Here is a 57671-nt window from a genome sequence, read left to right as displayed (position 1 = left end):
GCCGTGTGGGAGCACGCAAACCGGTCCTGCTGGTCAAGAGCGGCCGCAGCGACGCCGGCGGCCGGGCCGTCCGCTCGCACACCGCCGCCGCGGCCACCCCCGACGTGGCCGTGGACGCGCTCACCCGCGCCGCCGGAGTCATCCGGCTCGACAGCGTGCACGAGCTCATCGACGCCGCCAAACTCCTGGCCGCCCAGCCGCTGCCCGAGGGCCCCCGGGTCGCCGTCGTCGGCAACTCGGGCGGGCCCCAGGCGATGGCCGCCGACGCCTGCGAGAGCCACGGCCTGACCGTTCCCGAGCTGCCGGCCGGCCTGCTCGACGCCCGCGCCGCCGCCGCTCTGGGCAACCCGGTCGATCTCACCGCGGACGCCACCGCCGCCGAGATCGGCGCCGCCGTACGGGCGCTGGCCGGCTCGTCCGAGGTGGACGCGGTGCTCGTCGTGTACACGCCGCCGTTCGGCTCCGGGCTGGAGGAGACCCGCCGGGCCATCGCGGAGGCGGCGAAGGGAGCGGCCAAGCCCGTGCTGGCCTGCGTCGCCGGCCATGACGGGCTGATCGACGGGCGCGTGCCCAGTTACGCCTTCCCCGAGCAGGCCGTCCAGGCTCTCGCGCACGCCGTACGGTACGCCGGGTGGCGGCGCTCGGCCGAACCCGCGGCCGTCACTGTAGCGGCGGACGCCGAGGCGGCGCGGCAGATCGTACAGGCCGCACTCAAGGAGCACCCGGACGGCGGCTGGCTCCCCCCGGAAGCCACCGTCTCGCTGCTGCGCTGCTACGGCGTGAACGTGACCGAGTCCGTCGAGGCGCACGACGCCGAGGCCGCCGCCGAGGCGGCGTCCCGCGTCGGGCTGCCGGCCGTGCTCAAGGCCGTCGGTCCCGTGCACAAGAGCGACGTCGGCGGCGTCCGGCTCGGCCTCCAGACCACCGACGAGGTACGCCAGGCTTATCACGACATGTCCGCCCGCATCGGCCAGGAGATGACCGGCGCCCTCGTCCAGCGCCTGGCGCCCGGCGGCGTCGAGATCATCGTCGGCGGCGTCAACTACCCGGCCTTCGGGCCAGTGGTCATGGTCGGCATGGGCGGCGTCCTGGCCGACCTGCTGGCCGACCGCGCCTTCCGGGTCCCCCCGATCACCGACCCGGCCGCGATGCTCGCCGAACTACGCTGCGCGCCCCTGCTGCACGGCTACCGCGGCTCACCCGCCGTGGCCGCCGAAGCCCTCCAGGACCAGCTCGTCCGCATCGGGCAGTTGCTCGACGACCTGCCACAGGTGGCCGAACTCGACCTCAACCCCGTCATCGTCTCCCCGGACGGCGCCCTCACCGTGGACGCCCGCATCAGAGTCCTCCCCTGCCAGCCCCCACCCTCACCACTGCTGCGCCGCCTGCGCTGACCCACGACCACCCCGCTTCAGGACTTCCGGCCCTGTCATCCGGGCTTCGCCCGGGTTGTGATGGAAGTAAGCCCTCCGAATGCGCACAGAAAAGAGCCGAACAGCCATGCGCATGACCGTCGCCGACGTGATGACCAGGAAGGTCGTCTCCGTCACCGCCGCCACCCCGTTCAAGGAGATCGCCGAGGCGCTCATCACCGGCGGCATCAGCGCCGTGCCGGTGCTAAATCACGAGCAGCACGTGATCGGCATGGTGTCCGAGGCCGACCTGCTGCGCAAGGAGGAGTTCCGCGAGCAGTTCTACCGGGAGGGCTACCGCCCGCCGCTGCGCGCCCGGCTCCGCCGCCCCAAAGGCCGGCAGAAGGCCGAAGGCGACACCGCCGCCGACCTCATGACCAGCCCGGCCGTCTGCGTCTCCTACGAGGCTTCGGCGGTCGAGGCGGCCCGCCTGATGGACACCAACGACGTCAAACGGCTGGCCGTCATCGACGGCGACGGCTGCCTGCTCGGCATCGTCAGCCGCCGCGATCTGGTCAAGCCTTTCCTGCGTCCCGATGAGGAGATCGCCGCCGAGATCCGCGACGACGTCCTCGACCGCACCCTGTGGGTCGACACCTCCAGCGTCACCACGCAGGTGCGTCAGGGAGTCGTGACGCTGTCCGGACGGATGGAGCGCCGCACCGAGGCCGCCATCGCCGTACGTCTGGCCGGCCGGGTCAACGGCGTGGTCGGCGTGATCGACGAACTGACCTGGAACACCGACGACAGCACCCGGGAAGCCCGATAACCATGCTCGTCCGCGAGGTCATGACCAGCCCGGCCATCACCGTCCGCCACACCGACCCGGTGCGGCGGGCGGTGCGTGTCCTTTCCGGCCACCGCATCACCGCGGCTCCCGTCGTGGACGACTCCGGCCGCCTCGCCGGCGTCGTCAGCGAACTGGACCTGCTGCGCGGCGAGTTCGAGCCCGACCCCCGCGCCACCGTACGCCCCGTACCGGCGGCTCAGGCGCCGCCTCCCCGTCAGGTCATGGAGGTGATGACCCGCGACGTCGCCACGGTCACCGAGACCACCGATGTCACCGCCGCCATCGACCTCATGGTGGGCAAGCGGATCAAGAGCCTGCCCGTCCTGCGCGGCCACGAGATCGTCGGCATGATCAGCCGCCGCGACCTGCTGGCCATGCTCGCCCGCCCCGACGAGGACCTGCGCCAAGCGGTCGTGGACGTGCTGCGCGAGCAGTACCCCACCGGCCCCGGCTGGGACGTCGCCGTCCACGACGGCGTTGCCGAGCTGAGCGGCCCGGCCCACGAGCACGCCGACCGCATCGCCGGCCTGCTCACCCGCACCGTGCCCGGCATCGTCCGGGTCAGGCACATCAGAAGAACACCATGACGACCACCGTCGCGATCGTCACGACGACCAGACGTCGCCGCCGTCCACCGGAACGCCTTCTTCCACACCGTGGCCGAACTGCTCACCGGCAGGGGCGTCAGCGGGGACTGTCCAGATGATGCCGGCGCCCTGAGCGGGCCACTCACGCCGGCGCGGGCTGGCGGCGTCCGTACGGGTCGTTGCGCACCCGGTGCCGGTAGTGCAGCGGGGATTCGCCGATCTCGCGCTTGAAGGCGTTGCTGAAGGCCGCCTCGGAGGCGTACCCCAGGTCGGCGGCGAGGGCGGCGATGCGCGTGTCGTTCTGCCTCAGGGCGCGCTGCGCCAGGAGCATGCGGTAGCGGCTGAGGTAGGTGAGCGGTGGCATGCCCGCCGCGGCGCGGAAGTGGCGGGCGAAGGTTGATCGGGACATCGCGGCGGAGCGCGCCAGCTCCTCCAGGCCCCACGGCGCGGCGGGCTCGTTGTGCATGAGGGCCACGGCCGGGCGCAGCCGCTCGTCGGTCAGCACCCGCAGCCAGCCCGGTGGGGCTTCCACCTGGTCGAGGTAGGCGCGCAGGACCGCGAGGAAGAGGAGCTGACCGTACTGCCGGATGGCGAAGGCGGAGCCGGTGCGGCGGCCCGCGACCTCGGCGAAGATCTGGTCGAGGATGGTGCGCAGCGGGGCCGACGCTGTGGCCCTGACGACTCCCACCGGCGGCAGCGTCTGCAGCAACAGCTCCTGACCTGCCGAGTTGATGCCCACGGCGATGCCGAGCACGACATCGTCGGTGGCGGGATCCGCCTCGTCGAGTCCGGTGAAATTCTCCTCGGGGCTGATCCGGTGGCGTGGACCGTCTCCCTGCGGGCCGCCCTCGTATTGGAGCCAGGTGCGGTTGTTGAGGATGGCGACATCACCGGCGGAGAGCTCGACCGGCTCGTCGAGGCCGTCGGTCAGCATCCGGCCGTGGCCGGACACCATGGCGATGAGTTTCATCGCGTCGTAGCACGGCGAGCGCGCCACCCACCGGCCACGGGCCGCGAATCCGCCGGACACCGCGCTGTAGACCTCCACGAGGTCAAGCACTTCGGACAACTGATCTGCCACATTTGGCACTCTCGCACAAGAAACCAGCACTCACAAGTATTCAAAGTGCCATCCGTGCTTGGCAGGCTGAATGCCACCGGGACGGTCGTCGTCGCGGCGACGACCGAAGGAAGGGCAAGACGATGGCACCTCAGACCGCGGGCCTGGCCCGTACGATCATCATCACCGGTGGCACCAGCGGCATCGGATTCGCCGCGGCCACCGCGATCCTCCGGGACGAGCACGGGCCCTGGCACCTGGTGCTGCCCGTCCGTGACGCCGCCCGTGGGCGGGAGACGGTGGAGTCGCTGGCCTCCGCCGTAGCGGGCGGCAACACGGTCGAGGCGATGACGATGGACCTGTCCTCACTGGAGTCCGTCCGGACCTTCGCCGCGGAGCTGACCAGCCGCGTGACCTCGGAAACGATTCCGCCGGTGCACGCGCTGGTGTGCAACGCGGGCGTGCAGATGGGCACGAACCTCACCCACACCGCCGATGGCTTCGAGTCCACCTTCGCCGTCAACCACCTGAGCCACTTCGTCCTGGTCAACGCGCTGCTGCCCGTGCTGAGCGCCCCGGCGCGCGTGCTGGTGACCTCCAGCGACACCCACGACCCGGCGCTCAAGCTGGGCCCCGCCCCGGCATGGAGCAGCGCGGACGCCCTGGCGCGGGGCGAGCTCGCGGCATCGGCGAAGCCGGACAACGCGCTCGTCGCCGGGCAGCGGCGTTACAGCACCTCCAAGCTCGCGAACCTCTACTTCACCTACGCCCTGGCCCGTCGTCTGCCCGAGGGTGTCACGGCCAACGCCTTCAACCCCGGCATGGTGCTCGGAACCGCCCTGGGCCGCTCACTGCCCGCCCCGGTGCGGTTCATCTCCACGTACGTCCTTCCACGCCTGACCTGGCTGCTGCGCCGGGTGATGTCCCCCAACATCAACTCGGCCGCCGAGTCGGGGGGCGCGCTGGCCTGGCTGGCGACGGCGCCGGACCTCGCCGGCACCACGGGCGCGTACTTCGACGGCCGCACTCAGGTCCGCTCGTCGGAGGAGTCCTACGACACCGTGCGGGCCGAGCAGTTGTGGTCCGGCAGCCAGAGGCTGACCGGCACGCGTGTCTGACCGAGATGTCCCTTCGATCCCCCGTGACGCTTCATGATCACCACCAAGGAGACGCGACTATGAACGACATCGCTGCGCCCGCCCTTTCCACGGCCGAGCGCGACCGCCGCTGGGATCTCACCCGGGCGGTCATGGCCCGTGAGGGCCTGGACGCCCTGCTCGTTTTCGGCGAGCATGAGGACGCGGGGCCCGCCCAGGTCGCCTACGACACGTGGTTCACCAACGAGCGCCCAGGAACGACCGTCGTCTTCCCTCGCGACGGCGAGCCGATCGTGCACCTGCCGGGAGGGATGTTCATCCTGGACCACCTGGAGTCCAGCCGGCGTGGTGACGAATCCTGGATCCCGCCGCGGAACCTGCGCGCCTCACGCACCTCCGCCGAGATCACGGACACGCTCACAGAGCTGGGCCTGAGCAGGGGGAACATCGGCGTCGTAGGACTCGGGGCTCATCTGCCGTGGCACCCTGAAGGCGTCCTGCCCCACACGCTGTGGAGCCGGGTCCTGGAGAAGCTCCCTGACGCCGGATTCCGGGAGATGGACGTCGCCGTCGCCCTGATGACGATGCGGCTCAGCGACGAGGAGATCCCCCTCGTGCGGCGCTCCGCGGAGATCGGCGACGCCATGGTGCAAGCCATGGTCGACACCGCGGGCCCAGGGGTGTCCGAGGCGGAGGTCTACGCCGCGGGCATGGCCGAAGGCTTTCGGCGTGGGACGCTCCCCCCGGCCATGCACCTGTGGTCAGGCCCCGACCCCGTCGCCTCGGGGATACCCCCATGGTGCTACCGCGCTCAGACACCGCGCGCGCTGGCCGACGGGGACGTCATCTATGCCGAGGTGTTCTCCCAGTTCGGCGGGCGTCACACGCAACACCAGGTCACGATCGCGATCGGCGACGTGCACGAGGACTTCTGGCGCGCCGGCGACGTCGCGCGGCAGTCCTACCACGCCGGCCTGGCGGCGCTCCGGCCAGGGCGGACCTTCGGCGACGTCGTGGAGGCGATGCACGCACCGCTCGACGCGCACGACGGGCAGATCTACCTCATCGCCGCCCACTCGATCAACGCTCTGCTCGCGGCCGGCAAGAACCGCGCGGACATCAGCCTGCTCCCAGGCGCCGAGGCGTACCCGCCTGTACACGCTCACCCCACCTTCATGGCCGGCCTGGTGCTGGAGCCCGGGATGTGTTTCGTCCTGGAGCCGCAGTACGCCTTCGGCCGTCACCTTGCCCACGTCGGCGGCACCGTGATCGTGACGGAGGACGAGCCCATCGCGCTCAGCCCGCTGACCAGGGAGGTGCTCCGCGCCCGTCGGTGACGAACCGCGGCTTCGGCGGCCGGACGGGTGAAGACGCGCAGCACGTCGTGCCGGTGCGGGGTGCCGGCGATCCGTCCGGTCTCCACGTCGATCACGGGCACCGGTCCTACGCGCGGACCACCGCGACCGGGCAGGCGGCGTGGTGCAGCGTGCCGCGGCTGACCGAGCCGAGCAGTGCCGAGCCCAGCGGGCCGCGCCCGTGCGAGCCCACCACCACCAGGTCCGCCCGCCGGGACGCCTCGGTCAGGGGCCTGCACCGGGTGGGCATGGGGGACGTCCTCGACGACCGTCACCTGCGGGTAGTCCTGGGCGAAGATCGCCAGCCGGTCGCGAACGACCTGGTGCTGCGCCACACGGACCTCATCCATGTCGTACGTGACCCCGGGAGCGTAGGCGTGCACCACCCGCAGCGGCGCACGGAGCCGCACTGCGTCGTCAGCCGCCCATTCGACGGCGGCCCGCGCGGGCACGGAACCGTCCACGCCCACGACGATGTGTCCAGCCATCACAGGCCTCCTCATCGGATCTCTCCCCTCCAGCGTCGTCCGGCGGAGAGAGCGGCACCCGGGGAGGCGGTCCCGAACGAGGCGCCGTTGGTCCTCAACCGGCCCGCCGGCGGTCTTCAGCCGCTCCGCCGGTGGTCTTCAGCCGGTCCGCCAGGTGGGCGCGGAGCCGCGCAGGGCCGGAGGTCGGCGGCGCGAAGGTCCAAAGGCCCTGTCTGCGACCGTCCGGGCTGGGTAGCGTCACCGTCATGGCCGCTCTCGACCTGACCAGGCTGCGAGCCGTGATCTTCGACACCGATGGCGTCGTCACCGACACGGCCCGGGTGCACGCCGCCGCGTGGAAGCACGTGTTCGACCGTTTCCTGCGCGGCCGTTCCGCCCCGTTCGACGTCCGTGCCGACTACCTCCGCCATGTGGACGGGCGGCCGCGGCTCGACGGGATCCGCACCTTCCTGGCCTCGCGTGGCATCACGCTGCCCGAGGGCGGTCGCGGCGACGAGCCGGGCGCGCCCACCGTGCACGGGCTGAGCCTCGCCAAGGACGCGCTGTTCGTCCGGCAGGTCACCGAGGACGGCGTCGCCGCCTTCCCCTCGACCGTCGCCCTGGTGCACGAGCTGCGGCGGCGCGGGTGCCGGACCGCGGTGGTGTCGGCCAGCCGCCACTGCCGCCTGGTCGTCGGCTCCGCGGGCCTGATCCACCTGTTCGACGTGGTGGTCGACGGCGAGGACTCGGCCCGGCTCGGCCTGCCCGGCAAGCCCGACCCGGCGCTGTTCCTCGAGGCCGCGCGGCGGCTGGAGGTGCCCCCGTCCGAGGCGGTGGTCGTGGAGGACGCGCTGCCCGGCGTCGAGGCCGGGCGCAGGGGCGGGTTCGGGCTGGTCGTCGGAGTCGACCGGACCGGATCGCAGGCGGCGGAGCTGCGGCGCGCGGGAGCCGACGTCGTGGTGCCGGACTTGGCCGACCTGGACGTGGCCGGACGTGTTCCGGTGAGTTCACGGTGAACGCCTGGACGCTCGTCTACGAGGGGTACGACCCCGCCTTGGAGGGTCTGCGCGAGGCGCTGTGCACGCTCGGGAACGGCCGCTGGGCCACCCGCGGCGCCACGCCCGACGGCCTGGCCCGTACGCCCGGCACCTATCGGGCGGGCTGCTACGACCGGCTGGCCTCGCAGGTGGCGGGCCGGACGGTGGTGAACGAGGACCTGGTCAACCTGCCCGACTGGCTGCCGCTGACCTTCGCCACGCCGGGTTCTGACTGGTTCCGCCCGGACACGGCCGACCTGCCGGACTACCGTCAGGAGCTCGACCTGCGGCGCGGTCTGCTGCTGCGTTCGCTGCGCTGGCGTGACGACGCCGGCCGCGTCACGCTCGTCCGGCAACGCCGCCTGGTGTCCATGGCCGATCCGGCGCTGGCCGCGCTGGAGACCACGTTCACCGCGGAGAACTGGTCCGGCCCGCTCCGCGTCCGGGCCGGCCTGGACGGACGGGTGACCAACCGCGGCGTCGCCCGCTACCGCGACCTGCGCGGCGACCACCTGACCCGCCACACCACCGGCGCCGGCGACGAGCTGACCTGGCTGACGGCGCAGACTCGCTCGTCCCAGATCACGGTGGCGCTGGCGGCGCGCGTGGCCGCCCCGGTCCCCGGCTCGGTGTCGGCCGAGCCCGACCGGATCCACACGGACCTGGTGCTGGAGCTGGCCGCGGGCGAGCCGGTGACGGTGTCGAAGATCGTCGCGCTGGTGACGTCCCGCGATCCGGCCATCCACGACCCGCTCACGGCCGCCCGGCGGCGCGTCCAGATGGCTCCCGGCTTCGGTGAGCTGCTGGCCGCGCACGAGACGGCGTGGGAGCCGCTGTGGGAGCGGGCCCGGCTCGACGTGGACGGGCCCGAACTGTCGCAGATCGTCCACCTGCACGTCTTCCACCTGCTGCAGACGCTCAGCCCGCACACCGCCGACCTGGACGCCGGCGTTCCCGCCCGCGGCCTGCACGGCGAGGCGTACCGGGGCCACGTGTTCTGGGACGAGCTGTTCGTGCTGCCCTGGCTGAACCTGCGCTTCCCCGACATCTCACTCGGCACGCTGCGTTACCGCTGGCGGCGGCTGCCGGAGGCGAGGGCGGCGGCGCGGGAGGCCGGGTTCGACGGGGCGATGTTCCCCTGGCAGAGCGGCAGCGACGGCCGCGAGGAGACCCAGACGTTCCACCTCAACCCGGAGTCGGGCCGCTGGCTGCCGGACGTCTCCCACCTGCAGCGCCACGCCGGGCTGGCCATCGCCTACAACGTGTGGCAGTACCACCTGGTCACCGGCTCCATGCCGCCGTGGTGCGCCGAACTGCTCACCGGCATCGCCCGCTTCTTCGCCTCACTGACCGTGCTCGACCCGCTCTCCGGCCGGTACGAGATCCGCGGCGTCATGGGACCGGACGAGTACCACACCGCCTACCCCGGCGCCGCGGCCCCCGGACTGGACAACAACGCCTACACCAACGTCATGACCGTGTGGCTGCTCTCCCGCGCCCTCGAACTCGGCGTGGCCGGCCCGCAGGAGGCGGAGCGCTGGACGGACATCACCCGGCGCATGCGGGTCGACTTCCACGACGGCGTCATCAGCCAGTTCACCGGCTACGCCGACCTCGAAGAGCTCGACTGGGGACGCTACAAGGGCGTGCGCCGCCTGGACCGGGCGCTGGAGGCGGACGGCGACGACGTCAACCGGTACAAGGCCTCCAAGCAGGCCGACACGCTGATGCTGTTCTATCTGCTGACCGCCGGCGAGCTGACGGACATCCTCCAGCGACTCGGCTACTCCGCCGACGCCGGGCTGATCCCCCGGACGATCTCCTACTACCTGGACCGCACCAGCCACGGCTCCACGCTCAGCGCCGTCGTCCACGCCTGGGTCCTGGCCCGCTCCGATCGGGCCCGTTCCTGGCAGTTCTTCGGCGAGGCGCTGCTCAGCGACGTGCACGACGTGCAGGGCGGCACCACCGCAGAGGGCATCCACCTCGGCGCCATGGCCGGCACGCTCGACATGTTGCAGCGCTGCTACCTGGGCCTGGAGCCACGGCCCGACGGCCTGCACCTCGAACCGCTGCTGCCCGAGCGGCTCGGGTCGCTGTCCCTGACGATCCACCTCCGGGGCCGCCGGCTCGCCATCGAGGCCGACCACGTACGTACCCGCGTCGACGGCATCACCCTGCCGCGCGGCGCCGACACCACCATTCCCTGGAGGACACCATCATGACCAGCGGCAACGGCGACTTCGCACGTCGCATCCAGCACCTCCGCGACCGGCTCGGCCTCACGCTCGACCAGGTCGCCGAACGCGCCGACATGTCGTCGGGATACATCCAGCATCTGGAGACGCACCTGGGCACTCCGGACCGGGGCACGGTGACCAGGCTCGCCAAGGCGCTGGAGACCACCGTCGAGGATCTGCTGGGCGGAGGACACGACCGTCCGCCTGGCCAGGGCGCGGCGATGGACGAACCCGTCCTGGAGGTCCTGGAAACCGAAGAGTGCCTGCGCCTGGTCGCGCCGGGCGGGATCGGGCGGGTCGCGTTCAGCGGCTCGCACGGGCCGACGGTGCTGCCCGTCAACTACAAGTTCCACGACGGCGCCGTCGTCTTCCGCACCGCCCGCGGCGGCCCGATGGACCAGGACCTGCGCACCGGCCTGGAAGGGGTGGACGTCAAGATCGCCTTCCAGGTGGACCGGATCGACGAGGTCCGGCGGGCCGGCTGGAGCGTCCTCATCCAAGGGGCCGCCCACCACATGCCGGACGACGAGGTGGCCAAGGTGGCGGAGGCCGGCGTCACGCCGTGGGCGGGCGGCGAGCGCCACCTGTACATCCGCATCGTCCCGCAGCAGGTGACCGGCCGCCGCATCCACGGCCTGTGATCGCCGGCTTCAAATAAGGACAGAGGACCATCGGCCCGCCGGTCGCCGCCTTTCGCCCCTGCCGCCTGGCGACGGGACCTGGTGCCATCGAAGTATGAACGCCTTCCGCCGCCTGCTCGTACCGCTGCTCCTCCTCAAGGCCGCCGCACTGGCGGCGTACCTGCTGCTCATCCGTCCACGACTGCTGCGCTGGGGCGCGACCCGCGGCGAGACCACCCGGCCGCTCCCCGGCGACGACATCGTTCCGCGACCGCATGTCGCCGCCACCCGCGCCATCACCATCGACGCCCCGCCAGAGGCGGTGTGGCCCTGGCTCGCGCAGATGGGCGGCCATCCGCGCGCCGGCTGGTACGCCTACGACCACATCACCAACGACGACCACCCCAGCGCCGACCAGATCCTGCCCGGTCTGCAACGACTCCACGTCGGAGACCTGTTGCCGACACCACCCGTGGAGGGCGGTTACACGGTGGAGCGCATCGTCCCCGGGCGCGAACTCGTCCTGGCGATCCGGGCCTTCCACGTGACGGTGAGCTGGACGATCGTGCTGCTCGGCGATGAGGAGCACACGCGCCTGCTCTTCCGCCAGCGCCTGCACTGCCGGCCCGGCCTGCCCGGGCTGGTCTACCTGCTGCTGTCGGAGTCGGCGGACTTCCTGATCACCCGCAGGCAACTGACGACCATCAAGACCCTGGCCGAGAAGGCCGCCCACAAGCCCTGACACAGCTTCCACTCTGACGATGCATCGACTATCGACGATTAACGATTAATGAGGAGAAGCAGCTTCTGCCGCGTGCGGAAGCCGAGGAGCACGCGAGCTGGTTCAAGGCCCTGGCCGACGCCACCAGGATCCAGATCGTGTCGCTGTCGGCCCGGCGGCGCGCGCCGATGAGCGTGGGCGAGATCGTGGTCGCGTCCGGGGTAGGTCAGTCCACCGTGTCGCACCACCTGAAGATCCTGGCCGCGGTGCGGTTCGTGCTGGTCGAGCGGCAGGGCACCGCCAGCCTGTACCGGATCAACGAGCGGTGCGTGAGCCGCTTCCCGACGGCCGCCGACGTGGTGTTGGGCAAGCCGGTCCCGGCCGCGCCCACCTGTGAGCGAAGGAGCGTCCCATGGCACAGGACGAGGTCGTGGCGCGGACTCGACGATCGTCCAGGCGGTCAAGCCCGCCGCCGGGCCGGGCCTGGAGATCCGGCCGATGCGCGCATCCGACGCCGACCAGGTGCCGGCCGTCTACCGGGCGGCCCTGGACACCGGGCAGGCCGGCTTCGGGGCCGCCGCGCCCTGCTTAGCGCGTTCATCGCCGCGGGTGAGGACGCCGGCGTCTGGACGATCCAGTCCGGCGCCTTCCCCGAGAACGCCGGCACGAGCATGGATTGGGCAGCGGCGACGAGGTCATACACTCTCTCACTCAGGGCGGGTATTGCGGCCTGGGCCGCACAGTGACGATCCGTTTCAGCTGCCCAGGAGGTCGGTCGGCGTGACTGTGCCAGTTCGATCAGCGGGTCCTGAGGTCGCATCGGCGGCCGGTGACGGCCTGCGGCTGCAGATTCTCGGCCCGTTGCGGCTGTGGCGGGGCGATCAGGAGCTCGATGCGGGTCCGCGGCAGCAGGCCTACCTGCTCGCGCTGCTGCTGGCCAGGGATGGGCAGCTGATCAGCACGGCCGAGCTGGTCGATCTGATCTGGGACGACGACGCTCCTGCCAGCGCGGTCAATGTCATCCACAAGTACGTCGGAGCGCTGCGGCGGCTGCTGGAACCCTCGCTGCCGGTCCGCGGCATCGGCTCCTACCTGCAACGCCGCGGTAACGGCTACCTGTTCAGGGCCGGGCCCGGCATGCTGGATCTGGCCGTCTTCCGCGAGTCCGTCCAAGCCGCCGGCCAGGCCGTCGCGCGGCAGCGGCGTGAGGCGGCGCTGGACTGCTACGTCGAAGCGCTGGGATTGTGGCAGGGCTCCACGGGTGAGGGGCTGACCTACGGACCGGCCGCCATGCCGATCTTCGCGAGCCTGGACAGCGAGTTCCTGTCCGCGTGCGTGGCCGCTGCCGAACTCGCCGTCTCGCTCGGCCGGCCTGAGCGCGTGCTACCGCCGTTGCGGCTGGCCGCCACGATGTCGCCGTTGCACGAGCCCGTACAGGCGAGCCTGATCGTCACCCTGGACGCCGCCGGGCAGCAGGCACAGGCTTTGTCGGTGTACCAGACGGTCCGTAACCGCCTGGCCGGGGAACTCGGCGTCGATCCCGGCCCCGCGCTACGGGCCGCTCACCAGCGTGTACTGAACGACGCCCCGGCCCCGCCGGTGCGGATGGCCGACGGACAGCCCGCCGGGCAGCCACCCGCGCCCTGGCAACGAACGCTCCCATCCGCCGAGCCGTCCGGCGCGGGGCTGGTCGGCCGCGCCGCGGAGCTCAGCGTGCTACGGCACGCGGCCGCGACCACACTGGCCGGCGGCAGGGGGCTCGTCATCGTCGAGGGCGAGCCCGGGGTGGGCAAGACCCGTCTGCTGGAGGAGATCGCGGCCGAGGCGGAAGGGGGTGGTGCGCTCGTCGTGTGGGGCCGCTGCCTCGAAGGCGAGGGTACGCCGTCGATGTGGCCGTGGGTGCAGGCGGCCGGCACGGTGCTGGGGGCGCTGCCCACCGCAGTACGGCAGAACCGGCTGACCGCCGAACTCGGCCGTCTGCTCAACCTGGATGACGAGGACGTCACCGCACGGGCCCTACCGGACGGCCGTGCCCAGTTCCGACTGTTCGAACAGGTCGTGGCCGTCGTCGGCGAGGTCTCCGCACTGCGGCCGACACTGATCGTCATCGACGATCTCCAATGGGCCGACGTCACCTCGCTGCAGTTGTTCGGCCACCTGGCAGCGCGGTTGCCGGCCCGCACGATGGTCGTCGGAGCGCTGCGTGACCGTGCGCCCGTGCCGGGTACGGAGTTGTCGCGGATGCTCGCCGCGGTCAGCCGGGTCTCGGGCCAGCGCCGCGTCCATCTGGGCCCGCTCGGCCCTGCCGAGGTGGCCGAACTCGTCCGCGGGGAGACAGGCCGGAGGCCCAGCCCGGACGCCGTCCGCGACATCCATACCCGCACCGGGGGCAACCCGTTCTTCGTCCGCGAACTGTCGTTGCTCCTCAGCACCGGCGGCGTCCTCGGTGAGGACGAGGCGCCGGCTAGGGCCGGCGTGCCGTCCACTGTGCTCGACGTCGTGCGCGACCGGATGACCGACCTCGACGACGGCGCCCGGGGGCTGTTGCAGATCGCCGCGATCATCGGCCGCGACATCGACCTCCGCCTGCTTGCCGAGGTCGCCGATCTCGATGTCCAGATCTCGCTTGACCGTCTGGGGCCCGTGGAAGCGCTCGGCCTGCTCGAACCCGCGCCTGGAAACTCGTTCTTCCTGCGCTTCTCGCACGACCTGGTCCGCGAAGCGGTCGCCAGGACGACCCCGCAGTCGCGCACGTCCCGGCTGCACCTACGCGTCGCCGACGCACTCGAGCGCACCGGCTCGCCCGGCGACCATGCCGCCGAACGGGTCGCTCACCATCTGTGGTCCGCCGGCCCGCTCGCCGATCCGCGCCGGACCGTGACGGCGCTGGTACGCGCGGGCCGCCGCGCCGCGATCAAGTCGGCGTTCGAGGCCGCCGAGCGGCAGCTGCGGACCGCCGTGCAGGTCGCGCGGGAGGCGAGCCTGGCCGAGCGAGAGTTGTCCGCTCTGTCGCAGTTGATCGCGATCAGGGGGATGCTCACGATGTACGGCACCTCGACGGTCGACCTGCTGGAGCGAGCTGAGCAACTGGCCAGGAGCCTTGACCGGGAACTCGACGCCACCGTCTTCCTCTACTCCCGCTGGGCGGCGCACGCCCAAGGCTTGGAGCGCGATCACAGCAGGCCACTGGCGCGACGGATGCTGGAACAGGGCGAGGCGTCCGCCGATCCGCTCGTACGCGCTTACGGCCTGCAGACGTGGGGACTGCAGCAGTTCACCGAGGGAGACAACGAGGAGGCGTTCCGCTGCCTGAGCGAGGCGGGCCGCATCCTGATGACCCGCGGCGGCCCGCGTGAGGAGGACCCCGTCTGGTACGACCTGAAACTGCTGATGATCGGAAAGCTCGCGGAGACGACCGCACTGCACGGGGACGTCGAAGGGGCGCGATCGTTGCTCACGATGCTGGAGGCCGCCGGCGACGACCCGTTCACCGTCACGGTGTGGGCCACCCACACGTCGAGGACGGAGGCGTTCATCGGCGACCCGGTCCGGGCCCTGCGCGCGGCGGAACGCGGGATCGCCGCGGATCCTCACTTCTCCTTCGTGTTCCTCGGCACCTACCAGCGGCTGGTCCGGTACTGGGCGCTGGCCAAGACCGGCCGGGATCCGGCCGGCGCGGCGGCGGAGGCCGAACGGCTCATCGCCACCAACCTGCTCGATCCACTGCGCGCGAGTGTCACGATCTTCATCGGACTCCTCTGTGAGATGTGGCTGACCGCAGGGGCGCTCGACCAGGCCGCCGCGGCCCTCGACCGGGCCGAGAACTGCCTCGGCCGCTATAACGAGGGCTTCGCGGAGGGCCTGCTCTTGCTGCTGCGGGCCCGGCTGCTGCAGGCGAACGGGAAACCCGTCGCCGAGGTCAGGGCGATCGCCGACAAGTGCCGCAGGCTATCCGCCGAACGCGGCAACCACCTGTACGCGCGGCGCGCGGAAGAGTTTCTGGCCACCTTGGACCGTCTGCCGGGCGGCGGTGCCGGATGAGTCTCGCGGTTTGAGACTCGGAAATCGAACTTCCAGCATGGTCGGCGCATCTTGAGAGCCGGGGATGATCATACGTCCCCCGCTCTCTGGTCCACGTCCCGCGACGAGGCCGGAGAGCCATCGCCGACACGAGAATGCCCGGCCGCCCGCCAAGAACTGACCGCCGTCCGTGACCAGGGCCTCCCGCGCCGCACCCCACCGGGAGGCCTTTCCCCTTGGCCGACCCTCGAGGAGAAGCATGACGAGGCCCACGGCGGCCCGGTGGCTGTCCAGCCGCATCGCCATCGCGGTCAACTCCCGCCAGTTCGACGCACGCGTCAAGGCCTGCGTCGCGACCGCCGTCCGGGTGGACACGGAGGAGATCACCGTCCGGGAAGGCGGCGTCTGGGCCAGCCTGTATCGGCACCAGGTCCACCATCCCGGCGGGGACCACCTGACGTTCTGGGAGGTCGTCGACCGCTACACCGTTCCGCCTGAGAGGGAGACACTCCTGACCCCAGGCGGCGTCGGCCAGACGGTACGCGTCTACACCTCTGGCACCACCGCGGCCGCCGTCTGGACGCGAATCCTGGCCGGGGCCGAGGGAGACTCCGACATCCTGGCCGGCATCCTGCGGGAGTCACTGGCCGCGCGCGTGCGAAGGCTGGCGCCCTACCGCGACGACGCCGGTGTTCCCGATCGCATCCAGGACGGCGACGATCCACGTGATACCGGCCGGCAGGACGCTCTGGCCGAACTGGACGCGGCGCTGGAGGCCGAGCAGGCCACCGGCGAGGTCCCCAAAAGGCGGCTGCGCATGTACGCGGTGGCGATGTGGCGAGCCGGCAGACACAATGTCAAGGCCATCGCCGACCGCACCGGCCTTGATCGTTCTAACACGGTTTATCCCGCTCTGCGAGAGGCGGGTATCGACCCTGCGACCGACCGCGTCCGCAACTGATCAGTGCTGAGGCCGGACGACGTGCTCGGCCCCAGCACGAGCGGCTTCGAGCCCGCCGGCCCGGCTGTCGGTGATCAGGGGCGCAGGATGAGACGGACCGGGTCGCCCTCCTTACGGGCCAGCCGGCCCAAGGCCACCGGAGCCTCCGCCAGCGGCAGAACGTCGCTGATGGACCCGGCCAGATCGAGCCGGCCGCGCACGCTGAGACCGATGAGCTGATGCAGGTGGTCCGGGTGGGAACCGTAGTGGCCGCGTACGGATTGGCCGAAGTAGGCCAGTGCGATGTCGTTGGGCACGGTCAGCGGCCCGTTGGCCAGGCCGACCACGATCAGCCGGCCGCCCTTGCCGAGAAGCAGCATGGCCTGCTCGCGAGCGGCGGCGACGCCGGCGAAGTCGAAGGCGGCATCCAGCCCCTGGCCGCCTGTCATGGTGCTGACGATCTCGCGCAGCCGGGGGTCGGCGGGGTCGAGGACGGCGTCGGCGCCGGCGCTGATCCCGCGCGCCCTGGCCGCCGGGAGGGGGTCGATGGCGATCACCGGAGCCGCGCCGATGAGGCGCAGCAGCTGCACCGCGTGGGCGCCGAGCCCGCCGATGCCCCAGACCGCCACCGCCTCGCCGGGCCGGACGGCCGCGGTGGCGCTGATGGCCGCCCAGGGGGTGGAGACCGCGTCAGGAATGATGCAGGCCTGCTCGAACGGCAGGCCGGCGGGCATGGGCGCCAGTGAGCGGGGGGTGGCCAGGGTGTACTCCGCGTAGCCGCCGTCGAAATCCACGCCTCGGGTGCCGGATCCGTCGGCCTCACCGGCCTGCAGCACCACCCGATCCCCCACCGCCCAGCCGGTCACGCCCGCACCGAGGGCGTCGATGACGCCGGACACCTCGTGGCCGAGCGTCACCACGTCGCCCTTCAGCAGCCTGGGCGTGAGGGTTCCATCGGTGAGGTGCACGTCGGACAGGCATACGCCGGCCGCACGCACCTCGACGCGGACCTGACCGCTGCCGGGCTCAGGCACCGGCACCTCCTCCATGCGTATCTCGCGGGAGGGGATGTGCAGCCGGGCTGCGAGCATCTCGGCCATGATCACCACCTTGGCTTCCAGTCGAACCAGTCGAATCAGTCGAATCAGTCGGCACAGAGAACGGACGATCCAGGCATCCGGCGCGGCCGCCCGTCTTCTCGGCATCAGGATGCTTCGATCAGGCCGGAAGTTCGATTCTGCGAAGAGCCAGGTCCTGCGGATCCATCGCGGCCGTCCAGCTTGGGCTGCGTTACCGGACCCTCGCGCATCGGCCTGCCGGTAATGGGGTGCGGCAGATTTCCTCAAAGGATTTCGGGCCGTAAACTCGTCCGCGCAGGGTTGGGTACGTGCGACCGTCTCCCGCACAGTCGATCCGCTGTCACATCAATCCAGGGGGTTGACCGGCATGGCTGTGCGAGACCACCCGACGCAGCCCGGCGGTTCGGCTCGGTCCGCATCCGGCAACCTGCTGCGGCTGCAGATTCTCGGCCCGTTGCGGCTCTGGCGTGACGGCGTGGAACTGGACGCGGGCCCCCGCCAGCAGGCTTACCTGCTCGCGTTGCTGCTGGCCCGGGAGGGGCGGCTGGTCAGCATGGGCGAGCTGGTCGATCTGATCTGGGACGACGACGCTCCGGCCAGCGCCGTCAACGTCATCCACAAGTACGTGGGCGCGTTGCGGCGGCTGCTGGAGCCCACCCTGCCGATCCGCGGGACCGGCTCCTATCTGCGGCGCCGGAACAACGGCTATCTCTTCGTGGCCGGAACCGGCATGCTCGACCTGACCGTTTTCCGCGAGCGCGCCCACGCCGGCGAGGCTGCCCTCACGGAGCAGCGGCGAGAGGCGGCATTCGACTGCTATGTGGAGGCCCTGGGGCTGTGGCAGGGCTCCGCGGGCGAGGGACTGGCCTACGGGCCCGCCGCCATGCCGATCTTCGCCGGGCTCGACAGCGAGTTCCTGTCCACCTGTACGGCGGCGGCGGAGCTGGCGGTGTCGCTGGGCCGGCCCGAACGCGTGCTGGCGCCGTTGCAGCTGGCCGCCTCGATGTCGCCGTTGCACGAGCCCGTGCACGCGAGCCTCATCTCCACCCTGGGCGCCGCCGGGCAGCAGGCGCAGGCGTTGTCGCTGTACCAGACGGTCCGTAACCGCCTGGCCGAGGAGCTCGGCATCGATCCCGGCCCGGCACTGCGGACCGCCCACCAGCACGTACTGAACGAGACCGTGGCGCCTGAGTCCGTCCGCATGACCGACGGGCAGCCTGCCGGACGACCGCCGGCGTCCTGGCAGCCGGCTGCGGCCCCCGGGACGCAGCCCGCCACGGGTCTGGTCGGCCGGACCGAGGAACTCGCGGTGCTGCGGCGCGCGACCGAATCGGCGCTCGCCGGTGGCAGCGGGCTCGTCGTCGTGGACGGCGAGCCGGGGGTGGGCAAGACCCGCCTGCTGGAGGAGATCGCGGCCGAGGCGGAGGCGCGTGGCGCGCTCGTCGTGTGGGGTCGCTGCCTGGAAGGCGACGGGACGCCGTCGATGTGGCCGTGGGTGCAGGCGGTCGGCACGGTCCTGAACGCGCTGCCCGCCGCCGCGCGGGACAAGTGGCTCGCCACCGAACTCAGCCGCCTCGTCGACCCGCACGGCGACGGCTCCGCCGCACCGGCGATGCCGGACAGCGGCGCCCAGTTCCGCCAGTTCGAACGAGTCGTGGCCGCCGTCGGGGCGGCCTCGGCGCTGCGGCCGGCCCTGCTCCTGTTCGACGACCTCCAGTGGGCCGACGTCGCGTCGTTGCGGCTTTTCAGCCATCTGGCGACCCGGCTACCAGACCGCATCGCCCTCATCGGCGCGCTCCGCGATCACGCGCCCGCGCCCGGCACCCAGTTGTCGCGCCTGCTCGCCGCCGCGAGCCGGGCCCCCGGCCATCGCCGCATCCACCTCGGCCCGCTCAGCCCCGCCGAGGTGGCCGAGGTCGTCCGCGGCGAGACCAGTCAGTTCCCCGCCCCCGATGTCACACGCAGCATCCACGCCCGAACCGCGGGCAACCCGTTCTTCGTCCGGGAACTGTCGCGGCTGCTCGCTGACGGAGGCGTGCTCACGCAGGACGCCGTGGCCAGGGCGGGCGTGCCGTCGACGGTGCGTGACGTCGTCCGCGACCGGATGGCCGGCCTCGACGAGGGCACTCAGCGCCTGCTCCAGGTCGCCGCGCTCATCGGCCGCGATGTCAGCCTCGCCCTGCTCGCTCGCGCGACCGGCCTCGACCTCCCGACCTGTCTCGACCGGCTCGAACCCTTGGAAGCGCTGGGCCTGCTCGGCCCGGCCGCCGACAACCCGTACGCGTTCCGCTTCACGCATGACCTGGTCCGCGAGTCGGTCGCCGAGACCACGCCGCTGTGGCGGACGCCCAGCTTGCATCTGAGCGTCGCCGACGCCCTGGAGCACTTCGACGCGGAGGGTGAGTCCGTCGCCGAGCGGCTCGCCTTCCACCTCTGGGCCGCCGGCCCGCTGGCGGACTCCGCGCGGACCGCGCACGCCATGGTGCGCGCCGGTCGCCGTGCGGCGTCCAAGTCCGCGTTCCAGGCCGCCGAGCGGCACCTGCGTCAAGCCGTGGAGGTCGCGCGGACGGCGGGTCTGGCGGAGGTGGAACTGGCCGCGCTGTCGCAGCTCACCGCGGTTCTCGGAATGAGTTCGATGTACGGCAACCTCGTCCCCGAACTGCTGGAACGGGCCGAGCAACTGGCCCGTGACCTCGGCCAGGAGGTCGAGGCCACCGACTTCCTGTTCTCCCGCTGGGTGGTGCACCAGCAGGGCATCGAGCTCGATCGCAGCGGCCCACTGGCGCGGCGGCTGCTCGACCAGGGCAGAGCCTCCAGCAATCCGATCGTGTACGCGTACGGTCTGGAGGCCTGGGGGCTGCACCAGTGGGACCTGGGCAATGCCGGCGAGTCCTTCCGCCTGCTGACCGAAGCCAATCGCGTCATGCTCCGCGACCTGGCCCGGCGTGAGGACAACCAGGTCCGCCACGACCTGCAGTTGCTCATGGCCGGCATGCTCGCGGAGATCTCCGCGCTGCACGGTGAGATCGACGCGGCACGGGCGCTGTTCGACACCCTGGAGGCCGACGCGGGTGAGGAGCCCTACGCGGTCACGATCTGGTCCGCCATCGCCGTGCGGACCGCGGTGATCGTCGGCGACCCGGAGTGGGCGTTGCGCGCGGCTGATCGGGGGATCGCCGTGGATCCCGGCTTCTCCTTCGTCTTTCTCGGCACCTACCAGCGGCTGGCCCGGTGCTGGGCACTGGCCGTGACCGGCCGGGACCCGGCTGGAGCGGCCGCGGAGGCCGAGCGGCTCATCGGCGCGCTCCTGCTCGACCCGCCACGTTCGTGCGTCGCCACCTGGCACGGGTTGCTGGGCGAGATGTGGCTGGCAGCCGGAGCGCTCGCGGAGGCGGCCGCGGCCCTTGACCTGGCCGACCACTGCCTCGACACCTACGGCCAGCGCTATCCGGAAGGTCTGCTCCTGCTCCTGCGCGCGAGAGTGCAGCAGGCGCTCGGCAAGCCCGTCGCGCTCGTCCGGGCCACCGCCGAAAGAGCCCGCGCGCTGTCCGCCGAGCGTGAGGCCCACCTGTTCGCCCGCCGCGCCGAGCTGTTCCTGGCGGAGCTCGGGGACGAGCCGCCTGCCCGTTGACCGCTTCGGGCCACCGCCAGGAGCGGCCTTGCCCGTGACGCGGACATGTGAGCTGAAGTCACTTCAGGGTGGCGGGTGCTCGGAACCATGGCTCGCCGGCGCCCGCAAGCAGGGAACTCCCGCGGACACGGAAAGACATTCCGTTGTGGGAGTGACCTCAGGACAGGCGTCCGAGAAATAGGGAAATAAAATTTCCTGACATCGGTAAGGGGTTTTTCCGGAGCGCCGGGAGAATGACGCGAACAAAGATCGTCGATGCTCGGCCGTTTGATCAGCAGTGCATTCGATCATTGCGATCATGCATCTGAACTGCGGGTTTGAAGCGATCGAAGATGGATGTGGCATTCATCACACGCCTTACGTGAATTTATGCACAGAAATCCCACTAGTGTCCTTTCTACTGTCCTGAGTAACAACCAGATCCGAGGGCAGTCAGGAAAGGGTTATGATGAACACGTTTAAGCCGGTGAGCAGCGAGCGGATGTCGAGAGGCCGCAAGGTCGCTGGCGCGGTGTCGGCGGGAGCCGTCGCCGCACTGGCTCTCGGCACGATGATCGCCGCACCCGCGGCCGCCGCTCCCCAGACCGCCCAGGCGGTTACGGCCACCTCCTCCTCGGCCGGCACCCACTCGGTCGCCTCGTTCAGGAAGTACTACTTCTCCGCCACGCTGTTCGGCAGGAACGAGGTGCCGGAGCGGGGCAAGAAGGTCAACGATCCGAACGGTGTGGCCGCGGCCAAGTTCCGGATCAGCGGAGACCGGTTCTACTTCTTCGTGCAGTGGCGTAACACCGGCAGGCCGACGGCCCTGCACATCCACCGCGGCAAGGCGGGCGTGAACGGCCCGGTGGTGATCGACCTGCTGTCCAACAGCCGCCTGCGCGGCAACACCGCCTCCGGCTCGGTACGGGTCAAGAGCAGCCTCCTGCGCGACATCAAGGCCAACCCCAAGAAGTGGTACGCCAACCTCCACACCGCCCAGTTCCCCGACGGCGCCGTACGCGGCCAGCTCCACACCGGCAACCGCTGGTAGACCACCCACCCCTGCCGGGCATGCCACACCGACGACGGCATGCCCGGCCGGGCCATCCGCCGCGCGCCTTCGTCGCGCACGTGCCCATACGTGCGTCCGAGTCAAACGGAGAACCGCTTCATGACTTCCCCTGCCGGCATGTCGTCCCCGCCGGGGACGGCCGACGCGCCGCGACCGGCATCGCCACAGACGGGTGGACCGGCCTGGACGGACCTGCGTCCGCTGGTGCTGCGGCTGCACTTCTACGCTGGATTGCTCGTCGCGCCCTTCCTGCTGATCGCCGCCCTCACCGGCTTTCTGTACGCCGCCTCCCTCCAGATCGAGAAGGTCGTCTATGCGGACGAACTGACCGCGCCGGTCGGGCGAACGCCGCTGCCCCTGTCCCAGCAGGTCGCGGCCGCGCAAGCGGCTCAGCCCCGTGGCAAGGTCAGCGCCGTGCAACCGGCCGCCGAAGCGGGCCGCACCACCCGGGTCCTGTTCGACGCCCCCGGCCTGCCGGCCGGCACCAAATCGGCCGTCTTCGTCGATCCCTACACCGCGCGCATCCGCGGGACGCTGCACAGCTACGGTAGCTCCGGCGCGCTTCCCGTACGGGCCTGGATCTCCGCTCTGCACCGCCACCTGCACCTCGGCGAGCCCGGACGCCTCTACAGCGAACTGGCGGCGAGCTGGCTCTGGGTCGTGGCACTGGGCGGCCTGCTGCTGTGGCTCACCAGGTGGCGGCGTCGTCGCCGCCAGGTGATTCTTCCCGAGCGCCGCACCAGCGGTGCCCGGCGCGTCCTTTCCTGGCACGGCAGCATCGGCGTGTGGACCGTGCTGGGCCTGTTGCTGCTGTCGGCCACCGGCCTGACCTGGTCGACCTACGCCGGAGCGAACGTCGGCGCCGTACGCGCCGCTCTCGGCTGGCAGACCCCGGCGATCTCCACCGCTTCCGGGGAGCACGCCGCCCACCACCCAGGGGGCCACCTCCCGTCGGCCCCCGCGATCGGCGTGGATCACGTCGCGGAAACGGCCACGCGCGCGCGGCTGTCCGGACCGCTGGAGATCGCCTGGCCTGCCGCGGCCGGCGGTCCTTATCTGGTCAGCCAGATCGACAAACAGTGGCCCGTGCACCTGGACCAGATAGCGATCGACTCCGCCACCGGCCAAGTGACCGCGCGCCTGCCCTTCGCCGACTACCCGCTGGCCGCCAAGCTGACCCGCTGGGGTATCGACGCCCACATGGGGCTGCTGTTCGGTCTGCCCGGCCAGCTCCTGCTCATGGCACTCGCGGCCGGCCTCATGACACTCATCGTGCTCGGATACCGTATGTGGTGGCGGCGACGACCGCGCGGCGGCCTCCCCATGCCTCCCCCGCGCGGCGGATGGCGCCGCCCGCACTGGATCACCCTGACTCCCCTGGCGCTCCTGACCGTGATCGTCAGCGTCTTCCTGCCCCTGATGGGCATCTCCCTCGCCGCGTTCCTCATCCTCGACATCCTCCGGGGAAGACGCGCCAAGGCTGCCTGACGAGACGGACGACGCGCCCTCGCGGCTCCGGGCCGGTGGAGCTCCTGCTCATGCGGGAAACATCGACATAGAACGGTTTCGACGTGGATCACCACTTTTTCTCCCTGCTCGCGGACTGCCATCTGCGCTTCGTCGGCACCCCGCTCGCAGGCCCCGGCGCCACCGCACGCTGGTTGTACGAGGACGCGCCCTTCGGCGTCCTGGCCCATGACGGGGCGGACGATCCCCGCTTCACCTACGCCAACGTCACCGCCCAACGGTGCTTCGAGTACGACTGGGCCGAGTTCGTCGGCCTTCCGTCCCGGTTCTCGGCGGAGCCGGACCGGCGCGAGGACCGGCAGCGGCTCCTGGACGCCGTGCACGAGAAGAACTACGCGACCGGCTACCGCGGACAGCGCATCGCCAAGTCCGGCCGCCGGTTCTGGATCGAGGACGTCACGATGTGGAACCTGGTGGAAGATGGCGCGCTCGTCGGGCAGGCGGCCGTCTTCCCCCGCTGGCGTGACGCCTGATGACCCGGCCGGACTCCTGAGACCAGGCTCGACGGCGAGCCGGCGGCGCTGGCCGAGAACATGTTCGCGAGCATGTACGCCGCGCGGGGCGTGGGCGCGCCGGTCCCCCGCTCCGACCGCGCGCCCGTACGAGGCGGGGCTGCCCAGAGGCGAGAGCCGGATTCACAGCGGCTTCACTCTTCGTCAACTCGGCCTCCGTAGCCTCGTGGGCCTGCAGATCCACGTGCCTTCCCCACCGCAGCAACACCGGCCGCCCCCGGCGGCACCGAAAGGAGTGCTCGTGCTCACCAGCGCCTACCGAGCGCAGTGCGAAGCCGAGGAGGAGCGCCACACGCCTGAGTGCGCCACCAGGAGCACCAGACTCACCCTGCTCGCACTCGCGCTCGGCACCTTCGCCATCGGCACGGGCGAGTTCGGCAGCAACGGCATCATCCAGCTCTTCGCCGCCGACATGAGCATCTCCATCCCGCAGGCGACGTACGCCGTGACCGCCTACGCGGTCGGGGTCATGATCGGATCCCCCGTGATCACGATCGCGGGCGCCCGGCTGAACCGCAAGCACCTGCTTCTCGGGCTCGTCGTGCTGTTCCTGTTCGGCAACCTGATGTCGGCGCTGTCGACGAACGTCGGCATGCTCATCGGAGCCCGCTTCATCACCGGCACCGTCCAAGGTGCCTACTTCGGCGCCGGCGCGGTCGTCGCCTCCTACGTCTACGGTCCGGGCAAGAGCGGAAGAGCCTTCGCGACCGTCATGGCCGGTCTGACGGTCGCGACGATCTTCGGTTCACCCCTCGGCACCTTCGTCGGGCAACAGGCCGGCTGGCAGGCCCTGTACGGCGTGGTCACCGGGATCGGATTGCTCGCCGGCCTGGCCATCCTGTTGTGGGTGCCGACCACTTCCGATCTCGACGGGGGACCTCTCTCCCATGAGCTGGGCGCCTTGCGCCGCCCCATGGTCTGGGTGATCATGGTCGTCGCCGCCCTCGGCATCTCGAGCATCTTCGCCGTCTACACCTTCATCGGGCCGTACATCACGGACGCGGCGATGGCCGACGACTCGCTCATCCCCATCGCTCTGGCGGTGTTCGGCCTCGGCATGGCGGCGGGCAACCAGGCCGGTGGGCGCCTCGCCGACCGCTACCCCTACCGGGGCCTCGTGATCGGCTACTCCAGCGTCCTGGTGTTCCTGCTCGTGATCGTCATAGCGGGTGGGACGGTCTGGGTGCTCATGCCCGCGCTGTTCGGCGTCGGGGCGACCATGATGCTCGCCATCCCCACGATCCAGGTGCTGCTCACCACGTACGCCCCCGAGGCCCCCACCCTGATGGGCGCCCTCAACCTCGCGTCGCTCAATCTGGCCAACGCGCTGGGCGCCGTCGGCGGCTCGATCACCCTGGCCGTGGGCCTGGGCACCCTCTCGACGGCCTGGGCCGGGGTGGCGCTGACCGTAGCCGGTCTGCTCGTCTTCGCCGCCGTCGTCCCGCAGATGACACCGCTCCGGCACGGCCGTTCCTGACATCGTCGAGCAGGACGATCGGCAGTGCGCCCCCGTGGTACCCGGACTTCCAGCCGCGATGAGATCGAACTTCCGGCTCGTTCGACGCATCTTGTGACCGAGCAGGTGTCGCCGACTGCCGCCACCGGCCCGACCACGAAGGACATGATGATGACCACCACTGTCGTCAGGCTGCTGACGCTCGGCGTGGCCGCCACCGCGCCGCTCACCGCGGCCGGTCTCAGCCCCGCCGCGGCTGGCGCCGTGAACGCCCCGGTACTGCACGCCCCCGGCACCGTCGCGCAGCGGGGGCAGGCCCGGCTTGAGGCAGCGCTGACCCGGCAGATCGCCGCGCAGCTCGAACGCGTTCCCGGGGGAAGGCGGACTGCCGTCAATGAGATCAGCTACGAGAACGGGAAGGTCGTCTACACCTTCGTCGCTCCATCCGCCGACCGGCTTGACAAGCAAGCCTGGTGCAAGAAGGGCAGTTTCTGTTTCTGGGCCGGGGAGGACTTCACGACCGAGCCACCCCTGAGGCAGATCGGGGTATACCTGAAGTGCAACGAGTGGATGGACCTCGGCCCAATGCCGTTTAGATAGCGATCTTGCTGGTAGCGTCGTTCGGTGATCTTGTCGGGTGATGCGGGCGGTTCGGGACGGTTGACGGATCTGGTCGCGGTTGGCGCGCTGACATCGCTGATCCCTCGCCAGGCCCTGGACGCAGCCATCGCCACGCACGGATGCCGGGAGCGTCGCGTTCGCAAGCTCCCCGCGCATGTGGTTGTCTACCTGCTGATCGCGTTGTGCCTCTACCCGGATGACGACTACGAGGAGGTCGCCGAGAAGCTGACGGGCATGCTGGCCCTGGTGCCGGGGGCACGCTGGCTGGCACCGACCCGCGGGGCGATCGCCCAAGCCCGCCAGCGGCTGGGACCTGAGCCGGTCAAAGAGGTGTTCCAGCAGGTCGCCCGGCCTGCGGCAATCGAGTCTACGACGGGCGCGTGGCTGCACGGCCGGCGGGTGATGGCGATCGACGGGTTCGTGGTGGACCTGCCCGACACCGAGGCCAACGTCGCCGAGTTCAGCCGCGACAGCGCGGGCGGGTACGAGACCGCGTTCCCGCAGGCCCGGGTGGTCGCCATCAGCGAGTGCGCCAGCCACGCCATCGTGGCCGCCGATGTAGCGGGCTGCTGGGCCGGCGAGCAGACCCTCGCCTTCTCCCTCTATCAGCAGCCGACCGAGGAGATGCTGCTCACCGCCGACCGCGGCTTTTACAGCTTCCCCGCCTGGAACCAGGCCCGTCACAGCGGCGCGCACCTGCTCTGGCGGGTTCAGGCCCGGTTGCGCCCGTACTGGCTGCGTGACCTGGAGGACGGGTCCTGGCTCGCCGTCATCAGCAAACCCGCCGGCCTGCGCCGCTCGCAGAAGGACCGGCTGCGCGAGGCCGCCCGCCAGGGCCGAGACCTCGATCCCGACGATGCGGTGATCGTCCGGGTGGTCGACTACACGGTGCCCGACCGCCAGGGCGAGCACATCCGGCTGATCACCAACCTTCTCGACCCGGCCGAGGCCACCGCCGAAGAGCTGGCCCGTTGCTACCATGACCGCTGGGAGGCCGAAACTGGCATCGACCAGCTGAAGACGCATCTGCGCGGACCGGGCCGTATCCTGCGCTCCCGCACCCCCGAGCTGACCTATCAGGAAATCTGAGCCTACCTGCTCACCCACTGGGCGTTATGCACGCTGATCTGCACCGCCGCCACCACAGCCCGGGATCGACCCCGACCGGATCAAGTTCCTGGGCACCGTCCGCATCGTGCGCCGCTCGGTCACCGACCGCGCGGCCTTTTCCCCCTGAGCCGCCGGACGCCTCCTGGACTCGGGGCCTCTACCAGGTCGCCCACCGACGCAACACCAACCCGCACCGCTGCCATCGCTCCTACCCGCGAGCCGTCAAACGCTCACGCAAGAGCAGCTACCGTGAACGGCGTCCGTCCGACAAGGCATTCGCTACGCAGGACCGCCGACCGTCGCACTCTTACCCACGCCATCGGCAGCCCAAGCGACGTCATGATCATCTCCTATCTAAACGGCATTGGGAAGCTCGCCGTAGCCAGTGAAGTCACCGCGCTCCCCTTCCGAGGCCGCAGAGACCCGATAGGCCCATGCTGACAGCCCGTGTACGCCACCCTACCGAAGAAATCGAACGCGACATCTGATCAGCGACCAGCAGACTTGCCGGCCAGCACGACAGGTTCAAGACCTTGATGCGGAAAGAACCTATCTGATGGTCAAGACTCCACAAATGTGGCGGGTCCCACACCAAGTTCATAGCCAAGCTATCTCATCACGTAAAGCACCAAAAGAATCCTTTGGACTCGGGGCATTGCGTTCTATCCAGAACAGCGTCTTAAGCTGGCCGTTAAGCGCACCCGTGCGTGCCGTCCAGAATCCGCGAAAGGGATGCATCTGAGCGAATGCAGGAGACGCAGCCCGCTGGGAAGGCAGCGTCGATCCAAAACCTCGCGTTCAATCTCCCAGAGGAGAGTGAGAAACCATGCGCTGCACTGGGAAGTGCATCATCCTCGGCTCGACACTCGTCGCCGAAATAGCGATCGCGCCGATTGCCGTTGAGGCGTCAACCAATGAGAGTCCGAGGACGCAACTTGTCCGTCAGCCCATCGCGGCAGAACCACCACCTCCGTACCAGAAGGGCTACGAGAAAGGGAGCTCGGACGGGTATTCGGCTGCACTGAAGCAAACGCGGGAACATTGCGCTGGCAGCAACAAGCCGTGGCCCAAGGTGGAGGAAGGAAACGCCTACAGTCAAGGCTACTTCTACGGGTACAGGGACGGATACTACAAGGGGTTTGATGAGGGTATGCAGAAGTTCTGCACTCCTCGATAGTTCGCTAAATCCCTCTCGTGAGGGGAGAGGGAGGGACCATTATTCGGCAACCGGGAAACATCGTCGTATTTGCGAGCACCGTAGATCGCCTTCCGGGGGGATCATCATGCTCGATAAGAAGCTCTACCTAGCCGCCCTACTGATGCCAGCAGTACTTGTCACAACCAGTAGCATCGTAAGCACACACAACTCTGCCTTCGGCGACACACGCGGGTTCAGCTACACCAGCGGCGATCACAAGTCCGCCACGCCAACACAGACCTACTCGAAGTACAAGAAGAAATACTATATCTGGCACTTCACAATCACAGACCGGAAGAAGAAAAAGGCCTGCTGGACGCAATACATCCGCGAGGAGCTCTGTAACGAGTGGGAGTCCTTACAAGAACATCGGCTGGTGCCAGCGAGGCTAGTAAGCGGATCGCTGAGTACACCTGTTAGAGGCGCCCAGGGGCTGCCATTTGCAACGCGTCCCCCTGGACAGTCTTCTCTGGGACTATAGAGTCGGCTGAACCTGCGCTCCTGTACGGCATTCACTGGACCGCCTACACCATCCGTTTCCGTTGCCCGCCGCCCGGACTGAGGGGGCTCCAAGGAGACCCAGGCCAAGACTGGACTGCCGGCTGCCATTTTCGATGATCTCATCGGCTCGGATCTGGCCGAGCAGGGAGGAGAGAGGCAATGATCAGTCGCTATCTGACAATGTTCAGTCCGATTGCACTGCTAATGACTGCTGTAGTCCCATCTGTGCAAATTTCCTGCTTACCCACTGCCGTGGGACCACAGCGCCAGCTCAATAGCCGACGGCGACTGAAATGATGCCGTGCACGGCATTCACTGCATCGCCTACGCCGGTCATCCATTGCCCGCGGTCTGGCTGCGGGCATCCTAAGGAGCCTATGTATGAGGCGATACGAGACGCGCAGCCGTTCTGCTCCGGCAACCGTAGGGCTGATCTCGGCTATCGGGATCGCTACGGCCACTCCAGCCATCGCCACGGCGGCGATAGGCAGTATTTCAGCAACTCCGAGGACTACAACAGACTGCGTCTATAAAGGCAAGATGCACTTCGAAGGGCAGGTAATCGCTGTGGGGAAGCACAGCTATCAATGCAGAGATTCCCGGTGGTGGTGGATGCACAGACCGGCTCCTCCTCTCAAGACGGACTATTAGATCGAAGAGGCGCACACGCGCACGGTCACCACTACCTAGGCCAGCCTGCCGTACTACGGCGGTTGAATGGGCGACTTAATCCGTCCCGATTGGGTATCCCAGGAGAGCCGGAGTTAGAATCGGATTCGCTACCCCGAAATCGGATTACTGCTAGGGCAACCGCCAGCAGATCGCGAGATGACCTTATCTCCCTAGTGAAAGGAGGGTGGCATGCGTAGTACATATCCAATCTTGCTCAGCCCGGCGCTCGTGACTACCCTTGCGGTCACGCTGCCTGAGGCGTTTCCGGCCTCAGCAATCATCGTCGCCAGTGCCACGGAAGCAACAGCGAATAGCCGCACAACGAAGGCGGCTGTCAGCAGGGCCGGATGTTACCCCCTGGCCCGGACACGTCGGCAGACTGCACGAAGGGATTTCAGAATGGATGGAATCTAGGCCGATCCCATTGCCTCAAAGGAACTTCTTTTAATCCTCCAGCGAATGATCCGAGCCTTAGCACTGACTGGAATGAAGGGCGCATCGTCTACGGGTACCCGGAGGGATTCCAAAGTTGTAGCATTCCCCCACCCTAAGATTGAAAGGAGGTCGGGAAGCGTCGTAACAAGGCCATCGCGCTGCCGCCCTACTTCGCTGGGCATCTCCCGGACTGCCTGGCTGAGAAGCCACAGCACAAGGTTAGGGGGCCGCAAATCAGTTCAGTGGAGCCCGGCGGCGACAAAACCAGCGCTGCGCACCGGGGCATTCATCGGAATGATATCTCAAGGAGGCCAGGGATGAGAAGGTACGAGAAGTGCAGCCGTTCAGCCATAGCGTTCATGGTTCTGATCTCGACAGCTGCAACCGCGGCAGCTATTACACCCACTCCAGCCCACGCAGCTGGGGTAACAGGCAGCACTCCAACAACTCCGAGGACTGCGGCGGACCCTGATGAGGAGTTCCTGAAGAAACTCCGGGCGGCTGGCTTCCCGGAGACCCAGATGTCGGACCAGGACGCCATCCAGTCGGCACACAAGGTCGTTAACTGGGTCTGCAGTGACGTGCCCAGTATCCGCAACACAGTCGAGGCTTACCTGGCCGAGAAATACGGGATAACGGAGCGCCATGGTCCCGGCAGCAGCAACGCTTTCGCGGGAGCAGCACTCGAGGCATATAAAGGCGCCGGTACCGCGATTTATTGCTGACCACAGCTCTCTCAGGAGATCAGTCGGCAAACACAAGCCCGGCCAGGAGGGCCGGGCTTGTCCATGGCAACTTACCCGGACCTCGGCCGTCATGGCTTCAACGACATGATGTCGTCGGTCTGGAACAACACCGGCAGCCGGGTCAACCTCATCAACCATGACGACCGCAACAAGCGCTCCAACGGCCACCGTTACGACAAGACTCTCGTCCGAGTTCAACAGGGCCAGGTGCTCGATTCGCTGGGCCGCTACAACAAGCAGGTCGACCCCGTGAAGCGGTTCTGCTGACACCCGGAGGCCGGCCCGGACCACTCCCGGTCAACGGACCATGCGGGACGGGAGTCCCACGCCTCGGCTGAAAGGCTCAGGCGGGGATTTCGGCGGTGGCCACCAGGATCGCCCGGCCCAGCACATGACTCGACATCACCCAGCCCAGCCACGCCGGCGTCGAACCAGCCGGCACACCGATGTCCTCGACATCAAGAGCATGCACCACCACGAAATAACGATCAGGCCCACTCCCCGCAGCCGGAGCCGCACCCATGAAACGAGCCTCACCGATGTCATTGCGCAACTGATAAGCCCCCTCAGGCAACCCCGACCCCAGCTCATCCCCCGCCCCCTCCGGCAACCCCGACACACCACCCGCGATCCCCACCACCGCCCAATGCCAGAACCCCGAACCCGTCGGCGCATCCACATCCAGCACCGTCACCGCAAAACTCAACGACCCCTCCGGAGCCCCCCACCACGACAACTCCGGCGACACATCCCCACCACCCACACTCACATGCATCTGCGCCACCGGCCACGGATCACCATCACCCACCGTGCCGCTCCTCACCCCGAACGCAGCCACGCGCGGCATCCGCGCATACGGATCAGCACCCACCACGGCTCGAGTGATCATTTGTGGCCTCCCCCATCGGTCATCCCTTCTCAGGCTAAGGCCGCAGCTCGAACGGATTTCCACGGCGAGGTAATGGCTGTACCCCTTATGTACAGGTGAGGCGTGATACCAAAAGCGAGCAAATGCGAGATTGCTTACCTTTTCCTCACGTTTATGGCGATTACGGATACCTTGAGCCTGTACGCGAACTCCGTGTCTTGTGATCCGAACAGGATTGAGAGGAGGCGTGATGGACATGCGCGCAGCAAGGATGCACGGCTACAAGCAACCACTCCATATCGACGAGGTCCAGGTGCCCGTACCGGGCCCGGACGAAGTGCTGGTCAAGGTGCTGGCGTGCGGGATGTGCCGGAGCGACTACCAGCTCATCGACGGCTACTTCCCCCTCGATCTCACCTTCCCTTACATCCCTGGCCATGAGGTCGCGGGCGAGGTCGCCGAGCTGGGCTCGGACGTGCCCGGATCGACCGGCCTGTCCGAAGGGGACCGGGTGGTCGTCAACCCCGCCTGGGGCGACGGCACCTGCCGCCAGTGCCATGAGGGCAACGAACAACTCTGCACGGGAAGCGGCGGATGGATCGGCTTCGGCCCGCCCGGAGGATTCGCCGAGTACGTCACGGTCCCCAGCCGCCACCTCATCCGCATCGACGCGGACGCGGGGCTGGAGCCGCACCAGCTCGCGCCTCTCGTGGACGCCGGGCTGACCCCCTATCGCGGTATGAAGAAGCTACGCGCGACCGGACGGCTCGGCCCAGGACGCACGGTCGTCGTCAGCGGCATCGGCGGGCTCGGAAGCTACGGCGTCCAGTACGCGAAGCTGCTCGGCGACGGCGCCACCGTGGTGGCCTTCGCCCGCAGCGACGACAAGCTCGACGTAGCCCGGCAGAACGGTGCCGACCACACCATCAACACCCGTGGCAAGACGCCCGACCAGATGCGGGCGGAGCTGAGGGAGCTGACCGGCCGGGGCGAGATCGACGGCGCCCTGGACTGCTCAGGAGCTCCGCAGTCCCTCGAGCTCAACGCCTCGCTCCTGGGAGCGGAAGGAGCTCTCGTGTCGGTCGGCCTGATGGGCACGAGCGTCGAATTTCCGATCTTCCTGTTCGTGTCCGGCGAGCGGACGTTCTCGGGATCGTTCTGGGGCAACTACAACGACCTCACCGAGGTGCTCGCCCTCGCCGCCCAGGGCCGGGTCAAGCACACCGTCACACCGGTCGGGCTCGACGACATCAACGACCGCCTGGGCGCGCTGGGCCGGGGCGACGTGATCGGCCGCCAGGTAGTCGTCTTCGATTGACCGTTCTCGTCGATGCCGATCAGGGTGCGGCCGGCGAACAGTCCACGCCGGCCCGCACCCCGCATCTAGAAAGACCTCGGCGCGCACCGAAACAAAACAATTCCGTGACGGCGCTCCGGTCTTGAACCACCCACTCAGCGGACCGCCGTTCAGCGGACAAGAACTGTCCGGGCCTTCCACTTTCCCGGAATGCACCTCTCCCCGCGCGTGTGAAGTGTCCTCAGCGAAGGCATCCGCGCTGTCGGGGGAATTTCCCCTGCGTCAATGCTCGCCGGCGCCCCGTACCCGAAACTGTGTGGATAACCTGAATCCCGGGGCAGTGACGGCGAAGCCGAGCGCGTTCCCCTCCCCCCGACGGCCCCAAGGCGACCCGACAGCGGCCGACCATGCCGGCTCTTGTGACGCTGCGGCCACGCCGGCCGGAACGGCGCACCCCTGCGCGCCCGGAGCCGGAGACGCCGGCTGCTGCGTCGCCGAGCGGCACAGCGCTGCCGCAGTGATATGACCCTGCCCTTCCCCCTCTACGAAAGGGGATCACGGCCGAGTTGGTCGCACAGGGCGCGATGAGAAGCGACGTGCAGCGGGATGCCCGGCACATCCACTGCGGGCAGCGGCACGCCAGGGTCGAGAGCGGCATGACCGGGCTGCTCGCCAGCCGTCCGATGCTCGAAGGGCAGGTGCGGCGCCGGATCACCGCGCTGCCCGGCGTACAGGTGCTGCCGGACAGCGTCGCCACGGGCCTGCTCGTCGAGCGGGACCGCGTCACCGTAGTGCGGCTCGCCGGCGGGGAACCCATGCCGGCCGACCTCGTCGTCGACGCGAGCGGCCGCGGGTCGCGCACGCCGTTCTGGCTGGACGAGCTGGGCATCGTGCCACCGGCCGAGGAGCGCGTCATGTTGGACGTGCGGTACGGGACGCGTGAGTTCCGTCGCCGCCCCGGCGACCTCGACGGCGATCTGATCGTCGTCGTCGCCCCCACCCCTGACAGCCCTCGCGGCGGAGTGGCCCTGGCGATGGAGGACGACCGCTGGATCGTCACCCTGGTCGGCTAGGGCCAGGCCCCGGACCCCAGCCTGGACGGGTTCGCCACGTTCGCGGCCGATCTGCCGACACCCGATCTGCACCAGCTCGTCACCACCGCCCAGCCCTTCGGGGAGTTGCAGGTGTACCGGAACCCGGCCGGGATCAGGCGCCGCTACGAACAGCTGACCCGTTTCCCCGAGGGTCTGCTCGTCACGGGGGACGCCGGCTGCGCGTTCAATCCCAGGTACGGCCAGGGCATGACGGTCGCCGCGCTGGAGGCGCTGGAACTGCTGAAGACCGACCTGCGACCCCTGCCGTTCTTCAAGCCGATCGCGAAGGTGGTGGACGGGCCGTGGCAGATCACCGTCGACGACGACGTTCGGCTGCATCACGCCACCAACGCCGTGAAACCCGAAGAAACGCCTGCTCAACGCCTACCTGGAGCGTTTCCACACCGCCGCCGCTCGCGATCCGGAGCTGGCGTTGCGTTTCCAGCGGGTGGCCAACCTCTACGCCTCGCCGTCATCGCTGGTCACTCCCGGCTCGCTGGCCCGAGTGCTCCGCAACGGCGCGCCGCCAGCGCCGGTGCCCGCGGCGGAGTCCGTTCCCGGAGGCGGGAGCGAACGCTCAGCGAGGTAGCAGCGATGGGTCGCTGGTATGTGAAAAAGTACATGGTCATCTTCGCCGGTACTCCGGCAGGCTGAGCCTGAGTGGGGGCCAGCGCCTCCCCTTCGTGCGAGCCTGTCCCTTCAGCCGTTCGGGGTCGGGGAACGCCTCGTGAAGATCGCTGCACTCCCCTGGAAGTGACGACCTGAGCACGGGCCGCAGGCCGCTCTGGCCCCTTGCCGTTGAGGGCTCGAGACTGGCCGGCCGAAGCTCAGCCTCTGGCGGAAGCGCGCAGCTGCCCCCTCACTGTCTGCCAGGTACAAAGGAAAGGACCCCCCGTGTCGGATGCCACCGCGGCCGCGTTCGCCGCCGTCATGTTCGCCGCCCTGTATGCGGGCCACCAGGTCGGTGATCATGTAGTGCAGAGCAGCGCTGTCGCGACCGCCAAGAGCGTCCCGCATCCGGACGCTCTGGCCGCCGGAGTGCCGCCGTGGACCGGCTGGGGCGCCTGCTTACGGCACGTCGCCGGCTACGCCGCTACGCAGGCGGCGGCTCTGGCGCTGGTGTGCGTGGTGGTGCCGCTGGAGATCGTCAGCATGGCGACGGCGCTCGTGGTGTCGGCCAGCACGCACGCCGTGATCGACCGCCGCTGGATCGTCCGCCGGTTGATCGAGCTGAAGAAGTGCCATGGCTGGGTGGAGGCGCCGTACGTGCTCGACCAGTCGCTGCACACGGGCGCGATGCTGATCGCGGTGGTGCTCTCGGTCGCGGTCAGCGACGTCACCGGACTGGTCATGGTCTCGGCAGGCGCGGGTGCGGTGGTGGGAGCCGCTTTGACGGTGGAGCGCCGCTTCGCGTCGGCGCACACACGGGCCATGGACGCACTGCCCCGTTGAGCGGGCCTCACCCGGACGAAGCCGGGCGTCCTGGACCGTTCACGCCCGCCTCAGCTCACGTTCCCCGCGTCCAGCCTCAGGCCCTGACGGTCAGCGGCAGGCGGGCTTCGATGACCCCGGGGTCGCCGGTGTAGCGAAGGGCGGCTCCGAGGCTGATCATGAGGCGGCGCATCCGCTCATTCTGCGCCATGATGCTGGCTCGGACCTCGGCCATGGCGCGGTCACGGGCGGTGCCGACGAGGGTGCGGGCGAGCTGGGCGCCCAGGCCGCGGCCCTGCCAGGCGTCCTCGACGAGCAAGGCGAGTTCGGCCGTGCCGGGTTCGGCGCAGTACATGAGGTTCGCCATGGCTCGCACCTGCCCGTCGTGACAGGCCACCACGGAGATGCCGCGACCGCGGTCACAGAGCCGGTCGAACATGCGCGGAGGCAGGCTCGGCATCGCGGAGAAGTAGCGGAAGCGGCGCGAGGCGGCAGAACACCGCTCGTGCAGGTTGTGGACCGCTTGGCGGAAGTGCGGCGTCAGAGCGTGGAGGTCGGCCTCGGTGCCGTCGGCCAGGAGCAGTGCGCGGTCGCCGACCGGCGTGTCGACCATGGGATGCGCGCTACGGACGACGGCTGGATCGATGCCGGCCGCCGGGGCAGAAGTGCCGGCCGCGAACCCGTCGTCGGTGGCGCGGAGGCGCATGAAGGGCATGTGGGCATTCCTTTGGTCGGTACTGCCGCAGTGAGAGACGTCCCAGACGTTAGAGCGGGCTGCCCGGCCGATCTACGCAGAAAGACGCATATGGTCTCATATGTGCTCAAACCAGCACTTTCCTGACCTCAGCGGCGTCGAGCGGCCCGGCTCAACTTCGTCCCACCAACGGACCGGCCCGGTACGTCCAGCCGCTCAAGCGTTGATCAGAAGGTTGCGCCCCTGCCGCGGTTTCCCTTGCTCAGCAGAGTGGCGGCCGGTTCGGGAACGCGGAGACGCCGTCAATCACGCCGCCGGAGACGGGCGATGGACCGCGGCCCCCGTCAAGGCGTCCCACCGAGCAAGCCCACGACCGGGACGTGGGAACGGCCGAAGTGGCGGCACCGGCCTGACGGTGTTCATCACGGTCCCACCTTCAGAGCCTTACGTGTCGTCTTGCTCGGCCATGCCAGAGCCTAGCCTGGCCACACCGTCCTCCTGCAGGTGAAAGCACGTACAGACCAGTTTTCGGACGGTGATGTCGCCAGGAAACGCCCCCTGCGCGGGGCGCCTCCGGCGGTGCTCCGCACACGGTCCGCAGACCCGCGCTCCACCGTTACCGACCCCGATCCCGCAGGCCACCGGGGCACGAGAAGGGGTCGCGGCAACAGAAGCCGGGCCTCCATCCGGCTCTCGGCGATGCGATCGTCGCGGTGTCCGTGGTCAGGACAGGGACGCTCGTCGCGGTGCCGACCTGGTCTTTCCCGCACCGGATAGGCGACTAGCCTTCCTTCATCCACCACGCCGGGCCTTCCTGGCCCCGCTCCGCCGTGCATCCCACCTCAGGAGTCCGGAACCCATGAGACTTTCATGCCCGTACGCCGTCATGCGGGCAGGCAGCGTGTTCGCCAAGGCCGCGACCAGGGTTTCACCTCGGGCGAGCACGTTCGAGGCGGCCTGCGGCGCATGACGTTCCAGAACGAGGCCCGCGCCGCCTTCCGCCGCGGCGATCTCGCAGGTGTGTTGCGACTGGCGACGACAGAGGCGGAGCGGGCCCGCACCTGCGATGACGTGGCCGGCGAGGTGGAGGCGTTGTACACCATGGCGCGCGCCGCCCTGCAGGCCGGCGACCTGCACCGCGCGGAAGAGATGGCCAGGTCAGCCCTGGAGGTCGCCCTGCTCGCGGGCGACCGGCGCCGGGAGGAGCGGCCACGGCACGTTCTGGCCGCGGTGGCCCGCCGGGCCGGGGATCACTTTGAGGCGCGCAAGCGCCACCTCGCCAGCATCGACCTGTACGAGGCGCTGCGACTGCCGGCGATGGTGCTGGCCGAGCAGCACAAGCTGGCCCTGGCCGAGTTGCGTCTCGGCAACCGTGATCGCGCCCGTGTCCTGCTGGCTCACGTGCGCGACCAGGTGTTCCGCGAAGGCCACCGGTCCATGCTCCCCCACCTGGGGCTCGGCGCCTGTGCGCTGGCCTCGGCCGACGGCGATCACCGGCAGGCCGCCTGGATGCTCGGCTTCACCTCCCGGGCCTACGACGCCGTCGGGCTGGTGCCCGACGCCGACGACGCCCGTGACCTCGCGGCGATCCGCGACCGCGCCGTCGCCGCCCTGGGGGAGGCGGGTCTGGCGGCGCATTGCGCGATCGGCGCCTCGTGGACGGCCGTCGACGCTTTCGGTCTCACCTGGGAGAGCTGAGCAGGGCCCCGCTCAGCCTCGGCTCCACTTCTGGGCGCGACGTCTCCGGGAAGCCAGTCGGGGACGATGTCACGCCTCGGGAGTGCACCCTCGCGTGGCGCCCTGTAGTGGCGGAGCCTCCTGGTCGGTGGGCGGTGAATCTTCGATCACGGCGGTCGCGTACAGGTGACGGGCTCTGCGGAAGACCGCGACGGCGACCGTGGTGAGAAAAGTGACGTTGCTCCGCAAAGAGGGCTCCTGGCGTCGGGCGGAGCTTCAGCCGAGGAAGAGATAGTCGCTTCCGTAGGCGACCTTGACCTCGGAGCCGGGCTTGCACGCGCCGGTGGGAGCGACGCCGCCGACGGTGTTCAGGCGCAGAATCTGGGTGGCGTGCGCGAGCAGCCCGGTCTTCGCGCCCGTCTGGGCCGCGTCGAGGACGAGTTCGGGGATGTTGCCGTCGCCGTTCGGCGTCTTGGTGACGACCGTGCCGCGCACCGCGCTGCCGTCGGGGGCGATCCACTGCGGCGGACCGGCGGCCGGGGTCACGAACGAGTGGTCGATGCCACGCCGCAGCTTGGCCGTCACGCCGAGCTGGGTGGAGGCGAAGGCTCCGGACGGCTGCCGGGTGCAGGAGTAGATCTGCGAGCCGCGCCGCACGTCGGCGGTGACGGCCCGCGGATGCGTGAACTTCTGGTCGGACAGCTGGCCGCGGACCGCTCCACCGGCGAAGTCGGTCGTGTGCAGGTTCGTGTAGTAGCCGCCGGGTTCGTCGGTGATGCGCTTGGCGATCTTGCCGCTGAGCGGCGTCTCGCCGGCGACGCCGGTCAGGTTGGCCGGCAGACTGCCCGCGAACAGGTCCGCGACCACCGGCCCGTTCTTGCCCGCCGCGCCCTTGTGCACGTGACCGTTGGTCACCGCGCCGAGCTTGGACCAGGAAGCGGTATAGGCGAGAGCGGAACCGCTACGCCGCAACCACCAGACGGCCTGACCGTCCTGGTCGCCGCGCTTCTTGCCGTCGTTCTCCTGGACCTCCTGCGCACCGCTCGCGCCGGCGGAAAGCGTGGCCTGGTTGCTGCCGTGCAGTACCCCGCGCAGGTCGATCGGCTTGCTCAGCCGGTGGAACTGCCCACGCAGCGCACCCTTGGGGTGCTTCGCGTCGTGCAGGTTGGCGTAGAAGCCGTCGGGCCCGGCCAGCAGCGCGTTGACCACATCGGGCCCGGCCTTGACGGTACCGCTGACGCCGAGCACGCCCTTGGGCATCGGCGTGGTGATGAGGTTGAGCTTGATCTCGCCGTTGACGCCCCTGGCTCCCAGGTGGACATGAGCGGCGGTCGGCGTGCCGATCCTGTTCCATCGGATCGCGAACGTGATCTCGTCACCGCTGATCTTGAGGACGACTGTCGAGCGGCCGTCCTTGTCACCTGTCGTGCCCACTTCGCCGGCGCCGCGCAGCCCGGCGGCGAGATACACCTCGTCGCCGGATGCGTGCGCCGAAGCGGGAAGAGCGGACAGGGCAGAAGCCAGCAGAACACCTGGAACGACAACCTGGAAAATTGACATGCTGAAACCTCTCAAAGACTGAATAAATTCGGTCAGCACCGAAAGACAGTACGCCCAGGACGCCGCGAGAGATCAGCCGGAACAGCCGGTAAAAATACACACAACGGCCGAGAGCGGCGGAGAATCCTCCGGCCGTGACCGGAAGGGCCGAGAATTGGGCATGGCGATCCTTCACGAGGCTTGAGCGCTACAAGTCAACCGCAGCGGCATCGTGAAACCCAGCGCAATCGGGCTGTCCCCCGCAAATTCGGACGCCGGTGTCCACAGCCCTCTTTGAAAGGCCGCTACTTCAGCTGCCGAGGACGGTGTGGACGGAGGAGACGGCGCCCGCTCCTTCACCGACCGCCGTGGCCACGCGCTTGGTCGAGCCTGAGCGGAGGTCTCCCACGGCGAAGACATGTGCTGCGCTGGTCTGGAACGGCAGCCTGGTGTTGTGCCCGATCGCGGGCAGGCGGCTGTCGGTGAGGACGAAGCCGCCGGCGTCCTTGGTGACACCCTCCATCCACTCGGAGGCCGGCGCCGCCCCGATGAAGCAGAACAGTCCCCGGCAATCCAGCCGCTGCGAGCGGCCATCGGCACTCGCGATGACGACCGACGTCAGCGCTTCGTCCCCGCCGAGTCGCCGCACCGTACTGCCGGTCCAGACATGAATCCGCGGGTCGGCCAGGATGCGGTTGGCCAGGTACGCCGACATCTTCGCCCCCAGGTCGCCGGAACGCACCACCAGATGCACCGTGCAGCCGTGAGCGGCCAGCGACAGAGCCGCCTGCCCGGCCGAGTTGGCGCCGCCGACCACGGCCACCGGCTGCGAGTCGTACCGGCGCACCTCCAGCTCCGTCGCCGCATAGCGGATGCAGCCGCTCTCCTCGAAATCCGTCCACCGCGGGATGTCGAGGCGCCGGTACTGTGCCCCGGTCGCGGCGATCACCGTGGAGGTCTCGATTCGGGAGCCGTCGGCGAGGAGCACGACCGGCCGCCGCTCCTCGGACAGGTCCAGCCCTGTGACCTTGCAGGGCGAGAAGATCTGCACACCGAACTTGAGTGCCTGAATCATCGCCAGCCGGGTCAGTTCCTCACCGCTGACGCCCTGCGGGAAGCCCAGGTAGTTCTCGATCCGGGCGCTCGTCGCGGCCTGCCCGCCGAGCCCGCTGCCGTCCAGCAGCACGGTGGCCAGCCCCTCGGAGGCACCGTAGACGGCGGCGGCGAGCCCGGCCGGCCCGGCGCCGACCACCACGAGATCCGGGATGCACGCCGCAGGATGATAGGTCAGGCCGAGCGTCTCAGCCACCGTCCCCGGAGTGGCGCGGCGCAGCACCGTTCCGCCCGCCACCGCGACCGGAAGATCGTCCGTGGCTGCGCCGATCGATCTCATCAGCGCACGACCGGACAGCGACGTCGCATCGAGCCATGCATGCGGCAGCAGCATCTGCGTCACGAACGTGCGCAACCTGAGCGTCTCGGCAGCGTCAGGCTTGCCGACCACTTCCAGAGCGCTGCCGGCCGACGATCGCAGGAGATCACGCCGCGCCCGGAACGACTCGATCAGCACGTCCGCGATGTCGACCTGCTCGGCGAGAACCCGGCGCAACTCCGCCGCCGCGATCCGCACCACGGTCCCGGCCCTCACGACCCGGGCCGTCAGATAGACCTGCTGACCGGTGAGAAGATTCAGCTCGCCGAGGAACTCCCCCGGTTCCCGACGGTGGACCAGGTGCTCCGGCTCAACCACGGTGGCGTCCCTGAAGACGTCCACGGTCGCCGTCCGCAACAGGAAGAAGTCATAGGAACTGTCACCGGAGGCATACAGGTTCTGCCCCTCCTGGACCTCCTCCGGCTCGCCGTAGCGGGCGAGACGGTCCACCTGCTCCTCATCGAGGACGCGCGGGTTGCTGTCTTCGGTAGCCATGCCCGGCATGATAGGTCGCGCCGGTCGACGGCCACTGGACGGCGCACGGGTGACCCGACGATCTGCGGCCGGCCGCGTCCTTCGAGGTCGGACCCATCGAAGGGCGGCGGCGCCGCCTGCGCACGCGGCCCCTCCTTTCGCCCGCCACACCGGCAGGTTTCCGGCAGAACTCGGTAAACGCCTGACCGGCCGTCGATCGTGTCGCCTCCAGGCATCAGACGCCGTGGAGTGACACCTCCACTCCGTATCCATTCGCCGTCAACAGTGCTTTCAGTATTCGTCAAGAGTGCCCCCCGTACATTTCGGACAAGCGCGCGACGTCGGCGAACGAGAGTGTCCGCGAACGAGATGAGGAGCGAGATCGTGAAGGTTCTGATCGTGCTGACCTCGCACGACCAACTGGGGGATACGGGACGGAGAACCGGGTTCTGGCTGGAGGAACTGGCCGCGCCGTACTACCGGTTCAAGGACGCCGGGTGGGAGATCACGCTGGCCTCGCCGAAGGGCGGGCAGGCGCCACTCGATCCCAAGAGCAACGAGGAACGGTTCAAGACCGACCAGACGCGGCGGTTCGAGGCCGATGCTCAGGCCGAGGCGCAGCTGGCGGCGACAGTGCGGCTGGACACCGTGTCGGCCGATGATTTCGACACGGTGTTCTACCCCGGCGGGCATGGTCCGCTGTGGGATCTCGCCGAGGACGCGGCGTCGATCAGGCTGATCGAGCGGATCGCGGCGTCGGGCAAGCCGCTGGCGCTGGTGTGCCACGCGCCCGGAGTGTTGCGTCACGCGAGGAATCCGGACGGCAGCGCGCTGGTGGCCGGCCGGCGGGTGACCGGCTTCACCGACAGCGAGGAGGAGTTCATGGGCCTGACGAAGGTGGTGCCCTTCCTGGTGGAGGACGAGCTGATCGCCAAGGGCGCGGACTTCTCCAAAGCGGGCGACTTCGAGCCGTACGTGGTGACCGACGGACTGCTGATCACCGGGCAGAACCCGGCCTCCTCCGGCCCAGCCGCGACCGAGCTGGTCGCGCTGGCCGGCGACGGGGCGGCCTAGCGCCGATGCGCACTGTCCGGCCACGGCCGGCGGCACACCATCATCCACACCCACTCATGGACGAGGAACCCCAGTGAGCGACGCGATCGCACCCTCTTTCAGCGGCCTGCACCATGTCGCCTTCACCGTCCGGGACCTGCAGGCCAGCGTGACCTGGTACCAGAGGGTCTTCCAGGCCGAGCTCGTGGACGGAACGCTCCCGCACTACGGCCGCGAATGGACCGGGTACGCCGAGCTCGTCATCGAGCCGCGCACCGGCCTGGCCATCGGACTGCATCACAACGCCGGCAACAAGGGCGAGGAGTTCGACGAGGTCCGCACCGGCCTCGACCACGTCTCCCTGCACGTGGAGGGGCGTGCGGGGCTGGTCGCGTGGTCGGACTGGCTCGACAGCCTCGGCATCGCGCACTCCGGCATCCAGAGCGTCAAGGAGCCCTTCGTGTACTCGGTCGTCGTCTTCCGGGACATCGACAACATCCAGCTGGAGGTCATGGCGGTCGGCGTCTGACTCGTGCCGTCACCTGATGCGAGCCGGCTCCCGCGTACCAGCGGAAGCCGGTTCGTGGTGTGCCGGACCGCCCGCCGGAGCCGCGGGCACGCCGACGGTGAGCGCCGTGAACGGCGTCCTGGAAGGCCCGGGTGAATGGCGACTCAGCAGGGAAATGCGCTCCCCTTCATTGGCCGATGGTGATCAGCGACTTCTGCGTAAAAATACTCGTACGACTCCCGTGTGATAAACGTCACGACGCCGGTCCGACGAACCGAATCCGCTGTTGAGACGGTTTACCGGCGATCGGCAACTCACCTGCCCTTACTGCTCGGCGTGCCGCGATAAGCCGTAACGGCGGCCCTGATCGTTTACTCGCGCCATTCACGGCAGGGCGGCGATTTGCCTTTCGGGACGGCAACGGGAAAGAATGCATCCGCCGGCCCGCATCAATAGCGACGCGGACTGTGCCGACCCGCGGCTTCCGTCATTCCGACGTGACACCGCTGCGTTTCCCCTCATTATTCGGGCCGAGCTGCTGTGCAGCCGTGGTCCAGCCTTGTCATGGAGAGTTCATGGTCACCTTCTTGCGCCCAGAGCCGTCCTGGGCCGAATGGTCCGAGGCCGAGGCCTTGTATCAGTTCGAGTCGAACGCGCCGGCCGAGGTGCGCGACACCCTGGGCATCGAGTGCGCCAGGCTCGCGGGCGGAGTCCTCCTGTCGATGCGAGAAGATCCGGCGCGCTATTGGAGCAAGGCGCTGGGCTTCGGGTTCACCGGGCCGGTCACAGCCGATCTGATCGGCGAGGTCTGCGACTTCTACCGGGCGCGCGACGACTCCTCGGCCGTGCTGCAACTCGCGCCCTCGGTGCTGCCTCCCGGCTGGGAGAAGATCTGCGCCGACCACGGCCTGTATCGGGGACCGTCCTCGGTGAAACTCGCTCGGGACCTGTCGCTCAGCGTGCCGGCCGCGTCCGCCGGTCCGCCGGTCGAGCGCGTGGACGCGCGCAGTGCGGAGGAGTGGGCCACGATGTTGATGCGCGGGTTCGACATGGCCGAGAAGCCGCTGGTAGCGATGACGGCCGCCTTCGCCGCGCGGCCCGACGTCCGCGCCTACGTGGTCCGGTTCGGCGGAGAGGTGGTCGCGGCGGCCGGAATGTACATCGGCGGAGAGACGGCGCAACTCCTGGGTGCCGCCACGCTGCCGCCCTATCGAGGGCGCGGCGCCCAGAGCGCGATGCTGAGGATGCGCATCTCCGACGCCATCGCGGCCGGCTGCCGGGTGATCTTCACCGAGACCGGGGCCGAGGCACCGGGTACGCACAACTCGTCCCTGCACAACATGAAGAGGGCGGGGTTCGTTCCCCTGTACGAGCGCGTCAACTGGGCAGTGAGCACGCGGTCCTCGATCGGGAGATAGCGCCCGGAAGCGGCCTCGCGCCACGTGGATGCCGAGCATCACTCATGCCGGCCGCGCACAGATGGATCCCTGTGGCCGAGCTCGTCAGCCGGCCGCGAATGAGTACTTCTCCGCTCTCTGGAAGGAAGCTTGTTGAGTGGCCTGCGCGAGACCGTCACGGACGTCGACCTCGTCCACGAGGCTCAGGCCGGTGACGTCCATGCACTCGGCTTGTTGCTGGTCCGGCATCAGGCGGACATGCGAGCGGTGGCGTTGAGCATCCTCGGATGCGGTCCCGATGCCGAGGACGCTCTCCAGGACGCCGTCATGATCGCGATGCGCCGTATCGGAGATCTGCGTGATCCTGCCGCCGTGGCACCGTGGTTGCGGGCGATCGTCCGCAACGCCTGCCGGATGCAGCTTCGCGCCGCGACACCGATACCGGTCGAAGATGTCGAGACACTGACTTTTCCTCGGGGGGAGCCCGATCCGGAGGAACTGCTGCACGGTCATGCCCTGCGGGACTGGGTCTGGCACGCCGTCGACGAGCTTTCGCCCCGTCTGCGCCTGGTGACGATGCTGCGTTACTTCACCGACGTCACCGCCTACGAGCACATCGCGCAGTTGTGCGATGTGCCGGTCGGCACCGTGCGCAGCCGGCTGAACCAGGCGCGGACCAAGCTGTCGCAAGCGCTGCTGGCAACGGCGGACATGGCTCATGACGACGTGGCCGCGCAGGAGAAGGTACGCCGCAGGCAGGCGGAGGAAACGCTGCGGGCCGCCCGGCACGGCTCGTTCGCACAGGCGCTGAAAGACCTCTGCTCACCTGAGGTGGAGGTCACCACGATGAAGGGCAAGCGAGTTCAGGGCATCGACTGGTTGCTCGGGGCGATGAACCGCGACCTCGAGGCCGGCGTACGACAGAACTCCGCCAATGTGGTGGTCGGCCGCGATGTCGTCATCTGGGAGAACAGTCTCATCAGCCCACCCGACGATCCGTTCCACTGCCCGCCGGCCGTCATCTGGGTGAACTTCCTCCAGGCGAACCGCGTGCGGGAGATCCGGCTGTTCCACCCGCACCGCGACGAGGACGCCGTCTGCCGATGCTGCCACGGCCGCCGGTGACGGCCACGGCGCGGGTCACGGCCGTCCTGCCCCGCCCGGAGAGGGCACGGCACTAGGCCGGAATCTTCGTCCTGAACGGTATGCCGAGCTGGGCGTACAACTCCAGCTGGTCGTAGTAGTCACGGTCGGTGGTGATGAGGCCGTTCTCGATGCTGCACACCGCCACGCCGCGCACCGCGATGTGCCGGCCCGTGGCCTGCAGCACGCTGCCGTCGGCGAGCAGGAAGGGCCCCTGGTGCGTGCCGCTGTACATGTACTCGGTGACCGCGGGATCGTCGAGCAACGGCTTGTTCCAGGCGGTGAACTTGATGTCGGGGAATCCTTCGAACAGATGCTCGTAGTACCAGCTGATCTGCTCTCTGCCCTCGGCCAGCCCCGTGGGTGAGACGAAAACGGCCTGCGGGGCGAAACAGCGCACTATGCCTGGCACATCGTGCTGATTGAAGGCGTCCACGACCTTGTCTTTGAGCTCCCGGGCACTGGTCATCAGCACCCACCCCCGTTCGCGCTCCAGGCGTATATGCCCAGGTTAACAACCGGAATCGGGCAGAGAGAAGGCCGCCGTCCCCCGGCTAGCCACCCGTGCTGCGCTCACCGCGCCGGCCGCCGGGCGTCCTCGTCCAGCGCCTCCGGCTTCCCGTCAGGCGCCGTCATGGACCTCAGGTGCCGCCCTCCGCCCCACCCCGAACACAGCCACACGCGGCAACCGCGCATACGGATCCGCACCCGCCACGGGCTCGGGCGTTCATGACGAGGCTCCTTCGTCGCCGATCCAGACGGTCTTGAGGTTGCAGAACTCCCTGATGCCATGGGCGGCGAGCTCGCGGCCGTAACCGGAGCGCTTGATCCCGCCGAACGGCAGCTCGGGGTAGGAGACCGTCTTGCCGTTGATGAAGACCTGGCCGGCCTCCAGGTCGGCGATGAACCGTTCCTGCTCGGCTTCGTCATTGGTCCAGGCATTGGAGCCCAGTCCGAAATCGGTGGCGTTGGCCATCTCCAGGGCATGGTCGATGTCGGCCGCCCGGTACAGCGAGGCGACGGGGCCGAAGACCTCCTCCAGGTAGATCCGCATGCCGGGGGTGATGTCGGCGATGACCGTCGGCGGGTAGAACCAGCCGGGGCCGTCGAGACGCCGTCCGCCGCACAGCACGCTCGCCCCGGCGGCGACGGCGTCGGCCACCAGTTCCTCGATGTCGGCCCGGCCCTGTTCGGTGGCCACCGGCCCGACGTCGGTGGACGCCTCGAACGGATCCCCGACCCGGAGGTCGCGCATGCGGGAGACGAACTTCTCGGTGAAGGCGTCGTAGACGTCGGTGTGCACGATGAAGCGCTTGGCCGCGATGCACGACTGCCCGTTGTTCTGCACTCGCGCGTCCACCGCCGTCGCCGCGGCGCGCTCCAGGTCCGCCGAAGGCATCACGACGAACGGATCGCTGCCACCCAGCTCCAGCACCGTGTGTTTGACCTCGTCGCCGCAGATCGCGGCGACGGAACGGCCGGCGGGCTCGCTTCCCGTCAGCGTCGCGGCGACCACGCGCGGATCACGCAGGATCGACTCGACCCTCCGCGAGGAGACGAGCAACGTCTGGAAGCAGCCTTCGGGGAAGCCGGCCCGGAGGAAGACGCTCTCCAGGTACAGCGCGCACTGCGGGACGTTGGAGGCGTGCTTGAGCAGCCCGACGTTACCCGCCATCAGCGCCGGGGCGGCGAAGCGCATCACCTGCCACATCGGGAAGTTCCACGGCATCACCGCCAGCACCGGGCCGAGCGGCTGGTACCGGCCCAGGGCACGCGTCGCACCGACCCGCGACGGGTCGGCCAGTGGCTCATCGGCGAGGAATCCGGCCGCGTGCTCGGCGTAGTAGCGCATGCCATGAGCGCACTTGAGCGCCTCGTTCCTGGCCGCGGCCAGCGTCTTGCCCATTTCGGTACTCATCAGCTCCGCCGCCAGGTCCGCTTCCTTCTCGAACAGGTCGGCGGCGGCGTACATGCACGCGGCCCGCTCCTCGAAGCCGGTGGTGCGGTACGTCCTCCATCGTTCGTCCGCGAGAGCGATCTTCTGCTCCAGCTCGGCCTCGCCGAGCTCCTCGAATGTCCTGACCGTCTCACCCGTCGCCGGGTTGACTGTGGCGATCGCCATGACATGGTCTCCTTTTCGCTCGCCGGCCCGAAAGGACGTGCGACGGGCCATCGCCCCGGCACGTCTCGCACCGGGCGTCGGCGGCTCACCTGACGCTCCGACCCCGTCGACGCCACCGGTCTCGCCGCTCGTTTCGTGCCTGCACGTCGGCGCCTACCCGGTCCCCGCGGCCTCAGGCGTCGGCCGGGCGGCCACCTCGCTGATGTCCGCACTGTAAGGGGTCCGTACTTGACGACCAGTGAACGAAGGAAACCCGCCGCCCATCGCGACCGGGCGTCCCGGCGACCAAGCTGTTGAGGACGCCATCGCACCAACGATTTCGCGGTGAAACTTCTGGCCTTTGCCCGGGAAACGGTGACCGCAAGGTTCGACGCTGCCGAATCGGCCGCGAAACGGTTCAGTCAGCATCAACAAGCCTTCCACTTGCCGCGGTTAGCGTCACTCGACGACAGCGACGAACGAAGGACGAGGAGGCGTCATGAGGATGCGCGCGGCTCGAATGCACGGGTACAAGCAGCCGTTGCAGATCGATGAGGTTCCGATTCCTGAGCCGGGGCCGGGCGAGGTGCTCGTCAAGGTCGCGGCGACCGGCATGTGCCGCAGCGACTACCAGCTGCTGGACGGCTACTTCCCGGTGAAACTGGCCTTCCCCTACATCCCCGGCCATGAGGTCGCGGGCCACATCGCGCAGGTGGGTCCAGGTGTGCCGGCGTCGGCGGGCCTGGCAGAGGGCGACATGGTGGTGGTGGACCCGGCATGGGGAGATGGGACCTGCCGTCAATGTCACGAGGGCAACGAGCAGCTGTGCACGGGCAGCGGGGGGTGGATCGGGTTCGGTCCGCCCGGAGGGTTCGCGGAGTACGTCGCGGTGCCCAGCCGGCACGTGATCGGTATCGGCGCCGGCGTCGATCTGGAGCCGCGGTATCTGGCGCCGCTGGTGGACGCTGGGGTGACCCCGTACCGGGGGATGAAGAAGCTTCAGGCCACCGGCCGGCTGGGGGCGGGGCGGACGGTGATCGTCAGCGGGATCGGCGGGCTGGGTAGTTACGGCGTGCAGTACGCGCGGTTGCTCGGGGGCGGTGCGACGGTGGTGGCCTTCGCCCGCAGCGAGGACAAACTCGCGGTGGCGCGGGAGAACGGCGCCGATCACACGATCAACACCCGGGGTAAGACCAATGATCAGGTCCGGGCCGAGCTGCGGGAGCTGACCGGCCGGGAGGAGGCCGATGGGGTTCTGGACTGTTCGGGGGCTCCGGAGTCACTGGCGCTCAATGCCTCGCTGTTGGCGTACGAGGCGACCTTGGTGTCGGTGGGGCTGATGGGGCAGCGCGTGGAGCTGCCGTTGTTCCCGTTCGTGTCCGGCGAGCGCACGTTCACGGGATCGTTCTGGGGTAACTACAACGACCTCACCGAGGTCCTGGCCCTGGCCGGGCAGGGGCAGATCACGCATACGGTCACGCCGGTGCGGTTGGACGACATCAACGACCGGCTGGAGGCGCTGGCACGCGGCGATGTGATCGGCCGCCAGGTCGTCGTCTTCGACTGACACTCGCGGTGAACCGGCCGCCGCACCAGGACAGCCGCGCGGACCGCAGGCCGGCTGCGGCGTCATGGATCATGCCGGGCAGGTGCGTTGGCACCTGCCCGGCCGCTGCTGTGTCGGCGTCCGGTCCGCCTCGCCGGCTGTGGCCGGCCTGCCGGCGGCCGCTCTTGTGCATCCGGCCGCGTACCGCGCCGTCTTGAGCAGGCGGACGCTTCTGATGCGAACGGAGCCGTCGCGATCGTTCACCTTCCGCGTTTTTCCATGCGGCGCGACATTCATGATGTCGTTCGGCCGGTTGAATGACCTCACGCCAGGTGTCCGAAGAATGGGGGAACAATTTAATTCGAGACTTGGGAAGCTGTACGATATAGAGAGCATTCACACTGAGCGCGAATACGAAAACGACCTCGCCCAAGCTTGTGACAGCTGTCACACACGTCATGTGATCAACTCGCGGAAATAGCGCGATGGCCATTCCTGCTGTCGGCGGCGACACGCATCGGCCCTAGCGACCAAGCGGGCAGCAGAAAGAGTCGGCTTTCCTGGGCGACTGCCGGACAGCGCCGAATTCTCCGGTCCCGAACAGCGCGGCGGCAGATGCGTTCGGCTGCAACGCGCCCATTGTCGCCATGACCGCTTTCTTCGCGGATGGATCTCCCCTTGCGACCGCCAGAAAAGAAGGATGGCAGTGCACAGATATGAACAGCGGAACAACACGTGCAGCGCGCCACAACACGGTGGTCGAGCCTTAGAGGGTGCTCGCGGCCGGCGCACACCGACCTCCGCACTTTCATGATCACTCGTTCCGGACGGCTGGACGCGCTGCTGATCTGGTTCGGCCTGCACGCGGGGATCATGGTGACCACGCTGCTCGGGGTGGCACTCGCCGACTATCTCGGCAGGTGGCGCCAGTGGGACGTCGTGTTGTTCGCCACGATCGCCGAGCACGGTTACGACGGTGATCCCGCCAAGCCGCACGATCCCGGGCTGCCCGCGTTCTTCCCCGGGCTGCCGCTCCTGATGCGGCTGGTCCACCTCGTGGTTCCCGACTGGACGGCAGCCGGGATGCTGATCTCGCTGGTGGCCGGGGCGGTGGCGGTGGTGGCACTGGCCCGGCTGGCCGAGGCCGAAGGCGCCTCGGGATGGATGGCGGTGGTGGCGCTGCTGCTCTTCCCGACGGCGGTGTTCCTGACGGCGGGCTACAGCGAGTCGCTCTTTCTCGCCTTCGCGATCCCCGCCTGGCTGGCCGCCAGGCATGGCCGCTGGCCACAGGCGGCGATGCTGGCCGCGGGAGCCTCATGCGTGCGCATCACCGGGTTGTTCCTGGCAGCGGCCCTCGTCGTGGAGTTCTGTGTGCGCAAGGAACCGCTGCGGAAGACGGGGTGGCTGGTGCTGCCGCTGGTGCCGCTAGGGGCGTACTCGGCCTACCAGTACAGCAGGCTGAGTGACTGGCTGGCCTGGATGCACGCGCAGGAGGCCGGTTGGGGACGCCGCTTCACCTGGCCGTGGGAGGCGTGGGCGACGTCCTGGCGCGAGGCCATGGGGCACGGCGACTTCTCCGTGGGGTTCAGGATGGAGATCGTCGGCGCGGTGGTGTCGGTGTGCGTGACGGTCCTGCTGCTCGTGCTACGCAGGTGGAGCGAGGCCGTGTACGCGGGGGCGCAGGCCACGGCTCTCCTCGTCTCCTCGTACTACCTGTCGGTCCCGCGTTCTCTGCTGCTCTGCTTCCCGCTGTGGCTGCTGGTGGCCAGGGTCGCGACCAGGCGACCGTGGGTGATGGCCTTGTACGCCTTGAACCTCGGGCCGCTCATGCTGCTCCACGCCAGCCTCTTCCTCAACGGACGCTGGGTCGGCTGATCCCGCTGGTGGACGACGGCGGTATGGACGTCGACATGTCGTGCGGGCCGCCGGCCGGTCGACCGCGTCAGGGCGTCACGGGCACGTTGCGAAGGGGCGGCGCGTCACCGATGAACGTCTCCACCGAGACGCGGCCACCTGTTCGGGGTGCGGCGTGATCGACAACACCAGATCGAGCAGGTCGCCCCGGCGGCTGGGGGGCCGTCCACGACCGGTGAGTGGCGGAGCCCGGGCTCCGCCGTGGAGGAGGCGATGCACGGCGGGGCGCGGGTGGCGAGATGAGATGAGGAGCGATCACGGATGGATCGGCGCCTCTCCCCGGCACCGAACAGGACGTCAGCGTCAGGGGTAACACCGCTGCGGCGATCCATCTGCGAGCCGGCAAGGTTTCTCCTTCGAAGATCGATGACGTAGGCGTCTTGACCGTCACGCGGCCCGGCGACCGCCAGGCCGGTTCCGGTATCGCGTCCGGGCCAGGGCCGGCCGGTCAGCGCCGATCGGGAGTGTCAGCGCGGTGTTGTGCGGCACCGTCCGCACGATCCTGGACGGCGTCCTGCCGGCGCCTCTCTCGGCCCCGCGCACCCTGCAGCCCGGCTTCGCGCATGAGCCGTGCGACGCGCTTGCGGTTGACCTCTTCCCCCAACTCGACCCGCAGCCTGGCGTAGACGCGCGGCGAGCCGTAGCAGCCGTTGGAATCGGCATGTATCTGCCGGATCATCTTGGTGAGCTCTTTGTTACGCAGGGCACGCGCCGGCTCGGGACGCCCGAGCCAGTCGTAGTAGCCCGAGGTCGACACATGGAGGAGCCGGCAGGCCACCGCGACCGGAACATGGCCGTCGGCGAGCTCGCGGATCAGCGAATAGAGCACCTTGGGAGAACACTTCCGTAAGGCGAGATGGACGGCCCGCTTGAGGACATCGTTCTCCGTCTGCAACCGCCTGGTGCGCCGGCGAAGGTCGGCGAGCTTCTTCCTGGTCGCGGTGGACAGTTGGTCACCGGCGCCGGATCTGGCGTCGGCGTCGTCCTGTTTCAGCCACGCATGCAGGCACGAGCGGCTGATGCCCAGATCTTTGGCGAGCTGAACGAGCGGTCTGTCGCCTCGCCGCGCGAGCTCGATCGCGCGGCGGCGAAGGTCGGGAGAGTGCGCAGGGGGCACGGACGACGTCCTTTCCTGGTGAACGAGCCGGCTGCTCAGCCGGTTCAGCCGAACGCCTCGACGCCGATGCGGCCCTGCTCCGCCCGGCTTGGCGATCGGGTCAGGCGATCGGCGCCGTCAGATCGCCAGACCCAGTTCTCCCGCGTGTAGAGCGGCCGCATCCCCGCCCTGAGCATGTTGTTCAGCGACGAGTTCGAGCCGCCTTCCGCGGGTTGGCCCGTCTCGGCGACGAGCCAGCGGCAGCCCGCCTGCACGGCCTCCTGGGCGCGTGCCGCCAGCAGGGCTGACTGCGCCCCTCGGTTGCGGTAGCCGGGGAGGGTCGCACCCGTGTTCAATGAGCCGACCTTGCCGTGCAGGAACAGGTTCGCGCCGGCCACCATCCGGTCACCGTCCCAGGCGGCGAAGGGGCGAAAGTCGGGGTGTGCCGCCGCGGCCGCGATCATCTCGCCCATCCCCTGCTCCGGCATGCCGAAGCCACGAAGCACGACGGACGCCCATTCCCGGAGGTCGTCGAAGCCGACGGGTTCGACGCGCAGGGCGGTCCGCACACCGGCGGTGAAGAAGTCGATCGGACACCACAGCTTCACGATCTTCCCTTCCGGCCGCAAACCGTGCCGGGCGCGGAGGTCGTCCCAGTCCTGCGGCAGAACGGCGGGGGCGACCTGGATGACCGCCATCTTGCTGCCTTCGTCCCGGTAGAAGTCCAGGACACGATCAAGGAGCTCCCCGGTGACGGGTTCGTCGAAGCCGAACCCGAGCGCCTTGTTCCAGTAACCCGTCGGGTCGTTGCGCATCGCCAGGGCGACGCCTCCGCCGATATGGGTCGTCGCGATGCCGAGTTCGGCGCGCACCTGCGACGGAGCGCTCGACTCATATCGATACATGAACTCCGCCTCGACGCCTTCGGCGAGAGCAGTCTGTTCTGCGTGCCACATGTTCTTTCCTGCTGGTCCCCGCGTGACATCCCTTTTCCGGCGCCGCGGGTGCGGGCCGCCGAGGGATCTGACGCAGACAAGATGCGCTGATCAAGCGGAAAGTTCGATTTCCGCTCGATCAATTTGCGGGCTTTCCGCCACGAGATTTCACCATGTTCGACCGCACGGAGAGCAGGTGATAAGTTCCCCCGGGAAGTCCCGGGACGTGTGGAAAAGTACATGGTCATCCTCACCGGGACTCCGGCAACCTCCTTCAGGTCCCGCTCAGAGGCCGCCCTCTGAGCGCTGCCCGGCGAGGGCCGAAACGACTATCTGACATTCCCCTGCCGTCACGGCACGCGGCTTCGGCGTGTGCCGCGATCGACGGCGCGGGAAGCATCCGAAGGGCGAACGTATGTGCACGATGTCTGATCAGGGGTGCCCGGCGCACCGGGTCATGACCGATGATCAGCCGGAGGACCGGAGCGCGGCGGGCTCGTCTCGCCGCGCCGCCATCGTGGGTGTGGGGGGCGCCGGTCTGATGACCGTCCTGGCCGCCTGCGCCGGCAGTGGCCAGACCAGCGCCGGCATCGGCTCCTCCGGCTCGCGGGCCTCCGCGCCCGCCGCCGGCGGCACCGGCACGCCCCCCGCCACGCGGGCGGGTACCGTCCTGGCCAAGACCACCGACATTCCCAAGGAGGGAGGCAAGGTCTTCCCGGACCAGAAGGTCGTCGTCGTCCAGCCGTCCGCCGGCGAGTTCCGGGCCTTCAGCGCCGTCTGCACCCACCAGGGGTGCACGGTGAGCGACGTCTCCTCCGGCATGATCAACTGTCCGTGTCACGGCAGCATGTTCTGGCTGGACGGCAAGGTCATGGGCGGTCCCGCGACCAAGCCGCTGCCCGAGGTGGCGATCAAGGTCGACGGCGACACCATCTCGCTGGTCTGAACACACCGAACCGCACCACGGTCGACCTCCCGCGACCTCAGTCGATCACACAGAGTGACCAGTCGAAGCCGACTCTCGACGCCCTCGGTGGACGGGGCCGCCTACAGAGCTCTGCCATCAGCCGCCGCGGAAAGCGGCGCGCCATCACAGAAAGCAGGAAGCATGAACCTCGCACGTATCTCCCGCACGATCGGCATGACCGTGGCGGCCGGAGCGATCGCGCTGACCGCGGTGCCCGCGGCGAGCGCCGACACCGCCGCCGCGCCCATCGGCTGTTTCAACGGCTGGATCGGCGCCTGGGCGAACAACCGTCTGGTCAGCGCCGAACTCGACTGGGAGGGCGCCGGCTACGGCGCGCTTCTCGCCCGGACGGCCACCGCCAAAGAGGGTGATTGGGAGCAGTTCGAGATCTGCCTGGGCAGCAAGTACGACACCATCCGCTCGTTGGCTTCGTCACGTTACGTGAGCGTCGAAGTGGACTACACGGGCTCCCAGAAGAGCATGCTCCGCGCACGCGCGACCGCCGTCGGCCCCTGGGAGAAGTTCGACGTCGTGTGCCGGACCAACTCCTACTGCACCATCAAGTCGCTGGAGAACGACAAGTACGTGTCCGTCGCGGACTCCACCGTGCTCCGCGCGACTTCGACGTCGATCGTGTTCGACGCGAAGTTCGGCATCGAGCACCAGGACCAGATGGACTGAGAAACCGGCCCTTTCGCCGGGGCAAGGCGGCTGACACCCTGCCCCGGCGAAAGGAAAGGGGTCACTCGCGGCCGGCCACCCGGTCGGCCAGCCGGGCGATCGGCGCGGTGGTGACGCGGCCGCCCGTCGTCTCCTGCCTGTCCGCCTCCCGGTAGGCGGCGTACATGCCCTGCACCCCGAGCCAGCGCAGCGGTTCCGGCTCCCACTTCCTGACCCGCCGGCCTACCCAGGGCAGGCCGGTCAGCTCACTCTGCCGTCTCAGGACGAGGTCGCGCAGTGTGCGACCGGCCAGGTTCGTCGTCGCCACCCCGTGGCCGACGTAGCCGCCCGCCCAGCCCAGCCCGGTCCGGGGATCCAGCCCCGCGGTGGAGCACCAGTCGCGCGGCACCCCGAGCACCCCTGACCAGGCGTGCGCGATCTCCGCCCTGGCCACGGCGGGGAACAGGCGGACGAGCGCCTCGCGCAACTGCCGCACGGTGGAGGCGTGGGTGCGCCCGTCGTGGTCCGTCCGCGACCCGAACCGGTAGGGCCGGCCGCGCCCCCCGATCGCGATCCTGCCGTCCGCGGTGCGCTGGGCGTAGATGTAGGCGTGGGACATGTCGCCGAGCAGTTCCGCCCCGCGCCAGCCGATCCGTTCCCACACCCGGTCGCCGAGCGGCTCGGTGACGATCAGCGAGGAGTTCATCGGCAGCCACGTGCGCCGCTCGCCGGGCAGGCCGGCGGTGAATCCCTCGGTCGCCCTGATCACGTACGCCGCTCGCACCGTCCCGTACGGCGTGATCGCCTGGTGCGGCGCGATGTCCGTCACCGGCGTGGACTCGTGGATCCGCACGCCGAGCCGCTCGACGGCGTGGGAGAGCCCCTGCACCAGCTTGGCGGGCTGGACACGTGCGCAATGAGGAGTGAAGGAGGCTCCGAGCGCGCCCGCGACCCCGATCCTGGCGACCGTCTGCTCGGCGTCGAGCAGCGTCACGTCGTCCGCCCACTCGCGGGCGGCGGCGACCTGGGCGCGCAACCGGGGAAGGTGGGCGGGGGCGTGCGCCACACGGAGCAGGCCGTCCTTGACGATGTCGGCCTCGATGCCCTCGGCCGCGGCGACCGCGATGATCTCGTCCACGCTGGCGTTCATGGCCTGTTGCAGGTCGATGACGCCCTGACGGCCGTGCGTGGCGGCGAAGCGGCGACGCGAGCCGGCCAGGGCCGCGGAGATCCAGCCGCCGTTGCGCCCGGACGCCCCGTAGCCGGCGAACACGCGTTCCAGCACGACGATCCTGAGGCCGGGATCGGCCTGCTTCAGGTAGTAGGCGGTCCACAGGCCCGTGTAGCCGCCGCCGACGATGCACACGTCGGCTTCGAGGGAGCGTTCGAGCGGCGGGCGTCTGGCGGGCAGGCCGATCTCGCGGTACCAGTAGGAGACCTCGCCGTTCACCGTCACAGCGCCGCCGCCTGCGCGGCAGGGATCGCGGCGGCCTGCTCGCGCGCACGTCCGATGCGCAGGCAGATGAGGGTGAACGCGTAGAACACCGCGGTGACGAGGGCGACCGGCCAGTAGTGACCGCCGCTCCACCCCAGCGACGCCGTCGAGAACAGCGGCACCAGCCCGCCTCCGATCGCTCCGGCGAGCTGGTACGACAGGGACATTCCCGTGTACCGCACGCGCGGCGCGAAAAGCTGGGCCACGTACGCCGCTCCCACGGAGTAGGTGGCGGTCACGCCGACGAGCCCGACCCCGACCCCGACGCACAGCCACAGGGCGCTGCCGGTGCCGAACAACCAGAACGGCGGCACCGCCCACAGCAGCCCGGCGACCGCGCCCCAGGCGATGACCTTGCCCTTGCCGTACCTGTCGCCCATCGAGGCGAAGACGAACATCAGCGCCGCCTCCACCACCGCGGCCACGATCTGTCCCGCCAGCGCGGTCGATCTGGACAGCCCGAGCTGGGTCGTGGTGTAGGCGAGCATGAACGTGGTGAGCACGTAGTAGGCGGCGAAACCGCCGACGAAGATGCCGAGGCCCACCACGATCTGCCGCCAGGACGTCCGCAGGCACTGCACGATCGGCAGGACGTCGGAACGCGGGGCGGACTGCTCGAAGTCCGGCGTCTCGGCGACCTTCATCCGTACCACGAAGCCCACCACGACCAGCACGATGGAGATCAGGAACGGCAGCCGCCAGCCCCACGCCGCGAACTGCTCGGCGCTCAGGGTGCCGTTCAGTACCGCGAACATGCTGGTGGCGAGGAGCAGTCCGACCGGTGAGCCGATCTGCGCGAACGCCCCGAAGAACGTGCGCCGCTCCCGCGGTGCGTGCTCGACGGAGAGCAGCGCCGCGCCGCCCCACTCGCCGCCGACCGCCATGCCCTGGACGAAGCGCAGCACGACCAGGAGCAGCGGAGCGAGGTTGCCGATGCTCGCGTGCGTGGGCACGAGGCCGACCAGGAAGGTGGCGATGCCCATCATGAGCAGTGTCCAGACCAGCGACTTCTTGCGCCCGATCCGATCGCCGAAGTGGCCGAACACGACGGCGCCGAGCGGCCTGGCGATGTAGCCGACGGCGTAGGTGGCGAACGCCGACAGGACGCCCGCGACGGGCGACAGGGTGGGGAAGAACAGCTGGTTGAAGACCAGGGCGGAGGCCGTCGTGTAGATGAAGAAGTCGTACCATTCGATGCTGGTGCCGAGCGCCGAGGCGAGCGCCACCCTGCGCATCTGCGGGGAGGTGGTCATCGGGGGGTCTCCTTCGTGGTCAGGCCGTCGCGCAGGTCGGCCTCGCGGTGTGCGTGGGGACGTTCTGCGGGTGAGCCGTAGCCCCCGCCGCCCCCGGTGCGCAGGCTGACCCGCTCGCCCGCGGCGAGGGTCACCGCGTCGATGTGGGACAGCCGCTGCACGGTTCCGTCATGCCGGGTGACCTCCAGCCCGCCGGTCGCGCCCTCCTCGCC

The 57671-nt window shown here is 69.2% G+C and carries 48 protein-coding genes and 1 pseudogene (2 of these 49 only partly in view); 34 read left to right on the top strand and 15 right to left on the bottom strand.

The window, feature by feature from the left end; translation table 11 throughout:
- The 3 genes from B0I32_RS35295 to B0I32_RS35285 all read left to right on the top strand — a co-directional run.
- Nucleotides 1-1394, top strand: the 3' portion of a protein-coding gene (locus B0I32_RS35295) for a bifunctional acetate--CoA ligase family protein/GNAT family N-acetyltransferase (protein ID WP_106247177.1). Its footprint begins 1195 nt before the window's first position; only the last 1394 of its 2589 coding nucleotides appear in the window; its start codon lies off the left edge, out of view; it ends in the stop codon at nucleotides 1392-1394.
- Nucleotides 1395-1500: 106 nt separating this feature from the next.
- Nucleotides 1501-2181 (top strand): CBS domain-containing protein, encoded by a 681-nt coding sequence (locus B0I32_RS35290; RefSeq protein WP_181308125.1) that lies wholly within the window; start codon nucleotides 1501-1503, stop codon nucleotides 2179-2181.
- A gap of 2 nt (nucleotides 2182-2183) precedes the next feature.
- Entirely contained in the window at nucleotides 2184-2789 is a 606-nt protein-coding gene (locus tag B0I32_RS35285; RefSeq protein ID WP_106247175.1) for a CBS domain-containing protein, read from the top strand.
- A gap of 142 nt (nucleotides 2790-2931) precedes the next feature.
- Here B0I32_RS35285 and B0I32_RS35280 read toward each other — a convergent pair whose 3' ends face one another.
- Nucleotides 2932-3849: an AraC family transcriptional regulator gene (locus B0I32_RS35280; protein WP_245956216.1), complete on the bottom strand. Its 918-nt coding sequence runs from the start codon at nucleotides 3847-3849 to the stop codon at nucleotides 2932-2934.
- Nucleotides 3850-3992: 143 nt separating this feature from the next.
- On the opposite strand from B0I32_RS35280, the gene B0I32_RS35275 reads away from it, so the two are divergent.
- On the top strand, nucleotides 3993-4967 hold the full coding sequence (locus tag B0I32_RS35275) for an SDR family NAD(P)-dependent oxidoreductase (RefSeq protein WP_106247172.1): 975 nt from the start codon (nucleotides 3993-3995) through the stop codon (nucleotides 4965-4967).
- Nucleotides 4968-5026: 59 nt separating this feature from the next.
- The gene (locus tag B0I32_RS35270; RefSeq protein ID WP_181308123.1) at nucleotides 5027-6283 is read left to right on the top strand and encodes a M24 family metallopeptidase; all 1257 of its coding nucleotides are present in this window, start codon (nucleotides 5027-5029) and stop codon (nucleotides 6281-6283) included.
- A 106-nt stretch (nucleotides 6284-6389) separates the two neighbouring features.
- On the opposite strand, the gene B0I32_RS61090 is transcribed toward B0I32_RS35270, so the two are convergent.
- Nucleotides 6390-6551, bottom strand: a complete 162-nt coding sequence (locus B0I32_RS61090; protein WP_281262637.1) for a universal stress protein — start codon at nucleotides 6549-6551, stop codon at nucleotides 6390-6392.
- An 85-nt stretch (nucleotides 6552-6636) separates the two neighbouring features.
- Nucleotides 6637-6789, bottom strand: a pseudogene (locus B0I32_RS61770) (universal stress protein); the annotation flags it as partial.
- Between the two features lie 245 nt (nucleotides 6790-7034).
- On the opposite strand from B0I32_RS61770, the gene B0I32_RS35260 reads away from it, so the two are divergent.
- The 7 genes from B0I32_RS35260 (at nucleotide 7035) to B0I32_RS35230 (ending at nucleotide 16367) form a co-directional block, all read left to right on the top strand.
- Nucleotides 7035-7784: an HAD family hydrolase gene (locus B0I32_RS35260; RefSeq protein ID WP_106247168.1), complete on the top strand. Its 750-nt coding sequence runs from the start codon at nucleotides 7035-7037 to the stop codon at nucleotides 7782-7784.
- Nucleotides 7781-10030 (top strand): glycoside hydrolase family 65 protein, encoded by a 2250-nt coding sequence (locus tag B0I32_RS35255; RefSeq protein WP_106247166.1) that lies wholly within the window; start codon nucleotides 7781-7783, stop codon nucleotides 10028-10030. Before B0I32_RS35260 ends, B0I32_RS35255 begins: the two co-directional genes overlap by 4 nt.
- Nucleotides 10027-10686: a helix-turn-helix domain-containing protein gene (locus B0I32_RS35250; RefSeq protein ID WP_106247165.1), complete on the top strand. Its 660-nt coding sequence runs from the start codon at nucleotides 10027-10029 to the stop codon at nucleotides 10684-10686. The genes B0I32_RS35255 and B0I32_RS35250 overlap by 4 nt, the downstream gene beginning before the upstream one ends.
- Nucleotides 10687-10780: 94 nt before the next feature.
- Nucleotides 10781-11407, top strand: a complete 627-nt coding sequence (locus B0I32_RS35245) for an SRPBCC family protein (protein WP_106247163.1) — start codon at nucleotides 10781-10783, stop codon at nucleotides 11405-11407.
- 23 nt (nucleotides 11408-11430) lie between these two features.
- On the top strand, nucleotides 11431-12132 hold the full coding sequence (locus B0I32_RS60265) for an ArsR/SmtB family transcription factor (protein WP_342751813.1): 702 nt from the start codon (nucleotides 11431-11433) through the stop codon (nucleotides 12130-12132).
- A gap of 34 nt (nucleotides 12133-12166) precedes the next feature.
- Nucleotides 12167-15427, top strand: a complete 3261-nt coding sequence (locus B0I32_RS35235) for an ATP-binding protein (protein ID WP_219912163.1) — start codon at nucleotides 12167-12169, stop codon at nucleotides 15425-15427.
- Between the two features lie 238 nt (nucleotides 15428-15665).
- Nucleotides 15666-16367, top strand: a complete 702-nt coding sequence (locus B0I32_RS35230; RefSeq protein ID WP_106247160.1) for a hypothetical protein — start codon at nucleotides 15666-15668, stop codon at nucleotides 16365-16367.
- A gap of 74 nt (nucleotides 16368-16441) precedes the next feature.
- On the opposite strand, the gene B0I32_RS61085 is transcribed toward B0I32_RS35230, so the two are convergent.
- Nucleotides 16442-17446: a zinc-binding dehydrogenase gene (locus B0I32_RS61085; RefSeq protein WP_106247283.1), complete on the bottom strand. Its 1005-nt coding sequence runs from the start codon at nucleotides 17444-17446 to the stop codon at nucleotides 16442-16444.
- Nucleotides 17447-17792: 346 nt separating this feature from the next.
- On the opposite strand from B0I32_RS61085, the gene B0I32_RS35220 reads away from it, so the two are divergent.
- The 9 genes from B0I32_RS35220 to B0I32_RS35185 all read left to right on the top strand — a co-directional run bounded on the left by B0I32_RS35220 (nucleotide 17793) and on the right by B0I32_RS35185 (nucleotide 31152).
- Nucleotides 17793-21056, top strand: a complete 3264-nt coding sequence (locus tag B0I32_RS35220) for an ATP-binding protein (protein WP_106247158.1) — start codon at nucleotides 17793-17795, stop codon at nucleotides 21054-21056.
- 445 nt (nucleotides 21057-21501) lie between these two features.
- The gene (locus B0I32_RS35215; RefSeq protein WP_106247156.1) at nucleotides 21502-22086 is read left to right on the top strand and encodes a CHRD domain-containing protein; all 585 of its coding nucleotides are present in this window, start codon (nucleotides 21502-21504) and stop codon (nucleotides 22084-22086) included.
- Between the two features lie 120 nt (nucleotides 22087-22206).
- The gene (locus B0I32_RS35210; RefSeq protein WP_219912162.1) at nucleotides 22207-23595 is read left to right on the top strand and encodes a PepSY-associated TM helix domain-containing protein; all 1389 of its coding nucleotides are present in this window, start codon (nucleotides 22207-22209) and stop codon (nucleotides 23593-23595) included.
- 83 nt (nucleotides 23596-23678) lie between these two features.
- On the top strand, nucleotides 23679-24107 hold the full coding sequence (locus B0I32_RS35205) for an MEKHLA domain-containing protein (protein WP_106247153.1): 429 nt from the start codon (nucleotides 23679-23681) through the stop codon (nucleotides 24105-24107).
- Nucleotides 24108-24387: 280 nt separating this feature from the next.
- Nucleotides 24388-25623, top strand: coding sequence for an MFS transporter (locus tag B0I32_RS35200; protein ID WP_106247151.1), 1236 nt, complete (start codon nucleotides 24388-24390; stop codon nucleotides 25621-25623).
- Between the two features lie 93 nt (nucleotides 25624-25716).
- Nucleotides 25717-26202, top strand: coding sequence for a hypothetical protein (locus B0I32_RS35195; protein WP_106247149.1), 486 nt, complete (start codon nucleotides 25717-25719; stop codon nucleotides 26200-26202).
- A 24-nt stretch (nucleotides 26203-26226) separates the two neighbouring features.
- The gene (locus B0I32_RS35190; protein WP_219912161.1) at nucleotides 26227-27312 is read left to right on the top strand and encodes an IS4 family transposase; all 1086 of its coding nucleotides are present in this window, start codon (nucleotides 26227-26229) and stop codon (nucleotides 27310-27312) included.
- Nucleotides 27313-30456: 3144 nt separating this feature from the next.
- Complete coding sequence (locus B0I32_RS56755; RefSeq protein ID WP_146178425.1) at nucleotides 30457-30864, top strand: DUF732 domain-containing protein; 408 nt, start codon at nucleotides 30457-30459, stop codon at nucleotides 30862-30864.
- A gap of 63 nt (nucleotides 30865-30927) precedes the next feature.
- A complete protein-coding gene (locus B0I32_RS35185) occupies nucleotides 30928-31152 on the top strand; it encodes a hypothetical protein (protein ID WP_106247148.1) in 225 nt (74 codons plus the stop codon).
- A gap of 76 nt (nucleotides 31153-31228) precedes the next feature.
- Here the strand turns inward: B0I32_RS35185 and B0I32_RS35180 are convergent, their stop codons facing one another.
- Nucleotides 31229-31774 (bottom strand): YbhB/YbcL family Raf kinase inhibitor-like protein, encoded by a 546-nt coding sequence (locus B0I32_RS35180; RefSeq protein WP_219912160.1) that lies wholly within the window; start codon nucleotides 31772-31774, stop codon nucleotides 31229-31231.
- A gap of 235 nt (nucleotides 31775-32009) precedes the next feature.
- Here B0I32_RS35180 and B0I32_RS35175 point away from each other — a divergent pair, with 235 nt between their 5' ends.
- From B0I32_RS35175 to B0I32_RS35165, 4 genes are all read left to right on the top strand, one after another.
- Complete coding sequence (locus B0I32_RS35175) at nucleotides 32010-33071, top strand: NAD(P)-dependent alcohol dehydrogenase (RefSeq protein ID WP_181308119.1); 1062 nt, start codon at nucleotides 32010-32012, stop codon at nucleotides 33069-33071.
- 563 nt (nucleotides 33072-33634) lie between these two features.
- On the top strand, nucleotides 33635-34123 hold the full coding sequence (locus B0I32_RS35170) for an NAD(P)/FAD-dependent oxidoreductase (protein ID WP_146178424.1): 489 nt from the start codon (nucleotides 33635-33637) through the stop codon (nucleotides 34121-34123).
- Between the two features lie 111 nt (nucleotides 34124-34234).
- Nucleotides 34235-34798, top strand: coding sequence for a hypothetical protein (locus tag B0I32_RS56750; protein WP_146178423.1), 564 nt, complete (start codon nucleotides 34235-34237; stop codon nucleotides 34796-34798).
- 240 nt (nucleotides 34799-35038) lie between these two features.
- Nucleotides 35039-35596 carry a DUF3307 domain-containing protein gene (locus B0I32_RS35165; protein ID WP_106247143.1) on the top strand — a complete coding sequence of 186 codons (558 nt, stop codon included), beginning with the start codon at nucleotides 35039-35041 and terminating at the stop codon, nucleotides 35594-35596.
- Between the two features lie 76 nt (nucleotides 35597-35672).
- Here the strand turns inward: B0I32_RS35165 and B0I32_RS35160 are convergent, their stop codons facing one another.
- Nucleotides 35673-36290 (bottom strand): GNAT family N-acetyltransferase, encoded by a 618-nt coding sequence (locus B0I32_RS35160; protein WP_106247142.1) that lies wholly within the window; start codon nucleotides 36288-36290, stop codon nucleotides 35673-35675.
- A gap of 849 nt (nucleotides 36291-37139) precedes the next feature.
- Here B0I32_RS35160 and B0I32_RS35155 point away from each other — a divergent pair.
- The gene (locus B0I32_RS35155) at nucleotides 37140-37967 is read left to right on the top strand and encodes a tetratricopeptide repeat protein (protein WP_181308118.1); all 828 of its coding nucleotides are present in this window, start codon (nucleotides 37140-37142) and stop codon (nucleotides 37965-37967) included.
- Between the two features lie 255 nt (nucleotides 37968-38222).
- Here the strand turns inward: B0I32_RS35155 and B0I32_RS35150 are convergent, their stop codons facing one another.
- Both B0I32_RS35150 and B0I32_RS35145 read right to left on the bottom strand, forming a co-directional pair.
- Nucleotides 38223-39506 carry a CHRD domain-containing protein gene (locus tag B0I32_RS35150; RefSeq protein WP_106247141.1) on the bottom strand — a complete coding sequence of 428 codons (1284 nt, stop codon included), beginning with the start codon at nucleotides 39504-39506 and terminating at the stop codon, nucleotides 38223-38225.
- 289 nt (nucleotides 39507-39795) lie between these two features.
- Entirely contained in the window at nucleotides 39796-41412 is a 1617-nt protein-coding gene (locus B0I32_RS35145) for an FAD-dependent oxidoreductase (RefSeq protein WP_219912159.1), read from the bottom strand.
- A 363-nt stretch (nucleotides 41413-41775) separates the two neighbouring features.
- On the opposite strand from B0I32_RS35145, the gene B0I32_RS35140 reads away from it, so the two are divergent.
- The 4 genes from B0I32_RS35140 to B0I32_RS35125 all read left to right on the top strand — a co-directional run bounded on the left by B0I32_RS35140 (nucleotide 41776) and on the right by B0I32_RS35125 (nucleotide 45474).
- The gene (locus B0I32_RS35140; RefSeq protein WP_106247281.1) at nucleotides 41776-42465 is read left to right on the top strand and encodes a type 1 glutamine amidotransferase domain-containing protein; all 690 of its coding nucleotides are present in this window, start codon (nucleotides 41776-41778) and stop codon (nucleotides 42463-42465) included.
- A 73-nt stretch (nucleotides 42466-42538) separates the two neighbouring features.
- A complete protein-coding gene (locus tag B0I32_RS35135; RefSeq protein WP_106247138.1) occupies nucleotides 42539-42973 on the top strand; it encodes a VOC family protein in 435 nt (144 codons plus the stop codon).
- A 554-nt stretch (nucleotides 42974-43527) separates the two neighbouring features.
- On the top strand, nucleotides 43528-44370 hold the full coding sequence (locus B0I32_RS35130; RefSeq protein WP_106247137.1) for a GNAT family N-acetyltransferase: 843 nt from the start codon (nucleotides 43528-43530) through the stop codon (nucleotides 44368-44370).
- Nucleotides 44371-44502: 132 nt separating this feature from the next.
- Nucleotides 44503-45474, top strand: coding sequence for an RNA polymerase sigma factor (locus B0I32_RS35125; RefSeq protein ID WP_219912158.1), 972 nt, complete (start codon nucleotides 44503-44505; stop codon nucleotides 45472-45474).
- Between the two features lie 52 nt (nucleotides 45475-45526).
- Here B0I32_RS35125 and B0I32_RS35120 read toward each other — a convergent pair whose 3' ends face one another.
- Nucleotides 45527-45961 carry an ester cyclase gene (locus B0I32_RS35120; RefSeq protein WP_106247277.1) on the bottom strand — a complete coding sequence of 145 codons (435 nt, stop codon included), beginning with the start codon at nucleotides 45959-45961 and terminating at the stop codon, nucleotides 45527-45529.
- A gap of 258 nt (nucleotides 45962-46219) precedes the next feature.
- Nucleotides 46220-47614: an NADP-dependent succinic semialdehyde dehydrogenase gene (locus tag B0I32_RS35115; RefSeq protein WP_106247135.1), complete on the bottom strand. Its 1395-nt coding sequence runs from the start codon at nucleotides 47612-47614 to the stop codon at nucleotides 46220-46222.
- Nucleotides 47615-48092: 478 nt separating this feature from the next.
- Between B0I32_RS35115 and B0I32_RS35110 the strand changes: the two genes are divergently transcribed.
- Both B0I32_RS35110 and B0I32_RS35105 read left to right on the top strand, forming a co-directional pair.
- The gene (locus tag B0I32_RS35110) at nucleotides 48093-49160 is read left to right on the top strand and encodes an NAD(P)-dependent alcohol dehydrogenase (RefSeq protein WP_106247134.1); all 1068 of its coding nucleotides are present in this window, start codon (nucleotides 48093-48095) and stop codon (nucleotides 49158-49160) included.
- A gap of 789 nt (nucleotides 49161-49949) precedes the next feature.
- Complete coding sequence (locus tag B0I32_RS35105; RefSeq protein WP_106247132.1) at nucleotides 49950-51014, top strand: mannosyltransferase family protein; 1065 nt, start codon at nucleotides 49950-49952, stop codon at nucleotides 51012-51014.
- Between the two features lie 487 nt (nucleotides 51015-51501).
- Here the strand turns inward: B0I32_RS35105 and B0I32_RS35100 are convergent, their stop codons facing one another.
- Entirely contained in the window at nucleotides 51502-52170 is a 669-nt protein-coding gene (locus tag B0I32_RS35100) for an IS3 family transposase (protein ID WP_106247131.1), read from the bottom strand.
- Between the two features lie 44 nt (nucleotides 52171-52214).
- Nucleotides 52215-53105, bottom strand: coding sequence for a GNAT family N-acetyltransferase (locus tag B0I32_RS35095; RefSeq protein ID WP_146178422.1), 891 nt, complete (start codon nucleotides 53103-53105; stop codon nucleotides 52215-52217).
- Nucleotides 53106-53508: 403 nt separating this feature from the next.
- Here B0I32_RS35095 and B0I32_RS35090 point away from each other — a divergent pair, with 403 nt between their 5' ends.
- The gene (locus B0I32_RS35090; RefSeq protein WP_245956208.1) at nucleotides 53509-54030 is read left to right on the top strand and encodes a QcrA and Rieske domain-containing protein; all 522 of its coding nucleotides are present in this window, start codon (nucleotides 53509-53511) and stop codon (nucleotides 54028-54030) included.
- Between the two features lie 162 nt (nucleotides 54031-54192).
- A complete protein-coding gene (locus tag B0I32_RS35085; RefSeq protein ID WP_106247127.1) occupies nucleotides 54193-54732 on the top strand; it encodes a fascin domain-containing protein in 540 nt (179 codons plus the stop codon).
- A 61-nt stretch (nucleotides 54733-54793) separates the two neighbouring features.
- Here B0I32_RS35085 and B0I32_RS35080 read toward each other — a convergent pair whose 3' ends face one another.
- The 3 genes in view from B0I32_RS35080 to B0I32_RS35070 are tightly spaced (each overlapping or abutting the next) and all read right to left on the bottom strand, a layout consistent with a single transcriptional unit that may run on beyond the window.
- The gene (locus B0I32_RS35080) at nucleotides 54794-56167 is read right to left on the bottom strand and encodes an NAD(P)/FAD-dependent oxidoreductase (RefSeq protein ID WP_106247126.1); all 1374 of its coding nucleotides are present in this window, start codon (nucleotides 56165-56167) and stop codon (nucleotides 54794-54796) included.
- On the bottom strand, nucleotides 56164-57459 hold the full coding sequence (locus B0I32_RS35075; protein WP_106247124.1) for an MFS transporter: 1296 nt from the start codon (nucleotides 57457-57459) through the stop codon (nucleotides 56164-56166). Before B0I32_RS35075 ends, B0I32_RS35080 begins: the two co-directional genes overlap by 4 nt.
- A protein-coding gene (locus B0I32_RS35070) for a hydantoinase B/oxoprolinase family protein (protein ID WP_106247122.1) crosses the window boundary here: on the bottom strand, nucleotides 57456-57671 show its end. Its footprint extends 1434 nt past the window's final position; only the last 216 of its 1650 coding nucleotides appear in the window; its start codon lies beyond the right edge, outside the window; the stop codon is at nucleotides 57456-57458. Before B0I32_RS35070 ends, B0I32_RS35075 begins: the two co-directional genes overlap by 4 nt.

It is taken from the genome of Nonomuraea fuscirosea (genome assembly GCF_003001935.1).
Lineage (GTDB): Bacteria > Actinomycetota > Actinomycetes > Streptosporangiales > Streptosporangiaceae > Nonomuraea > Nonomuraea fuscirosea.
The sequence above is the reverse complement of the archived record's forward strand: the minus strand, read 5'-3'. Positions and strand labels throughout refer to the sequence as shown.

Bases quoted from the DNA above. Each gene is read 5' to 3' on its own strand.
- B0I32_RS35290 (WP_181308125.1), top strand. From the start codon at position 1,501: ATGCGCATGACCGTCGCCGACGTGATGACCAGGAAGGTCGTCTCCGTC.
- B0I32_RS35285 (WP_106247175.1), top strand. From the start codon at position 2,184: ATGCTCGTCCGCGAGGTCATGACCAGCCCGGCCATCACCGTCCGCCAC.
- B0I32_RS35275 (WP_106247172.1), top strand. From the start codon at position 3,993: ATGGCACCTCAGACCGCGGGCCTGGCCCGTACGATCATCATCACCGGT.
- B0I32_RS35270 (WP_181308123.1), top strand. From the start codon at position 5,027: ATGAACGACATCGCTGCGCCCGCCCTTTCCACGGCCGAGCGCGACCGC.
- B0I32_RS61090 (WP_281262637.1), bottom strand. From the start codon at position 6,551: ATGCCCACCCGGTGCAGGCCCCTGACCGAGGCGTCCCGGCGGGCGGAC.
- B0I32_RS35260 (WP_106247168.1), top strand. From the start codon at position 7,035: ATGGCCGCTCTCGACCTGACCAGGCTGCGAGCCGTGATCTTCGACACC.
- B0I32_RS35250 (WP_106247165.1), top strand. From the start codon at position 10,027: ATGACCAGCGGCAACGGCGACTTCGCACGTCGCATCCAGCACCTCCGC.
- B0I32_RS35245 (WP_106247163.1), top strand. From the start codon at position 10,781: ATGAACGCCTTCCGCCGCCTGCTCGTACCGCTGCTCCTCCTCAAGGCC.
- B0I32_RS35230 (WP_106247160.1), top strand. From the start codon at position 15,666: ATGACGAGGCCCACGGCGGCCCGGTGGCTGTCCAGCCGCATCGCCATC.
- B0I32_RS61085 (WP_106247283.1), bottom strand. From the start codon at position 17,446: ATGGCCGAGATGCTCGCAGCCCGGCTGCACATCCCCTCCCGCGAGATA.
- B0I32_RS35220 (WP_106247158.1), top strand. From the start codon at position 17,793: ATGGCTGTGCGAGACCACCCGACGCAGCCCGGCGGTTCGGCTCGGTCC.
- B0I32_RS35215 (WP_106247156.1), top strand. From the start codon at position 21,502: ATGATGAACACGTTTAAGCCGGTGAGCAGCGAGCGGATGTCGAGAGGC.
- B0I32_RS35210 (WP_219912162.1), top strand. From the start codon at position 22,207: ATGACTTCCCCTGCCGGCATGTCGTCCCCGCCGGGGACGGCCGACGCG.
- B0I32_RS56755 (WP_146178425.1), top strand. From the start codon at position 30,457: ATGAGAAGGTACGAGAAGTGCAGCCGTTCAGCCATAGCGTTCATGGTT.
- B0I32_RS35185 (WP_106247148.1), top strand. From the start codon at position 30,928: ATGGCAACTTACCCGGACCTCGGCCGTCATGGCTTCAACGACATGATG.
- B0I32_RS35180 (WP_219912160.1), bottom strand. From the start codon at position 31,774: ATGATCACTCGAGCCGTGGTGGGTGCTGATCCGTATGCGCGGATGCCG.
- B0I32_RS35175 (WP_181308119.1), top strand. From the start codon at position 32,010: ATGCGCGCAGCAAGGATGCACGGCTACAAGCAACCACTCCATATCGAC.
- B0I32_RS35170 (WP_146178424.1), top strand. From the start codon at position 33,635: ATGAGAAGCGACGTGCAGCGGGATGCCCGGCACATCCACTGCGGGCAG.
- B0I32_RS35160 (WP_106247142.1), bottom strand. From the start codon at position 36,290: ATGCCCTTCATGCGCCTCCGCGCCACCGACGACGGGTTCGCGGCCGGC.
- B0I32_RS35155 (WP_181308118.1), top strand. From the start codon at position 37,140: ATGCCCGTACGCCGTCATGCGGGCAGGCAGCGTGTTCGCCAAGGCCGC.
- B0I32_RS35150 (WP_106247141.1), bottom strand. From the start codon at position 39,506: ATGTCAATTTTCCAGGTTGTCGTTCCAGGTGTTCTGCTGGCTTCTGCC.
- B0I32_RS35145 (WP_219912159.1), bottom strand. From the start codon at position 41,412: ATGGCTACCGAAGACAGCAACCCGCGCGTCCTCGATGAGGAGCAGGTG.
- B0I32_RS35130 (WP_106247137.1), top strand. From the start codon at position 43,528: ATGGTCACCTTCTTGCGCCCAGAGCCGTCCTGGGCCGAATGGTCCGAG.
- B0I32_RS35120 (WP_106247277.1), bottom strand. From the start codon at position 45,961: ATGACCAGTGCCCGGGAGCTCAAAGACAAGGTCGTGGACGCCTTCAAT.
- B0I32_RS35115 (WP_106247135.1), bottom strand. From the start codon at position 47,614: ATGGCGATCGCCACAGTCAACCCGGCGACGGGTGAGACGGTCAGGACA.
- B0I32_RS35110 (WP_106247134.1), top strand. From the start codon at position 48,093: ATGAGGATGCGCGCGGCTCGAATGCACGGGTACAAGCAGCCGTTGCAG.
- B0I32_RS35105 (WP_106247132.1), top strand. From the start codon at position 49,950: ATGATCACTCGTTCCGGACGGCTGGACGCGCTGCTGATCTGGTTCGGC.
- B0I32_RS35095 (WP_146178422.1), bottom strand. From the start codon at position 53,105: ATGTGGCACGCAGAACAGACTGCTCTCGCCGAAGGCGTCGAGGCGGAG.
- B0I32_RS35090 (WP_245956208.1), top strand. From the start codon at position 53,509: ATGTCTGATCAGGGGTGCCCGGCGCACCGGGTCATGACCGATGATCAG.
- B0I32_RS35085 (WP_106247127.1), top strand. From the start codon at position 54,193: ATGAACCTCGCACGTATCTCCCGCACGATCGGCATGACCGTGGCGGCC.
- B0I32_RS35075 (WP_106247124.1), bottom strand. From the start codon at position 57,459: ATGACCACCTCCCCGCAGATGCGCAGGGTGGCGCTCGCCTCGGCGCTC.